Origin of the sequence: Clostridium sp. D5 (assembly GCF_000190355.1) — a bacterium.
Classification (GTDB): domain Bacteria; phylum Bacillota; class Clostridia; order Lachnospirales; family Lachnospiraceae; genus Faecalicatena; species Faecalicatena fissicatena_A.
Window position 1 is genome coordinate 230,289 of record NZ_GL870814.1, and the last position, 48,672, is coordinate 278,960.

Consider the following 48,672-nt stretch of genomic DNA (forward strand, 5'->3'; position numbering starts at 1 on the left):
TTAATCTGATGATTAAACGCCTCAGGCGTTTTAAAAAGCTGCTTCGGAAGCAGCTTTTTTCTGACTGATTTCGCGGATTTCCTCTAACTGCCGCTATGCTCGCTAAAAGCATTTCCAACAGGACAGGTGCTTTTCACAGTCCGTCCCGGCTCCCGGTAAGCTGGTTCATCCGGCCGGTAGGGAAGAACTCGTTATACTGATGGGATCCTGGACCGGGGGAGCGGATGGGATTGGATATGTGTATCTGGTGCCCCCCATCCGCTCCCGAGGCTAAAGCTCGTGAGCTTATTCACGTTTTAAGGGAAATGCCAGACTATGAATTGTAACAGGTGGAGGTATCTTTGTGAAAAAAGCAACTTTACAAGGGACTGAGATGAGGTGTATAATAGGCTGGAGTTTGTATGTAAAGAAATGGAAATATAGAATAAAACCGGTATAATGTAAGAAAAGGAGACGATCATGAGTTTATATATGGAAGAGGAAGGCGGGCCGAGTCTGCCTTTCGATACGGAAGAAACAGCAAATCTTGTGATTGAGGCCGCGCTGGAGTATGAAGGGTGTCCGTATGAGGCCGAGATCAATCTGCTGCTGACTTCGGATGAGGATATCAGGGATATGAACCAGATGTTCCGTCAGATTGACAAAGCAACGGACGTGCTGTCTTTTCCCATGCTTGAATATCAGGTTCCGGGGGATTTTTCTGCGATGGAAGAGCAATCCCAGGACTGTTTTAATCCGGAATCAGGGGAACTTATGCTGGGGGATATCGTCATATCAAAAAATAAGGTTCTTGCACAGGCTGAAGCTTATGGACATTCTCCGCGCAGAGAGTACGCTTTTCTGATTGCCCATAGTATGCTGCATTTATTTGGATATGACCATATGGAGGAAGAGGAACGCCTTCTCATGGAGCAGAAGCAGAATGATATTCTTGAAAATATTCAGATATTACGTTAGCAAAGTAAACGGAGGGAACTTATGGCTGAACCACATAAGCAAAGAAGAAAAAAAGATGATTTTCTAATGCAGGGTGCTATCCTCGCTATAGCCGGAGTTATTACGAAAATCATCGGTGTTGTATACAGAATTCCCCTGACGAATATTCTGGGAGACGAAGGAAATGGATTTTACAGTTATGCGTTTGAGGTCTATGCGCTGGCCCTGCTACTTTCTTCCTTAAGTCTTCCGACCGTAGTTTCAAAGCTTGTTTCCGCGAGGATGGCTATGAGGCAGAGGCGGAATGCGTTCCGCGTATTTATATGCTCCCTTGTATTTTCGGTTGCTATAGGGGCTATATTCGCCATCGTAATTTTCTTTGGCGCGGACCTGATCTCCACACATATCATGGAATCCCCGCTCAGCGCATATGCGCTGAAAGTTCTGGCACCCGGGATTTTTATTGTATCCATTCTGGGTGTACTTCGCGGATATTTTCAGGGACTTGGGACGATGGTGCCGACCGCCGTGTCGCAGGTCATTGAACAGATCGTCAATGCAGTAGTCAGTCTGGTAGGCGCAAGTATTCTGTTTGGAATCGGGATGAAAGCGGCAGTGAAGCAGAATAATGATCTGATGGGACCGGCTTACGGCGCTGCCGGAGGAACAATTGGTACGATTGCGGGAGCACTCTTTGCTCTATTTTTCCTGCTGTTTGCCCTTTTTGTTTATCGTGGAGTCATACGCCGGCAGGTGCGTACAGACAAGACACGTCGGCAGGAAAGTTACGGACGGATCCTTAAGATTCTGCTTATGACACTTGTTCCCGTTATCTTCAGTACCGCGATTTACAATATTAATCAGCTGCTGGATATGACTATATTCAATAAAATTATGGCTGCACAGGGATTTACCGAAGAAAAATATATGGCACTCCTGGGTATTTATTCGGGAAAATATAATACACTGATCAGCGTCCCGCTTGCCATGGCCAATGGACTGGCAGCCTCTGTTATACCGAGCATGACTGGAGCGGTAGCCAGAAATGACCGCCCGCAGATTCATCACAAGATCAACCAGTCTATCCGTTATACTATGCTCATAGCAATTCCATGCTTTGTAGGCTTTGTTGTACTGGCATCGCCGATCATGGTTCTTCTTTTTGGAGATTCCAGCCGGACACCTGCGCTGCTTCTTGCTGTCGGTGCCATTACACTCGTGTTTTACTGTCTGTCAACAGTAACCAACTCCATTCTGCAGGGTCTGGATAAGATATCCGTACCGGCGAAGAACGCTGGGATCTCACTGGTAATACATATAGTTTCCCTGCTGATTATGCTGATTGTATTCAAATGGAACATCTATGCACTTGTAGGCAGCAACATTGTATTCGCTTTGTGCATGTGCATCCTGAACCTCAGGGCAATCCACAAAGCGAACGGACACAGACAGGAAGTAGAAAAGACTTATGTGAAGCCGCTTCTTGCCGCGGTGATCATGGGAGTTGTAACCTATGCTGTGCATCTGGTTCTGGATCTGCTGATCGGCGGACGCATTCCGACGATACTTTCTATTTTAGTTGCAGTTGTTGTATATGCCGTCAGCATATTAAAGCTGGGTGCACTTTCGCCGGAAGATATCCGGGATCTGCCACAGGGACGAAAAATCCTTCGGGTATGCATGAGACTGCACCTGCTTCCAAACAGCGAGCGATAGATGAAAAAGCCAAAAGTCTGAAAAAATTTGAAAAGTGAAGGGAAAATTTTCGGAAAGCTGTATAGAACAATAAAAAAAGCCAATACTGTATGAAAAAAGGAGTCGGTCCTTATGAAAATGAAATACTGTATTGGCTTTTTTGCAGGAGTTTTTCTGCTTGTTTCCATGCTGGGGATTGGCTATCAGCTCAGCTACAAGTATATGCTGGACAAGCAGCAAGCCAAGGCTGAAATTCCGGAGCAGAAAACAGAAAGCATCACGACCAAGGGAAGTGCCACGAAAAACGAAGGGTATTATATATGCGAGCTTCACGGATATATTGTTGTATATCTCAATGATAAAACTACAATTTATGAAGTGACAAGCATCCCCCTTTCAAACTTGCCAGAAGATCTGCAGGATGAAGTTAAAGAAGGCAAATTAATTGAGACAGAGCAGGCGCTATACGGATTTTTAGAAAATTATTCAAGCTGACAAGTAGACGAAAGCTGTCAAATAGTGTAATATATACTTTGATCTGCGGCTAAGCCGCAGACCCGCCCGCAGGGCATGAATTACGGGGTGCCCTTTGGGTATAAACTGGTCTGCAAAAGGAGAAACAAATGGACGAACAAAAGATTAAGCGAATTAATGAATTATACAGAAAATCAAAGGCTGAGGGGCTCACGGAGTCTGAAAAAAAGGAGCAGAAAATACTGCGCCAGGAATATGTGGACTCTTTCAGACAGAATCTTCGAAGCCAGCTTGACAGAATTGATATTGAAGAAAAAGACGGAACTGTCGTGAATCTGGGTGAGAAATTTGGAAACAAAAAGGGAAATTAGGACAAGGATAAAAAAGGAACGGGCCGGGCTCCCTACTGAAGTGAGACAGGCCTGGAGTGATAAAATCTTTTCTGCCGTTGTTGAACACCCCTTATACATGCAGGCAGAGGAGATTTACTGTTATGTTTCTTTTGGGGAAGAAGTCGCCACAAACGCACTGGTGGAATACTCCCGGAAAATGGGGAAAAAGGTTGCGGTCCCGAAAATTCTTGTGGATAACTCACCAAAAAAACCGGAATCAGAGGGGCGGACGGGAACATTTCATGAAATGGAATTTTACTATATTGACAGCATGGATGAACTGGCAGAGGGATACTATGGCATTCTTGAGCCGCCTAAAGTGAGAAAAGCCTCCGGTAAGCATGTCCTGGTGATTATGCCGGGCGTGGCTTTTGACAGACATGGCGGCCGGATTGGTTACGGGAAAGGCTTTTATGACACCTATCTGAAAAAGCATCCCGGATACCGGCGTGTGGCACTTGCCTATGAAATGCAGTGCCTGGACATGGTTCCTTCCGAGGAGCATGACATCCGTCCGGAAATAATCATAACAGAAAAGGAGATCTATACATGCTGACAGGACTTCCGGGCGACCCGGTTATTTTGCTGAGCGTCATCAACACAAAACTCAGGGATTACTACAAATCACTGGATGAGCTATGTGATGATATGGCCATATCCGCAGAAGAGCTGGCCGGGAAGCTGAAAATAATAGATTATGAATATGATGCCGGGAGAAATCAGTTCGTCTGATTGACAATTATGCAGCACAAGTAAAGGAATTTTACATATGAAAACGATTGATTATTCAAAAATAGATTTATCGAAAGAACCGCCAGCCGGGGAGCCGGAAAGGCAGTATTACTATATAGCCAGGGCACGAGAATACGTCAGGGAGCAGGCCGAAAAAGCCGGACATCCGCTGACTTTTTGCGTTGTCACATTTGGGTGCCAGATGAATGCGAGGGACTCTGAGAAGCTCGTCGGTATCCTGGAGCAGATTGGTTACCAGGAGGAGACGGACGAAGAAAAAGCAGATTTTGTGATTTACAATACCTGTACTGTCCGCGAAAATGCAAACCAGAGAGTCTATGGACGACTCGGCCAGCTGAACCGCGTTAAGAAAAAGAACCCCCATATGCTGATCGGCCTCTGCGGCTGTATGATGCAGGAGCCGGAAGTAGTGGAAAAGCTGAAGAAGAGCTATCGGTTCGTGGATCTGATTTTTGGCACACACAATATTTACAAATTTGCGGAGCTGATAACAACACGTCTGGAATCCGGGCGTATGGTCATTGATATATGGAAAGATACAGATAAGATTGTAGAGGATCTGCCTGCGGAAAGAAAATATGCCTTCAAATCCGGAGTTAATATCATGTTTGGATGCAACAATTTCTGCAGCTACTGTATTGTCCCCTATGTGAGAGGACGGGAACGAAGCCGTAATCCCCTGGATATCATCCGGGAGATTGAGGAACTGGTGGCCGATGGCGTTATAGAGGTTATGCTTCTTGGACAGAATGTAAACTCTTACGGGAAGACTCTGGAGCAGCCCATGAGTTTTGCGCAGCTTCTCCAGGAGATTGAAAAAATAGAAGGCCTGAGACGGATCCGTTTTATGACCTCCCATCCGAAGGATCTTTCCGATGAGCTGATTGAAGTTATGGGGAGATCTGAAAAAATATGCAGGCATCTCCATCTGCCGATCCAGTCCGGAAGCAGCCGGATTCTGGAGAAGATGAACCGCCGCTATACAAAAGAACATTATCTGGAGCTTGTCGGGAAAATACGCGCATCGGTGCCTGATATTTCCCTGACTACGGATATTATCGTGGGCTTTCCGGGTGAAACAGAAGAGGATTTCCAGGAGACACTGGATATTGTCAGAAAAGTGCGCTATGACAGTGCCTTTACCTTTATCTATTCCAAACGGACTGGAACACCGGCTGCGGTTATGGAAGATCAGGTGCCGGAGGATGTTGTGAAGGACCGCTTCGACCGCCTTTTAAAAGAAGTACAGAGTATATCAGGAGAAGTTTGCAGTGTATACACGGATACGACTCAGGATGTACTGGTTGAAACGATCAACGATCATGATCCGGCACTGGTAACAGGAAGAATGAGTAATAATCTTCTCGTTCATTTTCCTGGGGATGAGAGTCTGGTCGGGAAGATTGTAAGTGTACACCTCAAGGAATGCCGTGGATTTTATTATATCGGTGAGATGCTTTAGGCAAAAATCAGTGCCTGCAGGATCTGTGCCTGAGGCGGCTTCACTATGTGTCCCGCTATTAATACAGCAGTGCGCATTTTGCCTGAAAGATAAGAAATATATACCAACTATAATTCAATAAAAAACGTCCAGACTATATATGAATGGATATATAGGAGGACGTTTTTTCTGTGAAAAAAGTGAGCGAATACCTGGTGCTCTGGACACTGGGCGGAACAATTTATTATACATTTGAAATGCTATTCAGAGGCTTCTCCCACTGGTCCATGTTCATGCTGGGCGGACTGTGCCTTGTCTTCTTCGGCCAGCAGGGGCTCTGGGTAAAATGGCAGGATCCGCTTTGGATACAGCTGGTCCGCTGTGTGCTGTTTGTGACGGCAGGAGAATTTATAACCGGAATTATTGTCAATAAATGGCTGCACTGGAATGTGTGGGATTATTCGGATCAGCCGTTTCAGCTGTTCGGACAGATCTGTGCGCCTTTTACAATCCTGTTTTCCGGTCTGAGTGTCTTTGGTATTTTCCTTGCGGCATATTTACTGTACTGGTTATACGGAGAGGTGAAGCCGCATTTCCACGTGCTGTAATAATTTCACAATTATTGTTCAGACCGTGCCGTGCACCCCCGCAGGGGTGTGTACAGTAACATTTCACAAACCTGTGCCGGTTCTTTGAGAAAAATTCTCTTTCACAACTTTTTAAAAAATGGTATACTATAATGGAAATTTTGTAAGCGAAAGGAAGTAGAAACGTGCCAGAATTAACACCAATGATGCAGCAGTATATGGAGACAAAGAAACAATATCCGGACTGTATATTATTTTATAGATTAGGCGATTTTTATGAAATGTTTTTTGAGGATGCGATTACGGTATCCAGAGAACTGGAAATCACGCTGACAGGCAAGAGCTGCGGGCTGGAGGAGCGGGCACCCATGTGCGGTGTCCCTTATCACGCCGTAGACAATTACCTGAACAAACTGGTGGAACGCGGCTACAAGGTTGCGATCTGTGAACAGATGGAGGATCCGAAGCAGGCAAAAGGGCTGGTAAAGCGGGATGTCGTGCGCATTGTAACCCCGGGAACCAATCTGGCTCCACAGGCTCTGGATGAGACGAAGAACAATTATCTGATGTGCATCGTATACATAGCGGACCGGTACGGTTTATCCATCGCAGATATAACGACCGGCGATTATTTTGTGACCGAAATCCCCGACAGTATGAAATTGATGGATGAGCTTTATAAGTTTATGCCTTCTGAGATCATATGCAATGAATCTTTTTATATGAGCGGAATGGATCTGGATGACCTTAGAAACCGTCTGGGGATTGCCATATATTCTCTGGATGCCTGGTATTTTGACGATGCAATCTGCCGCCAGAAGCTGCTGGAGCATTTTCATGTATCGTCCTTTGCGGGACTCGGCCTGGAAGACTATGACTGCGGCATTATCAGTGCCGGTGCTCTGCTTCAGTATCTGTTGGAAACCCAAAAAAACAACCTGTCCCACCTGACGCATATTACCCCGTATACAACCGGTAAGTATATGATGCTGGACAGTTCTACCAGAAGGAACCTGGAACTCTGTGAGACACTCCGTGAGAAGCAGAAGAGAGGGTCGCTGCTCTGGGTGCTGGACAAGACAAAGACGGCGATGGGAGCAAGAACGCTACGGAAGTATGTGGAGCAGCCTCTGATTGAAAAAGAGGAAATTCTGAGACGGCTGGATGCGGTGGAAGAACTGAAAGGCAACGCAATTTCACGTGAGGAGATCCGTGAATATCTGACTCCGGTCTATGATCTGGAACGCCTGATCACAAGGATCACTTACGGTTCTGCCAATCCAAGGGATTTAACGGCGCTGTGCAGCTCACTGGAGATGCTGCCGCATGTAAAATACATACTCGAAGAGATGCAGTCCCCGCTCCTTTGCGGAGTCCGGGACGATCTGGATACATTGGAAGATTTATGCACTTTAATCAAGGATGCGGTCATAGATGATCCGCCGCTTGCCATGAAAGAGGGAGGCATCATCCGGGACGGCTACAGTGAGGAAGTCGATACCCTGAGGCATGCCAAGTCAGACGGAAAACAGTGGCTTGCGAAGCTGGAAGAGGAGGAACGGGAAAAATCCGGTATTAAAAATCTCAAGATCAAATATAACAAAGTATTTGGCTACTATCTGGAAGTCACCAACTCCTACAAAGATCTTGTGCCGGATTATTATACAAGAAAACAGACGCTTGCCAATGCGGAGCGCTATATTACGCCGGAGCTCAAAGAGCTGGAAGATACCATTCTGGGCGCTGAGGACAAGCTCTATGCGCTGGAATATGAGCTGTACAGCACAGTTCGTGATACAATAGCAGGAGAAGTGGAGCGTATCCAGAAAACAGCCAAAGCCATTGCAGCGCTGGATGTATTTGCTTCCATAGCACTGGTAGCCGAGCGCAATAATTACGTGCGCCCTAAGATTAACGAAAAGGGAATCATCGATATTAAGGATGGCCGCCACCCGGTTGTTGAAAAGATGATCCCAAATGATATGTTTATTTCAAATGATACATATCTGGACGATAAAAAACAGAGGATTTCCATAATCACGGGACCGAATATGGCCGGAAAATCAACGTATATGCGGCAGGCCGCACTGATTGTCCTGATGGCGCAGCTGGGTTCTTATGTGCCTGCATCAAACGCCAATATCGGACTGGTGGACAGAATATTTACAAGGGTGGGTGCTTCCGACGACCTGGCTTCCGGGCAGAGTACCTTCATGGTAGAGATGACAGAGGTTGCCAATATTCTGCGCAATGCCACAAGCAAAAGTCTTCTCATCCTGGATGAGATCGGAAGAGGAACCAGCACATTTGATGGTCTTTCCATCGCCTGGGCGGTAGTAGAGTATATCTCCGACACACACCTGCTGGGAGCAAAAACACTGTTCGCAACCCATTACCATGAGCTGACTGAACTGGAAGGCAAGATTGAAAACGTAAACAATTATTGTATAGCAGTAAAAGAAAAGGGGGACGACATCGTCTTCCTGCGCAAGATCGTCAAGGGCGGAGCAGATAAGAGCTATGGAATCCAGGTGGCCAAACTCGCCGGAGTGCCGGATATCGTCATCGACAGGGCAAAAGAAATTGTTGAAGAACTCAGTGACGAGGACATCACTACGAGAGTCAGCGAAATTGCCGTCAAAGAACACGAGACAAAAAAGAAACCCAAAGTCAAAAAGTATGATGAGGTTGACATCGCACAGATGTCTCTGTTTGACACGGTGAAAGACGGGGACGTACTGGAGGAATTAAAAAACATCGATGTCGGGAATCTGACACCGATTGATGCACTGAATGCAATATACAGACTGCAGAACAAACTGAAAAACCGCTGGTAAAGGCAAAGGGGTCTGACCCTCTTGCAAAGGGGTCAGACCCCTTTGCAGAAGGGTCAGACCCCTATGGCGGAGAAGGAGAGAAACTATGCCACATATTCAGGTATTGGATCAGATTACAATTGATAAGATCGCTGCCGGGGAAGTGATTGAACGCCCGGCCTCTATTGTAAAGGAACTGGTGGAGAATGCCATTGATGCCCGGGCCACTGCTGTTGTGGTGGAGATTCAGGAGGGCGGCATTTCTTTTATCCGTATTACGGACAACGGCAGCGGGATAGTTCGGGAGGATGTTCCGAATGCTTTTCTCAGGCATTCTACGAGTAAGATCCGGGCTGTCGAAGACCTGTCACATATCGAATCACTGGGATTCCGCGGTGAGGCACTGTCAAGTATTGCTGCGGTTACGCAGGTGGAACTAATCACTAAGACAAGAGAGGATACTTTTGGAACCCGCTATTTGATTGAAGGGGGAAAGGAACAGTCTCTGGAAGATACAGGGGCTCCGGACGGAACGACCTTCCTGATCCGTCAGCTGTTCTATAATGTTCCGGCCAGAAGAAAATTCCTGAAAACACCGATGACCGAGGCAGGGCATATCCAGGACCTGCTGATGCGCCTGGCGCTTTCCCATCCGGAAGTGTCTTTCCAGTTCATCAACAACGGGCAGGAAAAACTGAGAACATCCGGAAACGGGCGCCTGAAGGATGTCATCTACAGCATCTATGGACGTGAAGTGGCCGCCAATCTGATTGATATGGATTACGAGAAGGGCGGGATCCGCATTACCGGTTATCTTGGAAAACCGACCATCAGCCGCGGCAACCGTAACTTTGAAAACTTTTTCATAAATGGGCGGTATGTGAAGAGTTCTATGATTTCAAAAGCCATCGAGGATGCATACCGTGACTTTGTCATGCAGCATAAATTTCCCTTTGTTGTATTACATTTCCATATTAATGGAGAAGATATAGATGTAAATGTCCATCCTACCAAGATGGAATTGCGTTTCCAGAAACAGCAGGAGGTCTATAACACGGTATATGAAGGTGTTCACAGAACACTTCTGGAACCGGAGCTGATCCCGGTTGTGGATGTTCCCGAACCTCCCGGTGAAAAGGTAGCCCCCCCGGCAGGAAGCCCTTTTCTGCTAAAACCCAGGGCCAAAGCCGGTGCAGAACCGATGAAAGAAGCCTCCGTACCCGCTATAAAGAATGAGACAGCAGAGGAAGAACCCCAGGAGAAAAACGAGGACTATTTCCTTAAAAAGATGCGCGAAAGGGTTCTTTCTTACCACAACCGCGCTTCTTCGGCGGAGGTCGCGGATGCCGGGCAGATCTACCGGCCGGATGAACAGACCGTACGGATCCGGGAAGCGGCAGAAAGCCGCAGAGCAGACGAACAGCCCAAGACCGGTTTGGAGGAGCGCCCTGCAGAAATGATCCGGGAATCCAAAACGGTTTTCGATCCTGCAAAAACTGAAGAAGCAAGTGAAAATCTCCGGAACATGTCAGTACCAGGTTTGCAGAATTATAATTCTATAGAAAAAGAAAACGCTGCCCCCTCAGCGGGAGAAGAAAATATATCCCCAGGCCTCTCCATCCCTTCCCGGCTTTCAGAAGACAAGGAAATATACGGGGATTCAAAAAATCCGGAAAATGACGCATCACTTTCAGAACTGGCAGGAAAGACTGAACAGCTGAATCTCTTTGATGAGAAGCTGCTGAAGCGTGAGGTAAAGGCGGAATACAAGCTCATCGGCCAGGTATTCGATACTTACTGGCTTGTCCAGTTTCAGGACAGCCTCTATATCATTGACCAGCATGCCGCCCATGAGAGGGTTCTGTATGAACGCACGCTCAAAGGCATGAAAAACAGGGAATTCACCTCCCAGTATCTGAGCCCGCCCATCATCCTGAGCCTGTCCATGCAGGAGACAGAGCTTCTGAATGAGCACATGGACCGTTTCCAGAGAATCGGATTTGAAATCGAGCCATTTGGCGGGGATGAATATGCTGTCCGCGCGATACCGGATAATCTGTTCGGCATTGCAAAGAAAGAATTGCTCCTGGAGATGCTGGACGGACTGACAGATGGAATCACTACTTCCATGACGCCGGAGCTGATCGATGAAAAGGTGGCATCCATGTCCTGCAAGGCCGCAGTAAAAGGCAACAACCGCCTGTCCGCCATGGAGGTCGACACGCTGATCGGGGAGCTTCTGGAGCTGGATAACCCCTATCACTGCCCGCATGGCCGGCCCACCATCATAGCCATGACAAAACGGGAACTGGAAAAGAAATTCAAGAGGATCATATAAATGAAACAGCCATTAATTATTCTGACCGGCCCCACTGCCGCAGGAAAAACAAAAGCGTCCATCGGACTTGCAAAAGCAGTGGGCGGGGAAATTATATCCGCCGACTCCATGCAGGTATACCGGCATATGGACATCGGATCCGCAAAAATCAAGCCTGATGAGATGGACGGTGTCCCGCATCATCTTGTGGATGTACTGGATCCGGAAGATGATTTTCATGTGGTGTGCTTCCAGCAGATGGCAAAAGAAGCCATGAAGGGAATCTATGAAAGAGGACATATCCCCATCATTGTAGGCGGCACTGGATTCTATATCCAGTCCGTGTTGTACGATATTGACTTCACAGAAAACGAACGGGATACCCGGTACAGAGAATATCTGGAACAGCTGGCCGATGAACAGGGCGCCGCCTGTCTGCACAAAATGCTCAGAGAGGCGGATCCCAAATCAGCAGATGAGATCCATGAAAACAACGTAAAACGTGTAATACGTGCCCTGGAATTCTATCAGCAGACCGGAAAACGGATTTCCGATCACAATGCAGAAGAGCGGAAAAAAGAATCCCCGTACAATTGTGTCTATTTTGTCCTATGCGATGACCGGGCGAAGCTGTATGAGCGGATTGACCGCCGGGTAGACCTGATGATGGAAGAAGGGCTTGTAGAAGAGGTAAAGGCGTTAAAATCCCATGGCCTCGGCCGGAACCAAGTCTCCATGCAGGGGCTTGGTTATAAAGAAATCATGGCATATCTGGATCACGAAATAACACTGGAAGAGGCGGTTTATAGGATCAAAAGAGATACCCGTCATTTTGCCAAGAGACAGATTACCTGGTTCAAAAGAGAACGGGATGTGATCTGGCTGAATAAACAGGACTTTGATTATGATGAAGAACGCCTTCTCGCGCAGATGCTGGAGGAGCTGGGTAAGCGGAATATATATAACAAAGAAGATAAATGAGGATAGCAGTATGAGTTTAGAAATGAATCAGATCTATAAAGAATTAGGAATCAAAAAAGAAGTTTATGAATTCGGACAGCGGGCAGAAGAGGAGCTTGCTTCCCGTTTCCGTGAATTTGAGAAAACCGCGGAATACAATCAGCTGAAGGTTCTCCATGCGATGCAGGAAAACCGTGTCAATGAGGGCTGCTTCCAGTATGCCAGCGGATACGGATATAACGACCAGGGCAGGGATACCCTGGAAGCAGTATATGCCAGTGCTTTCCACACAGAAGCAGCGTTGGTGCGACCCCAGATCACCTGTGGGACCCATGCCCTGGCCCTGGCCCTGGCAGCCAACCTGCGTCCCGGTGATGAACTGCTTTCTCCCGTTGGAAAACCATATGATACGCTGGAAGAAGTGATTGGAATCCGTGAGTCCAAAGGATCTCTGGCAGAATATGGAATCACTTACCGTCAGGTCGAGCTTCTGGAAGATGGATACTTTGACTATCCTGCAATCAAAGAAGCGCTGAACGAAAAAACAAAGCTGGTTACCATACAGCGCTCCAAAGGCTATCAGACACGTCCCAGCTATTCCGTCGGCAAGATCGGAGAGCTGATCGCCTTCATAAAAAGTATCAGACCGGATGTGATCTGCATGGTGGACAACTGCTACGGAGAATTTGTAGAGACAGTGGAGCCCAGCGATGTGGGAGCAGACATGATTGTCGGTTCCCTGATCAAAAATCCTGGCGGCGGACTGGCCCCCATTGGCGGATACATCGCCGGAAAAGAGGAACTGATCGAAAACTGTGCCTATCGCCTGACATCTCCGGGGCTGGGCAAGGAAGTCGGCGCTTCCCTGGGCGTGATGCAGAGCTTTTACCAGGGCTTTTTCCTGGCGCCTACCGTAGTCTGCAGCGCCGTCAAAGGAGCCGTATTTGCGGCCAGCCTCTATGAAAAACTGGGCTTTGGCGTCGTACCGGACAGCCGGGAAAGCAGGCATGATATCATTCAGGCGGTAGAACTGGGCACTCCGGAGGGCGTAGTTGCGTTCTGCAAAGGCATCCAGGCTGCTGCGCCAGTTGACAGCTATGTTACCCCGGAGCCGTGGGCTATGCCCGGATATGACAGTGATGTCATCATGGCGGCAGGCGCTTTCGTTCAGGGTTCGTCCATCGAACTGAGCGCGGACGGCCCCATTAAGCCCCCCTATGCAGTCTATTTTCAGGGAGGGCTTACCTGGCCCCATGCCAAGCTAGGCATTCTGAAATCACTTCAGAGCATGGTCGACGCGGGTGTCATATCAATCGAATCATTGCTGTAACAGATGGCAGTAAAAATAAATACGTATAAAAAGAAGTTCGAAAAGGAGGAACATCCATGAATAAAGTTGCAGTAATCGGCGGGGGAGCATCCGGCCTGATGGCAGCCATAACTGCCGCGCGAAATGGCGCGCGGGTCTGCATTCTGGAACATAAGGACCGGATCGGTAAGAAAATCCTGTCCACGGGAAATGGCCGGTGCAATTTTACGAATCTGCATCAGGAGCCAATCTGTTACCACTCGGAAAATGTTCTCTTCCCCTGGAAGACAATCGAAAAATTCAGTGCACAGCAGACGATTGCCTTTTTTCTTGAACTGGGCATTTATTCTAAAAACAGGAACGGATATCTCTATCCCCAGTCTGATCAGGCCTCTGCGGTACTGGATGTTCTGCGCATGGAGGCCCGCCGCCTGGGTGTGGAGGTTCACACGGAGACAGAGTGCAGGGAAATTGTTCCGAATAAAAATGGATTCCTTTTGCGCACAAATACCAAAGATTACCGCGCTCAGAAGGTCATTCTGGCTGCCGGTTCCAAAGCGGCTCCATCCAGCGGTTCTGACGGTTCTGGCTATACGCTGGCAAAGCAGCTGGGCCACCGTCTGGTTCCGGTTCTGCCGTCCCTTGTACAGCTGAAATGCAGGGAGAACTTCTATAAAAGTGTCTCAGGGGTCCGTGTCGGAGGAAGTGTTTCTATTTATGTGGATGGTGAATGCCAGGCAAAGGATACAGGAGAGATTCAGCTTACCGGTTACGGTATATCAGGAATTCCGGTATTTCAGGTCAGTCGCTGCGCCGCCATCGGTCTCTATGAAAAAAAGACGGTGACTGCGGAACTGAATTTCATGCCGGATTTTACTGAAGAACAATTTCTCGCATTCCTTCAAAACAGGATTGCTGCCCGTCCCATGAAGACGGCAGAGGAATTCTTTGTAGGACTGTTCCATAAAAAGCTCTCCGAGCTGTGGCTGAAACTTGCACATCTCGACCGCACCCGGCCGGTAGGGGAATGGACCAAAGAAGAAATCCAAAATCTCACCAATCTGATACAGCATTTTTTCACAGAAGTGACGGAAACCAACTCCTTTGATCAGGCCCAGGTCTGTCGGGGGGGCGTCAATACGGAGGAGGTCACGGACACTTTGGAATCCCGTTTTGTGCCGGGGCTGTATTTTGCAGGGGAAATCCTGGATGTGGACGGACTGTGCGGAGGATACAATCTGCAGTGGGCCTGGTCAAGCGGCTATGTTGCCGGAAAGGAGGCTGCCAATGCTTAGAGTCAGCCAGATAAAACTACACCCGGGACACACTTCGGAGGAACTGGAAAAGAAACTGCTGAGGGCATTGTCTGTCAAAAAGGCCGATCTGCTCGGCTGGCAGATTGCAAAGCAGTCCATTGATGCGCGGAAAAAGCCGGATGTGTTCTTTTCCTACACCGTGGATGCCGAGGTGAAGCACGAAAATCAGGTATTAAAGAGAGCCGGAAAACAGGTGCAGCAGATTCGCAGCACAAATTATCAGCAGCCTGCACCGGGCAGTATTTCACTGACCCGCAGACCGGTCATCGCCGGAAGCGGACCCGCCGGGATGTTCTGCGCCTATCTTCTTGCCCGAAACGGGTACCGCCCGCTGCTTCTGGAGCGTGGAGGCTGCGTGGAGGAACGGATCCAGGACGTAGAGGATTTCTGGAAAAACGGCCGTCTGAATCTGTCCTCCAATGTACAGTTCGGAGAAGGCGGGGCGGGAACTTTTTCCGATGGCAAACTGAATACACTGGTGAAAGATTCTGAGGGAAGGAATCATTTTGTGCTGGAAACATTCGCCGCACACGGTGCTCCAAAGAGTATTCTTTATGAACAAAAGCCGCATATCGGCACCGATATCCTGATTGATGTTGTAAGAAACATGCGCAAGAGTATTCTGGATATGGGCGGAGAAGTAAGATTCCACAGTCAGGTTACCGATATCCTGCTGGACAGAGATCCCTCCGGCGAAAGACAGAAAATAAAGCAGATTATTGTCAATGGCCAGGACGTGCTGGATACAGACCTCCTGATCCTGGCCGTAGGACACAGTGCCCGGGATACGTTTGAGATGCTGTATGACAGAAAGATTCCCATACAGGCCAAAGCCTTTGCAGTCGGGGTCAGAATCGAGCACCCCCAGTCCATGATCAGCCAGTGTCAGTATGGTAGAACCGACTGTCCGGATCTCCCGGCAGCTTCGTATAAGCTGACGGCACAGCTTTCCAATGGAAGAGGAGCGTACACCTTCTGTATGTGCCCCGGGGGCTATGTAGTCAATGCTTCTTCAGAGGAGGGGCGGCTGGCGGTCAATGGGATGAGCTATCATGAAAGAGATGGTGTCAACGCCAACAGCGCAGTGATCGTCACCGTGACACCACAGGATTACGGAACAAACCATCCGCTTGCCGGTGTGGAATTCCAGCGGATGCTGGAGCAGCGTGCCTGGAAGGAAGGCGGGGGGAAAGTTCCGGTCCAGTGTCTCAAAGATTTCCGTGAGAACCGTCCAACAACCACACCTGGTGAAATCCTGCCGCAGATCAAAGGGGCCTGGACTTTTGCCAATGTCAGAAATATTTTTCCGGATGTTCTGGCAGATTCTCTGGAAGAAGGAATCTGCGCCATGGATCATAAAATCCACGGCTTTGCAAGAGAAGATTCAGTGCTTTCAGGCGTGGAAAGCCGCACCTCTTCTCCCGTCAGAATTGAAAGGGATGAGGAACTCGAAAGCCCTGCAGCTGTGGGCCTTTACCCCTGCGGGGAAGGTGCCGGATATGCGGGTGGAATCACCTCTGCAGCGATGGACGGAATCAAGACAGCGGAAGCGGTCATACGAAAATATACACCGGCATTTGAATTTGAATTCACAAAAAATTAAGAATAGCAGACCTATACATGAATTTTAATTTATGCTAAAATAAATAATTGTATTGTGCCATCCGCAGCAGGAAACTGTTTTATGAACGAGAACAATACAATGAAAGAGATGTTGGAAGAAGCGCGCCCTTATGAGAAATGCGCCAAATATGGAGCGAGTAATTTGACGAACATTGAATTACTGGCTGTTTTGCTGCGTACAGGGACAAGGGGCGAGAATTCGCTGCAGCTTGCGGAGAAGCTTCTGCATCCCGATTTTGCCCAGGAGGGGATTCTGAGCCTTCATCAATGGACACGGGAACAGCTGCTTTTGATCCGGGGAATCGGCAAGGTAAAGGCGGTTCAGATCTTATGTCTGTCCGAGCTTTCCAAAAGGCTTTCCAAGGCAACTGCAGAGTCCGGGCTGAATTTTTCAAGCCCTGCTTCTGTGGCACGTTATTATATGGAAGACATGCGTCACAACAGGCAGGAAACAATGAAGCTCCTGCTTCTGAACACAAAGACCCGCTTAATCGGGGAGACTGATATATCAAAAGGGACGGTCAACTCGGCAGTCATATCGCCCCGCGAGCTGTTTGTTGAAGCATTGCAGAAAAATGCAGTATCCATCGTTCTGCTTCACAATCACCCGAGCGGAGATCCTGCGCCAAGCAAAGATGATATCCTGGTAACCAGAAGGATAAAAGATGCCGGGGCGCTGATTGGAATTGAACTGCTGGACCACATAGTAATCGGGAACAACTGCTATATCAGTATGCGGGAAAAGGGACTTATATAAGGATAGGGGAAGGTTATAGAATGGCCAAAAATGTATATGGACTCGATTTGGGAACATATGAGATAAAAGTTTATGATAAGAAAAAAGACGAGATATGGAAAGCAAAGAATGTCATCGCCATGCAGGATAAAAAGTATATTTTCTCTGTAGGCGACGAAGCATATGAGATGTATGAGAAGGCACCGGACAATATCAAGGTGGTATTTCCCATGCACAATGGCGTAATCGCACACTTTGACGACATGCAGTATCTTTTGCAGAATCTGTTGAAAATGGATCGGCAGTTCTCGCGCGGCGCCGAATATGTGATTGCCGTCCCCACAGATGTAACCGAGGTGGAGAAACGGGCTTTTTATGATCTGGTTTTCCATTCCACGGCAAAAGCTAAATCCGTTCGGATTGTTGAACGCGGAATCGCAGATGCTCTGGGCATGGATATTGATATCTGGAATGAAAAGGGCATTTTCATAGCCAATATCGGGGGAGAGACAACAGAATTGTCGGTCATTGCCTCCGGGGGTATGGTCTTAAACCGTCTGATCAAGATCGGCGGTATTCATTTTGACAATGCTATTACAAATCTCGTCCGGCATAACCGTGATTTTCTGATCGGCCGCCTGACGGCAGAGACACTCAGACGGGAATTCGGGGTGTTCGAACAGGCCGCCGATGCTTCTCTGACCGTTGCCGGAAGGAATCTCATCACGGGTGTCCCTCAGCAGAAGAGCATTCCCATCGGACTTGTCAGGGCAGCCATGAAGGAGCCGCTGGCAGAATGCGTCCGCGCCATTAAATCCATGATAGACAGGACCCCTCCCGATGTACGCAGGGGGATTGATCAGAACGGGATCTGCCTGACCGGCGGCCTGGCGAATCTGAAAGGCCTGTCTACATATCTGGAGGAAAGCACCGGCTTAAGGGTGAGAACCGTACAGGAACCTGAGCTCTGCGCGGTAAACGGGCTAAAAAAGGTTATATTGAATAAAGATTATAGTAAGTTAACATATTCCATGTTAGATGAAGATTATAGGTGGCTGAGATAATATGAAAAAGAAAAATCAATCCTCTTCAACAAATAAATACTGGCTGGCCGGACTTTCACTGTTCTGCATCCTTTTGATGGTGCTGTCCATGTTTTCCGATAAAGCGGAAGGGCCTTTTAAAGGGATTGCAAGCGTTACTGTTATTCCTATGCAGAAGGGCATCAATCAGATCGGCACCTGGCTCGGCGACATTTGTGATAACTTTGATACGCTGCAGCAGGTCAGAAAGGAAAATGAAAAGCTTCAGGCAAAGGTAGACGATCTGATCACAGAGAACAACAACCTGCAGGAGGAAAAGTATGAGCTGGAACGGCTGCAGGCACTCTATAAACTGGATCAGAACTATGCGGAATATGAAAAAACGGGTGCCCATGTCATCGGAAATGATTCCGGCAACTGGTTCAGCACATTTACCATAGACAAGGGCAGCAATGACGGAATCAAGGAAGATATGAATGTCATAGCCGGTAGCGGCCTAGTCGGTATTGTCATCAAAGTCGGCCCCACATGGTCTACCGTGCGTTCCATCATCGATGACTCCAGCAACGTCAGCGCCATGTCGCTTTCCACACGGGATAAGTGTATGGTAAGAGGAGACCTTTCCCTGATTAACGACGGGAAGATCCGTTTCGAGCAGATGGAAAACAATGATAATAAAGTACAGGTGGGAGACCAGATCGTCACCTCCCACATCAGCCCCAAGTATCTTCAGGGAATCCTGATCGGTTATATCAGTGAGATCACCGTAGACTCCAATAACCTGACCCGTTCCGGATATATCACGCCTGTCGTGGATTTTAAAAATCTTCAGGAAGTGCTCGTCATCACCACAACAAAAGCGGATCTAACGGGCAAGAACGCCGAAGAATAAATAAAAGGCAATATATCCAAAGGGCACCCCGTAATCCATGACCTGCGGGCGGGTCCGCAGTAAACTGCAGAATAAAGTATTAAAAAAACAAAATCAGACAGGAAAGGAGTGCTGACAGATGAAAATGATGAAAGCAAAAAGGGCAGGCGTAACAGCGGTCATTCTGGTCGTATGTTATCTGCTGCAGTGTACGGTGTTCCCACACCTGGCCCTCGCCTCAATCAAACCGAACCTGTTGATCGTTATTACGGCCTCTTTCGGTTTTATGAGGGGATCAAAGGACGGGATGCTGGTGGGCTTCTTTTCCGGTCTGCTTATGGATATCCAGTTCGGCAATATCCTCGGTTTGTACGCTCTGATCTACCTGCTGCTGGGGTTTGCCAACGGCCTATTCCGGCAGGCGTACTACGATGAAGATATCAAGCTGCCACTGGTATTGATCGCGGCAAGCGAGTTTTTATACGGACTGATCGTATATCTTTTGATGTTTATGCTGCGGAGTGAATTTCATTTTATCTACTATCTCAGTCATAATATCATTCCGGAGCTCATATATACTATTGTAGTTGCTCTTGGATTATACCCGTTGATTTTATATTTTAACCACAAACTGGAAGCAGAAGAAAAAAGGAGTGCAAGTAAATTTGTTTGAACGTATAAAAGATACAATTTATCGGATCGTAAAATCACGGCTGTTTGTTTTAATCCTTGCATTCTGTATATTATTTGCAGTATTGATCAACCGTGTATTTTATCTTCAGATTGTTAAAGGACAGTATTATCTGGACAACTATAAGCTGCAAATCCGAAAAACCCGGGAGATTGCGGGCACAAGAGGCAATATCTATGACAGGAACGGAACCCCCCTTGCTTACAATGAGCTTGCGTATTCCGTTACAATAGAAGATAACATCACAGCCGATACAAGGAAAGAAAAGAACCGGATACTGAATGAGATACTGGATAATATCATTCATATCGTTGAGTCCAACGGAGATTCCGTGATCAGCGATTTCGGTGTAGTTCTGGATTCAGCCGGAAACTATGAGTTTTCACAGACAAACGAGACACTCAAACTGCGTTTCATCGCAGATGTCTATGGACTCAAAACAATCGATGAGCTCAAGGACAAGCAGCGTAATTCTTCTGCAGAAGATATCATCAATTACCTGTGTACGGACGAAACATACGGCTATGGTCTGGACGTCAAAACTCTGGACAAGGCCTATATACTGAAAATGGTAAATCTCCGTTATGCAATCAGCCTGAACAGTTTCCAGAAGTATATTCCCACGACGCTGGCCACCGATGTCAGCGATGAGACGGTGGCTGCCATCATGGAAAACCTGGATCATCTGGAGGGTGTAGATATCGCAGAAGATTCCATGCGCCGCTATACTGACAGCAAGTATTTTGCTTCTATTATCGGTTATACCGGCAAGATATCCCAGGAAGAATATAATTCCCTGGACGCCGACCAGAAAAAGAAGTATTCCCAGACAGACGTCATAGGAAAGTCAGGGCTTGAGCAGACTGTGGACGAAGTGCTTCAGGGGACAAAGGGCGAGACACAGTACTATGTGGACAGCGTGGGAAAGGTAACCGATACTGTCAGCAGCAAAGATCCGGAAGCAGGAAATGATGTTTATCTGACAATTGACAAAGACCTGCAGGAGCAGACTTATCAGCTGATCGAAGAAAAACTTGCGGGAATCGTACTGCTGAAGCTCAGAAATCAACTCACCTTCGATGCAAGCCTGACAACGGATGCATCTCAGATCATCATTCCAGTGGGGGATGCCTATAATGCATTTATAGGGAATGAGATTCTTGACGAGACACATTTTGGGGCGGAAGATGCCAAACAGGTAGAAAAACAGGTGTACGCCATCTTTTCAGACAGAAAAGCCTCGGCAACCCAGGAAATTATCGGAGAACTGAATAACAGCGGAGCTGCTGCCTATAAGGATCTCTCCGATGAGATGAAGGCTTATATGGACTATGTTTCCATAGATGTCCTGCAGGAAGCCACCGGGGTACTGATGCAGGATTCTATTGATACCAGCGATGAAGTATACAAGCAGTGGACAACAGATGAGACAATCAACCTGAACCAGTATCTGAATTATGCAATTTCCAAGAACTGGATTGACACTTCAAAGCTGTCAGATTACGTCTCCGCAGAGAAATATTCCGATTCTGCAGAAATTTATCAGGGAATTTTAGCTTTTTTACAAGATTATTTGGATTCAGATGTTAATTTCGACAAACTTCTCTACAAATATCTTATAAAATCAGGTAGTATCACTGGCGGCCAGATCTGCGCCATGGTATATGAGCAGGGTGTCCTGCCCATGGATGAGGGAACATATAACGGTCTGATCAGCGGCAGCGTAGATTCTTACGGATGGCTGTACCAGAAGATCCAGAGTCTGGAGATAACTCCCGGACAGCTTGCACTGGAACCCTGTACAGGATCTGCCGTAGTCAGTGACCCGAATACTGGAGAAGTGCTGGCATGCGTATCCTACCCGGGATATGATAATAACCGGCTGGCCAACACCATGGACTCCAAGTATTATAATCAGCTTGTAACCGGGCTTTCCCGTCCGTTTTACAATAATGCAACACAGGAACGTACTGCGCCGGGTTCCACCTACAAGATGCTTTCTGCTGTAGCAGGGCTTACAGAAGGTGTTATTGACGGCGGTACGTATATCAACTGCAGCGGTGAATTCGATAAGGTTACGCCAAGTCCACGGTGCTGGGTTTATCCCGGTGCCCATGGATCTCTTAGTGTTGTCGGAGCTCTTGAAGTCTCATGTAATGATTTCTTCTATGAAGTCGGTTACGATCTGGGACTGGATAAGGACGGCAATTACGACAGTGATAAAGGCGTGAAGGCTCTCGCAAAATATGCCGAGGAATTCGGACTGGGAGAGAAGTCTGGTATTGAAATACCAGAATCCGAGCCGCAGATTTCCGATGAATATTCCGTTCAGTCCGCAATCGGACAGGGCAACAACAACTATACGGTCAGCCAGCTGAACAGATATGTTTCAGCCGTTGCAAACAAAGGGACCGTATACAAACTGACGTTGCTGAACAAGACGACGGATGTCAACGGAAAGATCATCAAGCAGTATGAACCTGCTGTTACAAACAAGATTGAAAATGTAAGCAGTACAACATGGGATCTGGTTCATCAGGGAATGATAGCCATGATCGGCTATACATCCAGTTTTTCAGGGCTGGAGATCTCCATGGCGGGCAAGACAGGTACTGCACAGCAGAGCGATGTACATGCAGACCACGGTCTGTTCGTCGGATTTGCACCTGCGGAGTCTCCGGAGATTGCAATTTCGGTGCGTATCGCTAACGGTTACAGCTCATCCTACGCTGCCGAGATCGGCAGGGATATTGTCAGGGCAAACTTCGATCTTGCCGACAAGGAAGAATTGATCACTGGTTCTGCCGCACAGCTTGGCTCAACCATTGCAGGCGACTAGAAAAGGATGTGAAGAAATACATGGACAAGCTGGTAACAATTAAGAGCAACAGATATGGAATTGAGGTTCATCTGAACCCGGAAGTGCCATTTGAGGTTTTACTGGAAAGTGTGGCCTCCAAATTCAAAGACTCGGCGAAGTTTTTTGAGGGGGCCAAAATGGCAGTTACATTTCTGGACAGAAAACTCTCAGACCAGGAAGAACAGGCAATCCTTAATTTGATTGCCGAGATAACTGGGATTGATATTGTCTGCATTATAGACAAGGACGAGACCAATGAAATGACATACAAAAGCATTGTAGAAAACACCCTCACCAATATGCAGAAAAGGGAAGGGCAGTTCTACAGAGGTACTTTAAGCAAAAGACAGGTGCTGGAATCCGATTCGAGCATCATCATTCTTGGTGATGTTGAGCTGGGTGCTAAAGTAATTGCCAAAGGAAACGTTGTCATTGTTGGATCTCTGTCTGGTTCAGTCCATGCAGGAGCTGCCGGCAGCAGAGATGCGTTCGTCGTAGCTCTGACCATGCAGCCGAAACAACTTCGAATTGGCGATATCGAAGCAAAACGTCAGGTCATCTATCAGGAAAGCCTCAGTTTCCGGGGACCCAAAATAGCGGTGGTTGACGGACGCAGGATTTATGTAGATCCACTTGTGGAAGAATAGAAGTTGTAGGAGGAAGAAAACATGGGAGAAGTTATTGTCATCACATCAGGAAAAGGCGGAGTCGGTAAGACGACTACGACAGCAAATATCGGAATAGGTTTATCGCAGCTGGACAAGAAGGTTATCGTTATTGACACAGATCTCGGTCTGAGAAATCTGGATGTCGTTATGGGTCTGGAAAACCGGATCGTATATAATCTGGTGGATGTCATCGAAGGCAGCTGCAGGCTCAAACAGGCTTTGATTAAGGACAAGCGTTTTCCGGAGCTTTACCTTCTGCCGTCTGCACAGACCAAGGATAAGACTGCCGTTTCACCAGAACAGATGCGCAAACTGATAGCAGACATAAAAGATGAATTTGATTACATACTTCTGGACTGCCCGGCCGGTATTGAGCAGGGTTTTGAAAATGCCGTGGCAGGGGCCGACAGGGCCATTGTCGTAACAACGCCGGAAGTATCCGCCATACGGGATGCCGACCGGATTATCGGCCTTCTGGAAGCGCATGGTATTAAGAAAAATGACCTGATTATCAACCGGCTCCGGGTGGATATGGTAAAACGGGGGGATATGATGTCTGTTGAGGATGTAACAGAGATACTGGCTATCAATCTGCTGGGCGTGATTCCGGACGACGAACATGTTGTGATTGCGACCAATCAGGGAGAGCCGATCGTAGGCGCAGACTGTCTGTCAGGACATGCCTATACTAATGTATGCAGACGCATCCTGGGAGAAGAACTTCCAATTGAAGATTTCAACAAACCGGAAGGCATTTTTGCAAGATTTTCCAGCCTATTTAAGAAGAATTAGGAGGGAATATTATGAGTGTACCATCTGTTCACGTTGCAAAAGAAAGATTGAAAACCCTGCTTATGGCAGACAGGATGCAGTGTACACCCGAAACAGCGGAAAAATTTTCTTCAGATATATATCATACCGTTTCCAAATATCTGGAAGTAAAACCCGAAAATTTTCACATAAAGATAACACAATCAGATATACATATTAAGATTACAGGAGAAAACTATTGAAATTTAATTTTCTGAATATTAAGCAAAGGTATAACTTAAAAGACTATAAATTCAGCCTTGTTGCACTTGTAACCGCGATTTCCATTATCGGAATCTTTGTGGTGGGAAGTGCACAGGCATCCGTACAGGGAAAACAGATTGCCGGTGTCGTGCTGGGAACCGTTGCCATGATCGTCATTTCGCTGATCGATTATGAATGGGTTCTGAATATGTACTGGCTCTTATATGGCGTCAATATTGTCCTGCTTCTGGCGGTGCTGTTTTTCGGTGAAAATATCAATGGAGCAACCAGATGGCTGAATCTTGGATTCGTTCAGTTTCAGCCGTCTGACCTGACTAAGATTATAACGATTCTGTTCTTTTCAAAGTTTATAATGGAGCGGGAACAGGCGATTAATAATAAAAAAACGATTATCCAGGCGGCTGCGCTCATACTGCCTTCTCTTATTCTCATATACAAGCAGCCAAACCTTTCAAACACGATCTGTCTGGCAACAGTGTTCTGTGTCATGTTATACATGGGTGGTCTGAGCTATAAGTTTATCGGAACGGTTCTTGCAATTACCATACCGACCGCGGCGCTCTTTCTGACCATTGTTGTACAGCCTAACCAGCCGTTTCTAAAAGATTACCAGCAGGCTAGAATCCTGGCCTGGCTGGAACCGGAAAAATATGCCACTGATGAGGCCTATCAGCAAATCAATTCTGTTATGGCCATTGGCTCCGGACAACTGACCGGAAAGGGGTATAACAGTAATACGACGACCTCCGTGAAGAACGGAAATTTTATTTCCGAGCCTCAGACCGACTTTATTTTTGCAATTATTGGAGAAGAATTAGGATTTGTGGGTTGTTGTGTGGTCATAATTTTGTTATTATTAATAGTAATAGTGTGTATTTTGATAGGAGTAAAAGCAAAAGACACAGGAGGGCGGCTAATCTGCGGAGGGGTCGCCACACTGATAGGCGTACAGAGCTTTATCAATATCAGTGTGGCGACGCAGATATTCCCGAATACAGGAATTTCCCTGCCCTTTGTGAGTTACGGGATGACTTCTGTCGTATGTTTTTATATGGGGATCGGATTTGTACTGAATGTCGGTCTGCAGCCTAATAAATATCAGTAGAGGAGATAAAAGAACATGAACATAGGATTAGTAGCACACGATGCAAAAAAGAAATTAATGCAGAACTTCTGCATAGCTTACAGGGGGATTTTGAGCAAGCATCATCTGTTTGCTACGGAGACAACAGGGGTTCTGGTGGAGAGCGTCACGAACCTGAGTATCCACAAGTATCTCGCAGGACATTTGGGCGGAAAGCAGCAGATCGGTTCTCAGATTGAGCACAACGAGATGGATCTTCTCATCTTTTTCCGCGATCCGCTGACACCGCGCTCACATGAGCCAGATGTCAACGATATTGTAAAACTCTGCGATATGTACAATATTCCGATTGCAACCAATATAGCAACAGCAGAGGCTTTAATTTTAGCATTAGACAGAGGAGATCTTGACTGGCGTGAGATGTATAAGTAAAAAAGTAATGATTGCTCTCTTTCTGTTCCTGACTGTATTCACCACCGGATGCAGCCAGAAGGATCCAAAAACAGATGTGTATGAGCAGGAACATTTTAACAGTTCTTTATATAGAGGAGCCCCTTTTGCAGCGGATCTCTGTGTAACAGATACCAATGTTGCACTTGACGGCTACAGCGCCGATCCGGGCCTGCACGCCGCGGGGCTCTTTGATTTGAAAAATGAAAAGGTACTGTACGCCGACAAGATCCACGACAGGCTCTATCCGGCCAGTACCACGAAGGTAATGACGGCATATGTAACGCTGAAATACGGCAATCTGGATGATATCGTAACCGTTGGTCCCAATGCAACTCAGTTTGCGGCAGATGAGCAGATATGCGGCCTTCAGACGGGCGATACAGCAACACTGTACGATCTTCTCAACGGTCTTGTGCTATATTCCGGCAATGACTGTGCCGTAGCCATAGCAGAACATCTGGCGGGCAGCGTGGAGGCCTTTGCGGACATGATGAACACAGAAGCCGCTGCCCTGGGGGCAACCAACACCCACTTTGTCAATCCACATGGGCTGCAGGATGATAATCACTATACCACGGCCTACGATTTGTATCTTATGTTTAACGCCTGCGTAAAGGATCAGCGTTTCCTGGACATCATTTCACAGGATTCTTATACTGGAACACTAACCGGGGCTGACGGAACCGTACGCAGTGAAGTCTGGCATCCTACTAATTTTTATTCTCAGAATCTGGTTCCGGCACCCGAAGGAATCAATGTCTTTGGAGGCAAAACGGGAACTACCGACGAAGCAGGTTCCTGCGTAATCCTCTATAGTCAGGATCCTCAGGCCAACCCGTATATATCTATTGTGATGGGGGCAGAGACAAAGGATCTTCTGTACAGCCAGATGAGCGCTTTAATGTCTGCAGGTGAGACTCCGGCTGCCGAAGCAGAGGCAGATTAAGAATAGTAGTATCTACATATACCTGTGAATTTCATTAGATTCATACAAATAACAGAGAACCCGATGGAAGGACACGCCGCAAACCGGCATGCCCTTCCATCGGGTTCCTTGTTGTTCTCGCTTCCTGGAAGCGACCTTTATCCATCTACTCTGACATATTTTTGATTCTGCCGAACAAGCTGATAAGGTAAAGACCACACAGGCCGACAATCGTATAAATTATTCTGGAAAGCCAGCTTAAATTTCCAAAGAGAAAGGCTACTAAATCGAATCGAAAAATGCCAACCAGAAGCCAGTTGACCGCTCCAATAATCACAAGAGTCAGAGCAGTGTTATCAAACCACTTCATATTATTTCCTCCTTTTCAATATCAATGCTTTTATTATTACCACAAAAACTGGAAATATACATTTAAAAATGTTATACTGGTAAAGTTATCAGAAGAACAGAACTATTCTGAGGATTGATTTACGACACAGGAGGAAGATCAGTTTGGCATCACGGAAGAACAATTCCATCAGCATCAACAAGTATAAAAGAAAACGCGAGATGAATATCGGCATCTTCATTTTTGCGATTGTATTTATCTATCTTATTGTTACTATTATCATGTATGCTACTACAAAAAAAATTTCTGTATACGAAGTGAGAGAGGGCAGTATTCTGACGGACAACTCCTATACAGGGCTTATTCTCAGGGAAGAGATTGTGGTTAATGCAGAGAACTCAGGATATATTAATTATTATCAGAATGAAAACAGTAAGATAAAATCCGGCGCAAATGTCTATGCAATAACATCGCAGAAGTTATCCTATCCGGAAGAGACCGCAACAGACGCGTCTCTAAGTACAGAAGAGCAGAACGCTCTGGCAGTAAAAACACAGAGCTTTAATGAGAATTTTAACCCGCAGAAATTCTCCTCTGTATACTCTCTAAAGAATGAAATCGCCAACACATTGCAGAACGCTTCGAATCAGACTAAAACAGCACAGATGGATGCTGTGCTCTCACAGAATGGCAGCAGCGCAGATATTTACCAGACTCCCCAGGACGGGATTATGGTTCTGGATTTTGACGGCTGTGAATCTTTAACTGCGGATTCCTTTAAAAAAGAGGATTTTGACAGGAGCAGCTACAAAAAAGAAAGCCTGGAAGACAATATGCAGGTCAAGAAAGGCGCACCCGCCTATAAGCTCGTCACAAACGAAAACTGGTCTGTCATAATTGAACTGGACAAGGACATGGCAGGAAAGCTGGCTGATACCACCTACGTAAAGACCCGAATTGATAAGGACAGTGAATCAATCTGGGCTGATTTCTCTATTATAAAGAAAGACGGCGAATTCTATGGCCGGCTGGATTATGACAATTCCATGATCCGTTACTCGGGAGACAGATTTTTAAATGTAGAACTTATCCTGGAGGATGAGAGCGGACTGAAGATTCCAAAGAGCAGTATTGTAGAAAAGGATTTTTATGCAGTGCCCAAAGAATATATAACCACAGGCGGCAACAGCTCTTCTTCCGGGGTTATGGTCCAGAAGCGCGGCGGCAATGCAGCTTTCCAGCCCGTTGATATTTACAAATCAACGGAGGAAGGCAATGTATATCTCAGCACTTCCTCATTGAAAAGGGGAACCGTACTGGTGAAGCCTGAGTCTTCCGAGACAATGGCATTGTCAGAGACACAGCCTCTGAAGGGAGTATTCAATATCAATAAAGGCTATGCCGTATTCCGCCAGGTTACGATTCTTGCAGAAAGTGACGAATATTATATTGTCCAGGAGGGGGACTCTTACGGTTTGTATAATTACGACCACATTGTCCAGGAAGGCGATTCAGTTGATGAAGATGAGGTCGTCTACTAAACAGCAGAAAGCCGTAAAAGGCCTGCCATTGTATTTAAATATCTAATTGAATATACAATTGGTTATATTTATGAAACACAGTTGATTTTATCAGGAACAGCATCAGAACCATATTTTAAGTAAGGAGTGTCATTTATGTTGAAAGAGCAGTTGGAAGAAGTGGAACAGAAGATTCAGGCCGCCTGTGACCGGGCAGGAAGAAAACGTGAGGAAGTCACCCTGATAGCGGTCAGCAAAACCAAGCCCATTGCAGTACTTCAGGAGGCTTATGATGCGGGAGTCAGAATATTTGGAGAAAATAAGGTCCAGGAGCTTACGGATAAGTACGATGCCCTTCCGGATGATATTCACTGGCATATGATAGGACATCTGCAGACCAATAAGGTAAAATACATTGTAGACAAGGCTGAGCTGATCCATTCCGTGGACTCACTCAAGCTTGCGCAGGTCATAGAGAAAGAAGCTGAGAAGAAAAACTGTACCGCAAGAATCCTGATCGAAGTCAACGTAGCAGGGGAAGAAAGCAAGTTTGGCCTTAATGTTGATGAAGTAATTCCATTTATAGAAAAAATTGCATCATTTAAACATATTCGTGTATGCGGTCTGATGACAATTGCTCCATTTGTTGAAAATCCCGAGGAAAATCGCCCGATTTTCGAGAATTTACATAAATTATCTGTTGACATTAAGAACAAAAACATTGATAATGTTAATGTGAGCATACTTTCAATGGGGATGACCAATGATTACGAAGTCGCGATAGAAGAGGGTGCGACTATGGTTCGTGTAGGAACCGGTATCTTTGGTGCCAGAGATTATACCAGCAGGGCATAGGAATCTGGAACAGAAAGTATCTTTCAAAATAAATTTATGCATTTAAGAGGGCATAAGATAGGAGTGTAAACATGGGTGTGTTTGACAAATTTTTGGACATCATGAAATTGAATGATGATGAATATGATGATGATGATTTCTATGATGACGAATTTGAAGATGATGATTTTGACGAAAAACCACGCCGTTCTCTTTTTAATAAGAAAAGCAAAGAGGAATACGACGATTTTGATATCCAGGAGGATAAGAAATATGCTCCTGCAAACAGCAGCAGTAACAAAGTAACACCAATGCGCCAGCCGGCTTCCAGACGAGGTGCCAACATGGAGGTCTGTGTTGTAAAACCTACATCAGTAGACGATTCCCGGGAGATTACCGAGACACTGCTGGCAGGACGTACGGTTATCCTGAACCTGGAGGGCATGGATCTGGAGATTGCGCAGCGCATCATCGATTTCATTTCCGGAGCAACATTCGCAATCAGCGGAAACCTGCAGAAGATTTCCAACTATATATTCCTTGTAACACCGACGAATGTAGATATATCAGGTGATCTTCAGGATCTGCTGGGCGGTTCTATGGAGACGGCGAACGTAAGAGGAAGATATTAATTCTGATATGGAAAAAGAAGAACAGTTATTGGAAAAGCGGCTGATTGAGCTGTCGATGACAGCGTATCACCGTGATATCATTACATATTCGGATTTTCTGAATCTGAATGAATTGAATATTTTGCATTCTTTGCCGAAAGACAGGCTGTATACACGCTATGTGACTTTCGGCGGATACGGCACAGCAGAGCGTCAGATGGCAGCATTCCTACCTGATGCTCTTTATTTGCGTGGCATCACGGATATGGAAGCCCTAGGCTTTCCATTCTCCGTGCTCAGTATCGAACCTCTTAATGAAAAGTATGCCGAAGAGCTGACACACAGAGATTATCTCGGAGCTGCCCTGAATCTTGGTATAGAGCGTTCCAGACTGGGCGATATTCTGATTGACGGGAAAAAGGCTATACTGTTCGTAGAGAAAGGCTTAAGTGCCTGGCTGCAGGAGGAACTGGCCCGCGTACGGCACACAAGCGTGATGCTTCGCGAAGAAAGTCTGCAGGATTTTCATTACACGCCCCGCTTTGAGGAAATCAAAGGCACCGTGGCTTCCGTCAGGCTGGACAGTCTTTTGTCCCTCGCCTTTTCTTCATCCAGGACACGTTTAAGCGGACTTATTGAGGGCGGCAAAGTATTTGTCAATGGTAAGCTTATGACAACCAACAGCTGTCAGGTGAAGGAAGAAGACATCATTTCCGTCAGGGGGATGGGCAAATTCCAGTATAAAGGCGTCCTGTCCCGTACAAAGAAGAATAGAATTTTCGTAATTATCCATAAATATATATAGCCTCTGCATTTTCGCATGCCATATATCACCTTCAATCGAGAAAAGGAATCACTATGAAAGATAAGAGTACAAAATCCATACAAAGCTATCTGCTGGCCGCCGCCGGCTGTATTATCCTGACAATCCTGGACCAGCTTACCAAATGGCTGGCCGTCGTACATTTAAAAGATCAGGAGCCTTTCGTTATATGGAAGGGAGTATTTAAGCTCGAATATCTGGAGAACCGGGGGGCAGCCTTCGGCATTATGCAGGACAGGCAGATCCTGTTCGCCGTCGGAGCCGTCATTATTGTATGCCTGATCGGATTCATTTACGGCAGAATGCCCCATACATCCCGCTTTTACCTCCTCCGCATCTGTGCAGTCATGATCTGCGCCGGAGCTTGTGGCAATCTGATTGACAGGCTGCGGCTGAATTATGTGGTAGATTTTTTCTATTTTGAGCTGATTGATTTTCCTATTTTTAACGTGGCGGACTGCTATGTAGTCATCGCCTGCATCTTATTTGCCTTTGCCATCCTCTTTTACTATAAAGAGGACGAGCTGAGCTGCTTTTCATTGAAGAAAGGATAGGTGCAGATGGAGGAATTATATTTCACTGCCGGAACTGCCGGCATACGAATTGATAAATTTCTTGCAGAAGCCATTCCTGATGTTACCAGATCCCATATACAAAAGCTCATTTCCACGGGTCTGGTAACAGTCGGACAAAAGGCCGTCAAAGCCAATTATAAAACAGCCTTGAACGATGAGATAGCAGTACGCATCCCGGAACCGGAAATACCGGATATACAGCCGGAGGATATTCCCCTGGACATTCTGTATGAGGATAACGATATTCTCATTGTGAATAAGCCTAAGGGAATGGTCGTGCACCCTGCCCCGGGGCATTACAGCAATACACTTGTCAATGCAGTCATGTATCACTGCCGGGATAATCTTTCGGGTATTAATGGAGTGGCAAGACCGGGCATTGTCCATCGGATTGACATGGACACGACCGGTTCCCTGATTATCTGTAAAAATGATACCGCCCATCAGGCCCTGGCAGAACAGCTGAAGGAGCATCACATTACCAGAAAATATCATGCTGTCGTGCACGGCAATTTAAAAGAGGACAGCCAAACTGTAGATGCGCCCATCGGCAGACATCCCGTTGACAGAAAGAAGATGAGTACCCGTGCTCCACACGGCCGCCAGGCTGTGACACATTATAAAGTGCTGGAACGCTTCGGAGAATACACCTATATTGAGTGCGAGCTGGAAACCGGCCGTACACATCAGATCCGGGTGCACATGGCAAGCATCGGGCATCCAATTGTGGGGGATACCGTCTATGGACCAGCAAAATGTCCGTTTAAACTGCAGGGACAGACCCTCCATGCAAAGATTCTTGGCATAACACACCCTTCAACAGGAGAGTACATGGAGTTTGATGCACCGCTTCCGGAATATTTTCTGGAACTCCTGAATAAGTTAAGAGACAGGTAATTATGGGTTACTGTTTACCGGCTTGCCTGTGATCAGAAAAAAAATTATGGAAAATGCACAATAAACCCGATTTATATTGTAAAAATGTGCGTCATATTGTATAATGCTTTTATGTAAAAGTTATTCCAAAAAAGAACAACATATGCCTGGTTTGACGTAAAGGAGAGTGACTGATATGAAAACAAACACAATAATTACAATCGGCAGACAGTTCGGCAGTGCAGGGCGCGAGATCGGCTACAAGGTGGCAGAACATCTCGGAATCAAGCTTTATGACAAAGAGATGCTGGCAAGAGCAGCCAAAGAAAGCGGAATCTGCGAAGAAATCTTTGAGTCCCACGATGAGAAGCCAACAAACAGCTTCCTGTATTCACTGGTGATGGATACGTATTCCATGGGGTATTCCGGGAGCACATATTCTGATATGCCTATCAACCACAAGGTGTTCCTGGCTCAGTTTGATGCAATCAAAAAGATTGCAGATGAAGGCCCATGTATCCTCGTGGGACGGTGTGCGGATTATGCACTGGAGTCTTATGAGAATGTAGTCAGCATATTTATCCATGCAGATCTGGATGCACGAATCCGCCGAATTGCACGGGTTTATGATATTACGGATGCCAAGGCTAAGGAGATGATCATTAAGACAGACAAAAAGAGGGCCAGCTACTATAACTATTATACGAATAAAAAGTGGTCCGATTCTGAAAGCTATGAATTATGCCTGAGCAGCTCGAACCTCGGAGTGGAAGGAACCGCGCAGGCAATCGAACAGTACGTAGCTCTTAAAGAGGGCATTCCCTCAGCAAAGAGAAAGCTTTAGTGATATTCCTGCAGATACTGCAAGTTAACAAATGCCCGATAACGAACCTTGTATCGTTATCGGGCATTTGTCTGGACTTTTATCTGTCATATTCTTTATCTGATATGAGGAACTCTGTCCGGCCATCCCTGGATATTCCCGTTTAGGATGGCACGGAACATCCTTTCCCTTGCACCGGGATGTTCTGTATTGAGCTGCCTCACCAGTTCCTTGGCATACTGCCTTTTTGTATATCCGTCCACAGGGCATTTACTGCCCACAACAGGCAGATTATACTTGTTCTTAAACCCGATTACATCCGCCTCATCAATAAACATAATCGGGCGGATCACTGTCAGATCCATACGGTCCAGATATGTCTTTGGCGAGAAAGAGTGAAATCTGCCTTCAAAAATCAGTGAGAGCAGCATTGTTTCAATGATATCATCTTTGTGATGGGCATAGGCAACCTTATTGCATCCCATCTCCTTTATCGCATCATTGAGCGCTCCTTTGCGCATCTTGGCACAGAGGGAACATGGATTCGTTTCTTTTCGCACGTCGAACAGGATATGATAGATCTCAGAATCTACGATACGGTACGGAACCTCCAGTTCTTTACACAGCGCCTGTATCGGGGACAGATCGAAGTTTTCAAACCCCAGGTTCACTGTTATGGCACTCAGTTCAAAATGTTTAGGATAAAACCGTTTCAGGCCGTGCAGTGCATAGAGGAGTGTAAGGCTGTCCTTACCACCGGATATTCCCACTGCAATGTGATCGCCCTCCTGGATCATATCATATTCATCAACCGCTTTTCTTGTAAAACTCAATAATCTCTGTAATTGCATCTATTCTCAAAATCCTTTCATTCTTCTTTTGGTAAAAACTCAGACTATCTTATTATAGAATGCCTTTTGATGAAATACAAGGAAAATAAGAAATCGTTACATTCACAGGAAAACCAGTAAACAGCAGCGCCAGCTGCCAATTCTTAATTCTTAATGCCGGGGGCAAAAAAAATCACTATATTTTAAAATTTGTGTTATAATATGGACGGGCATAGAAATGGTAAAATTTAACTGCCAGTTCTATGTACTAAAATACATATAAAAGAAAAGAGATGAACAAAAGTAAAGGAGCAGGAAATGAAGGTAAACTTTAAATTGATCGGAGATGAAGTCTGGTCTGGACATATGCATTGGAAACTGGATTCCTTTGAAAGTGAATCGTTAATTTACGATTTAATGACAGGAATGATTGTAGATGAATATAAGAGGCTGCTTAAGAATGGGGAAGACAGAATTTTTCAAAATGAGTGTGCTGATGGAACACGCTGTGAGTTTCTTATTGATGAGAACGAAAGAATCATCGAGAAACTTTGTAAAGACCTGCATGTTAAAAAAGATGTCGGTATAATGTCAGTGTTTATGGAGTCTTTCTATCGTCTGCTGCGTCTTGCCACTATAACAAGCTACCATACAGCTTTGAATAATATAAGCCAGAGCAAGACGGATAAGTACCTGGAAAAATGCAGGGTATACAGCTATGAAATGCTGACTGCCGGCAATAGAATCCGAAAAGAGCTTAAAAACAGCAATTCCAAGAATATTGATGTCATTTTGAAAAATATGCAGGAAATTTTATCTGTTTTTATGGAGAAAGCAGCAAAATACGGGCAACATTTTAAAGCTTATAAGAGATCGGCTGTATAAGCTTACAAAAGATAAATAAAAAAAAGGACATCCGCGTCAGTAAAAGCAATCTTTTTTGACGCGGATGTCCTTTTCATAATTTTCAGAGTCAAGGCGAGTGTTATATGCACGAAAAACCTGTCCGCCGGAAAGCATGTTATGATAAGATATACTCAAAGGAGGTACGAAAGATATGCGCGTTTTAATCATAGAAGATGAAGCCGGGCTGGCGGATGTAATTAAAGCTGAGTTTGAAGATGAGAATTATGAAGCAGATATATCGGGTGACGGAGAGGACGGATATTATCAGGGACTGACGGACATTTATGACGTAGTGGTTCTGGATGGCATGCTGCCGTCTATGGACGGATATGATGTCCTGAGAAAATGGCGTGCGGAAGGAATAGAAACCCCGGTTATTATGCTGACAGCGAGGTCTGAACTTTCTGATAAATTAAAAGGGCTGGATACCGGTGCAGATGATTATCTGACAAAACCCTTTGAGATGGAAGAGCTTCTGGCACGGGCAAGGGTAATCACAAGACGCCAGGGAAAAATGGAAACCGAACGGCCTGGGTTTGGGGATATTTCACTGGATCTTCGCACCTGTATTTTGTATAACCAGGACTCGGGCGCCGAAGTTCAGCTGGGGAAAAAAGAGTTTCAGATTCTGGAGTATCTGATAAAGAACAGCAGTCAGATTGTCACAAGAGAACAGATTGTACAGAAGCTTTGGGGATATGACTGTAATGCAGAGTACAATAACGTAGAAGTGTACATTTCATTTACCAGAAGAAAGATGAAATTTATTGAATGCCAGGCCCGTATCAAGGCGGTCAGAGGAATCGGGTACAGATTGGAGATGGCAGATGGTTAAAAAACTGAAGAAGCGAATTATGTTTACATTGACTGGAATCCTGACTTTGATTATGTTTGGCATACAGTTGTTCCAGTACCTGAGCAATTATTATTACTATGCTGAGTACCAGAAAGCCGTTATGGAAGATCTTGCTGACGGGATTACCTATGCCGGCACTGCTGAACCCGATCCCTCTTATATGACCGATGAGATCACTTACTGGTATCTTCCCGTCTGGGTATTTGAAATTGAAAATGGGGATGTGCTGAACCTGACACAGAAAAATGCGCACACTACATATACCGACGAAGAGGCAGAAGGAAAAGCGGAAGAAATCCTGGCGCTTGATAAAAGAGATGGGATCTACAGAAATATGTGGTATCTGCATAAGGATAATATCCTGGTCATGATTGACGATAAAGAAACCCTGAACTACTATAAAAATCAGGCCATGTTTTTCTTAATCAGCGGGATTGCAGGCTTTCTCATAATTCTGGGTTGTTCACTGCTGCTTACAAAATGGCTGGTGAAACCGGCAGAACAGGCATTTCTGCAGCAGAACCAGTTTATTTCTGATGCAAGCCATGAACTGAAAACCCCACTGGCAGTCGTAGGGGCTAATGCCCAGCGCCTGCGGGGAGAAATCGGGGCCAATAAGTGGCTTGATTATATTCTGGAAGAAAATAATCGGATGGGGAAACTTCTGAAGGAACTTCTGACGCTTGCCAAAATAGAAGGAAGTTCAGGAAAAGACACGATCCAGACCGTAAATATAAGCAGAGTTGTCACAGGAGCTCTTCTTCCTTATGAGAGCATTGCATTTGAAAAAGGCGTTAAATTGTGGATGGATATTCAGGATGGCCTGTCTGTTATGGGGGAAGAAGAACATTTAAAACAGGCTGTAATTATCCTGACTGACAATGCATTCAGTCATGTTTCGGAACACGGGGAGATAAAAGTAAAACTCCGCAGGAAAGGAAAGAAAACAGAGATATCCGTATCCAATACCGGGGATGCAATACCTGCGGAGGAACAAACGAAAATATTCCAGCGCTTTTACCGGGTTGATAAAGGCCGAAGCCGGGCAGAAAACCGATATGGACTTGGACTTGCCATTGCATCAGGCATCACCAAACGGCACAATGGAAAGATAGAAGTGGAGTGTGAAGGCGGATGGACCACATTTACAATTTCTCTGTCAGGGAAAAAAACATACGCCAGCAGCACCCTTTAATTCATATCCTGCCATATTTAAAATTTTAAAACAATTTCAATATTCTTTCAATAAAACTGTTTTATGATAGCTTCATGAAGAAGAATCAAAGTGAATGGAGGATATTGAATATATGAACATCAGGAAGATAACACTGAAAAATAAAAAGAAATGGATTGCAGGAGGATGTGCTGCAGGACTTCTTGTGCTTGCGGCTGTAGGCTGGAATGTCTTTGCAAAAGGAAAGGGAGATGGAGATGTCCCTTCTTTGATCTCCGCGCAGGTATCCAAATCAAATCTGAGTAAAAGCATCCAGGGCACGGGCGTTCTGACTCCGGAAAACAGTGTAAACATCAATGTTCCAACGGGTATCAGGATCACAGAGGTCAGAGCAAAGCTGGGGGATGTTGTAAAAGCCGGTGATGTACTGGCACTGACAGACGGCAATACTGTCGCCGCAGAACTGCTGGCAGCCAGAGAGAAACTGGCCGAGACCGACAAAAAATTCAAACAGGCTGACAGCAAAAAAGCCGCTTATTACACTCTTGCAAAAGAAAAGCAGAATCTGGAAGAGAAAATCAGTATTCTGGGAAAAATAGCTGAAACCAACAGTATCGTGGCATCTGCAGATGGTACCGTAACAGCGGTAAACGGTCAGGCCGGAGAAGTAAATAAAACAGAACCCAAGGAAAACGGAGGCAATAATAAGCCGAAAAACAACCCTCAAAATAATCCGTCAGACGGAAACAGCAACGCCAATCTGCAGAACATGAATCTAAACACTTCGGATTCTGCATTCATCCGGCTCAATGACGCAGAAAAAAACAACACGCAGCCTAACGAGCCTGTCCCGATTGAATTTCCGGATCTAAAGCTGAATATCCCCGTAACAGGGCAGCCGCAGATTAGAGAAATTCAAGAAACAGAAAGTTATACCGGGAAAATCGAATGGAACAAACCGGCAGATGTATTTGCAGGCGGGACGGTATACGCAGCAAGGATTACTTTAGCCGCAAAGCCCGGATATTGTTTCGCACCAGAAACGGCACCCAAGATCGAAGGTGCAGCGGTCTCCGATGTAAAATATCAAGGGGAAGAGTACATACAGGGGATTGAATTTACCGCAATTTATCCAGAAACCGAAGCAGAAGATCCGGAGGAAGAAGACAACTCAACGGGAGATAATATTCAGAAGCCTTCTGACCAGGATAAACCAGGGGATTCCGGAAATTCAGAGAACAATCCGCCAGGAGACGGTACGGAGAGCGGTGGGGGATCAGAGAGCGGCGCAGGTTCAGAAAGCGGGCAGACAGCAGGCGGCTGGGCAGGCAGTGCAGCTTCCGGCGGCACTGATTCCTCCTCCGGATCGGGGGACAATAAAGAGGTAAACACAGAGCTGGTATCTGTATTTTCCATATCCTCAGGAAATAAGATGAAAGTCAGCATTCAGGTGGATGAACTGGATATTCTGTCTGTATCAGTTGGACAAAAGGCTGATATCACGCTGAACGCCCTGCCTGGACAGGTGTTTGAAGGAAAGATCACACATATCAATAAAGTAGGGACAGCCAGCAATGGTGTAACGAAATACCCCGTAGAAATCACTGCCGATAAGAATGATAAAATGCTCTCCGGTATGAATGTTTCCGCCTCTGTAATTACAGAAGAGAAAAAGGACGTTTTAACAGTTCCCGGGGCGGCTATAACAGAAGAGGGCGGAAAATCCTATGTCTATACATCTGCTGATGAAAAGACCGGCAGTCTTGGCGGAAAAAAAGAAGTAACGACAGGACTGACAGACGGCACAGACATCGAAATTGTAAAAGGTGTGAAAGAGGGAGAGACCATCTTCTATCAGGCACCTTTGTCATCACCGTCCGAAGGAAACATGGATGAAACTGCCGTCACAGGCGAACAGGCCATAATGTAGGAGGCAGGACTATGATATCTCTAAAAAATGTATCTAAAATATATCATATGGGCGGCGAAGATGTTTATGCTTTAAGAGATGCGTCACTTAGCGTAAGAGACGGTGAGTTTGTCAGTATCATTGGTCCGTCAGGAAGCGGTAAATCTACGATGATGAATATCATCGGATGTCTGGATACCGCTGACGAGGGTGATTATCTGCTGGATGGGGAACATATCCATAACTATTCCCAGAAGGAACTGGCAAAAGTAAGAAACCGCAAAATCGGATTTGTTTTTCAGAATTTTAATCTCCTGTCAAAAATGACAGCATATGAGAATGTGGAACTTCCTTTAATCTATCAGAAGCTTCCCTCATCAGAGCGAAGTGAAAGAGTAAAGTGGGCACTTGATCAGGTAAAACTGTACGATCGGAAAGGACACCGCCCCACGGAACTTTCAGGAGGACAGCAGCAGAGGGTCGCAATCGCAAGAGCACTGGCATCCAGGCCATCTTTATTTCTTGCAGATGAGCCAACCGGAGCCCTGGATTCGAGGACCAGCACGGAGATTATGGGAATATTTCAGAACCTTTATGAACAGGGGAACACGATTATCATTATTACCCATGATGAAGCCGTTGCAGATCAGGCAGAACGTAAAGTAAGAATCCGCGATGGATATGTAAGTGAGGTGGCAGTATGATGATACAATCCTTTAAAATGGCATGCAGTGCTATTTTATCTAATAAAATGCGGTCTTTTCTGACCATGCTCGGAATCATTATCGGAGTGACATCGCTTGTAGTACTTGTATCTCTTGTAAACGGAGCAGTGGCATCTGTGAATGAGGACATCTCTTCTGCCGGAAACAGTAAAATGACGGTTACCATCAATAATAACAAGGGTAAACCTCTGACTCTGGATGAAGTTCTGGCGATGGGACAGGAAAGTGAGATCAAAGAAATTGCTCCAGTGGGGGAGGAAAGCGGCACGGCAAAGAGCGATAAAACCAGTGGCGATGTAAGCATAACCGGTACTACTCCCGGGTATTTTAAAATCCAGAAGCTCAATCTTGCAAGTGGAAGGATACTGAAAAAAGCAGATGTGGACAGCAGCAGCTATACCGCCGTTATTAATCACTATATGGCACAGCAGCTCTTCGGAACAGAGAACGTAACAGGCAGGACAGTAATAATAGCCGGAAGGCAGTACAAAATTGCAGGTGTTCTGCAGAAAAACAAAGATAACGGGTGGAATATGGACAGAATGGAGGCCTATGTTCCTTATTCAACCTTAATGCGGAGCTCAGAAACTGTAAAATATGTAAATAGCTTTGTAGTTCTGGCAGACAATGAGAAGGCCATGAAGGCCGTGGAAAGCAAAATTACAGATAAACTTCTGGAAAGATTTCAGAATGATACTAAGGCATTCCGTGTTGACAATGAAATGGAATTTCTAAAAATGATGGAATCCACTAACAGAACCATGGTAATGATGTTGGGAGGAATTGCTGGTATATCCCTGATAGTCGGAGGCATCGGGATTATGAATATCATGTTGGTTTCCGTGACGGAAAGAACGCGTGAAATTGGAATCCGCAAGGCAATTGGGGCGGATTACGCAAATATCATGGTACAGTTTCTCGTAGAGGCAGTTGTTATCAGCCTGATGGGATGCCTAATCGGTATTTTACTTTCCTGGGGGATTGTATCTGCAGTGGATCAGGTGATGAGCCGGTATCATTTTAAACTCTCCCCCAATGTGATCTGGCTGTCCGTTGCATTTTCTGCAACGATCGGAGTTGCCTTTGGCAGCTATCCGGCCAATAAAGCTGCAAAGAAAAAACCGATAGAGGCTTTACGCTTTTCTTAAATTATTTTCGGCAGTGCCCACTAAAAAGAAATCTCTATAAAGCAAGTTTCCGGTTTTATTGACAATAAGCAACTATCTGCTTACAATATATGCAGATAGCTGCTTATTTTACAGAGAGGAATGGAGTAATGGGAAAAGAAAATATAATAGACAGAGAAGATATGCTGGCATTAACCAGACGCATGACGCTGGCAAGAACATCCATGACAAGGATTGCCGGAAGTTATATGGATGCAGAAGGATACATAGACGGGACTTTTAATACTAATTTTTTAAAATTATCGTCTGTAGAAAAGGGGAAAAAACTTACCATTGCAAAAGAAATCCCTTTTTCCAGTACAAATGAAAAATTAAAAAGATACAAATTCCCTGAGGCTTCTACGAAACAGGGAAGCATGCGGCAGCTTCTGCTGGGGATCAAATCCTGCGGGCTTAAGAATGATGCATTGCTGGAAACATTCTATGAATTGATCGGTGAGTCCTATCACTCGGATCATGATTATGCAGTTTTTATATTTCATGACCGATATGATATTCCTGCAAAAGCGGCAGACCACGAAAGATTAGGGGAGTCCGAAGATATATTTGAATATATCATCTGTGCCATTTGTCCTTTGATAGAAGATTACGAGCCAGGAAAGCCGGAGTGCGGGTTTCTGTTTCCGGCCTATTCTGACAGATGCGCAGTATTGAACCACATTGATGTATTTCAGTCAGACCCCGGGCATCCCCACTCGGAAATTCTGGAAATATTGGGTTTATAACCCGTATAAGACGAAGCAGATGTGAATTTAAGTCTTGTAAATAATTTATTAATTTGATATACTCCATATTAATATCGGGTGAGCACCTACCGTATGTGAGGCTATTTTCTTACATGCGGTATTTTTTATCTTGAAGGACAGTCCGTTTATAAGATAAAAAGCCCTTCAGGCGTGAGTTTCACAAGCGAAACTCTATTTTTACTTTAGGAGTAATTACAAATGTACAATGAAAAAAATAAAACAGACAACATAGCACTTACACTAATAAAATTCTGCACACCACTTATTTTAAGCGGTATCTTACAACAGCTATATAATTGGGCAGATGCATTTATAGTTGGAAATATAGCAGGGGAAAATGCGCTGGCGGCAATTGGTTCGACCAGTACGGTCATTAATCTGTTTCTCACAGCAATTACAGGCTTTACACTTGGGCTTTCTATTTTATTTGCACAAAAATACGGTGCCGGAAAAACATCGCATATCGCAAAAATATTATCAGTATTCTCAGTTGTGGCCGGCAGCGCTTTTCTGATTGCCGCAGTAATAGGTATTATAGGTGCGTATCCATTACTTCATATGTTGAACACTACATCGGATACGATTCAAATGGCAAAGGAATATCTGCAGATCATCCTGATTGGAATACCGATTCTTGCTGTATATAACGTTTATGCTTCTGCGCTTCGAGGAATTGGAAACAGCCGTGCTCCTTTTGTGTCTGTATTGTGCTCGTCGGTTATTAATGTGATATTGGATATCATTTTTGTTGGTGCCCTGCATTGGGGCGTTGCAGGTGCGGCAATCGCAACTGTAATTTCCCAGGCCGTTATGACTATATTTATCATCTTATACAGCGTGAAGAAATACTCCTGCCTGTGTTTCTCTATGAAAAGATGGGCTCTGGATCTTTCTGTTCTGAAAGAGGGGCTTCATCTTGGAATACCGCCTATGATTCAGGCCTGTATTGGTTCATTAGGAGGCCTTATACTGCAAAATTTCATGAATGGATTCGGAACACAGACAGTTGCAGCAATTACCACGGCGTATCGTGTGGATACAATGATACTTCTGCCAATTATCAATCTTGGATCCGGAATATCTACAATCGTTGCACAGAATTATGGGGCAGGAAATAGAAAACAGCTTACAAAGATCGTATATGTTGGAACAGCTATGATGCTTTCTATATCTTTATTGCTGACGTGGCTGGTAGTGGAAACCGGCGGACATCTCATTGCCATGTTTGGAGTAAGCCCGGAGGCGACTGAGATTGGAAGAAATTTTTTCCGGAGAATTGCAGCTTTTTATGCTGTTTATGGTATTGCAATGTCTATCCGGGGGTACATAGAAGGGATCGGAGACGTACTGTTTTCAAGCATTGCCGGGATTATTTCTTTGATTTCGCGTATCCTCTTCTCATATGCTTTTGTCAGTCTGTGTGGAAATATGATTATTGCATATGCAGAAGCCGGATCCTGGGGAGTTCTGTTGACACTGTATCTGCTTCGGATCCTGTGGAAGAAACATAAAGTGAGAAAAAAGATGGATGAATTTGCCATCCGTTTCCCAAAGTGACGGATCTCTCACCGAAAAGTCACAGAGATGTAAGCAGATGGTTCTATTATATGGGTAGACTATGAAAAAGGAGGCTCACATAATGGAGTTTTTAAAAATTGAAGATTTATGCAAGGTCTACGGCAAAGGCGAAAATCAGGTGGCTGCACTTGACCATGTTTCACTTACATTCGAAAAGGGGGAGTTTACCGCAATCATTGGTTCTTCCGGCTCGGGTAAATCTACCTTGCTTCATATTATCGCGGGCGTTGATGTGCCCACAGGCGGCAATGTATATTTGGACGGACAGGATGTATATGCCCAGAACAATGAGAAACTGGCCATATTCCGCAGGCGGCAGGTGGGCTTGATTTATCAGTTCCATAACCTGATCCCCACGCTGAATGTGGTCGAAAATATTACGCTTCCGATTTTAATGGATAAAAGACGAGTCAATAAAAAACGGCTGAATGACCTGCTGGATCTACTTGGGCTTCAGGAGCGTAAAACCCATCTGCCAAACCAGCTTTCGGGAGGCCAGCAGCAGCGCGTTGCCATCGGACGCGCTCTGATGAACGCGCCGGCAGTCATGCTGGCCGATGAACCAACGGGCAGTCTGGACAGCCGTAATGGGCATGAGATCATCAAACTACTGAAAGAAAGTAATAAAAAATATGGACAGACTCTGCTTCTTGTCACTCATGACGAAAACATTGCCCTGCTGGCCGACCGTATTATTACGATCGCAGATGGGAAAGTGGTACGGGATGAGAGGCAGGTGGAGCGGTTATGAACATTTTCAATAAAGTTGCTTTCCAGAGCCTGAAAAAGAGCCGGACCCGAACGCTTGTAACAATCATAGGAGTTATTCTGTCAGCCGCAATGATTACGGCAGTCGCCACCTTTGGCATCTCTCTGCTGAACTACATGACAGAGGGGGCGGCCAGTAAATACGGCGGCTGGCAGGCGGCATTTCTGGATGTTGATTCTTCTTTTGCACAGGAACGAATGTCCGACAAGGAAGTGGCAGATTCTGCGGTCTTTGAAAATATCGGATATGCAGAACTTAGCGGCGTAAAAGATTCGAACAAGCCGTATCTTTTTATCGCCGGCTTTTATGAGGAGACATTCGACGCCCTGCCTGTAAACCTGCTTTCAGGAAGACTTCCTGAAAACAGTGGAGAAATTCTTGTTTCAGGAAAAATCCCGGCAAATGGCAACGCGTCCTATGCAGTGGGAGATACGCTTTCCCTTGCTGTGGGAACCCGCACGAATGGAACGGAAAAACTTGGTCAGACTGATCCGTACACAGACAATGAAGCTCTCTTACCGAAAGGGCAGAGAACCTACACAATCGTAGGTGTCTGCCAGACACCCTCCTTTGAGGAAGATAATGCTCCGGGTTACACCCTGATTACAAGAACCGATGCGTCAGACACGGCGGATGATCTTAGTATATTTATCACGCTGAAAAATCCACGCAGGGTCCATGCATACGTGAAGACTGCAGCAGATGGCCATGCCTATATCTTAAATCATAATGTGCTTCGATTCATGGGGCTATCGGATTCCCCATCCGATAAAATATTCAATGCACTGCTGTACTCAGTCGGCATCATTGTAATCGTCATCATCATGATAGGCTCAATTTTTCTGATATATAACTCCTTTAGCATTTCGCTGAACGAACGCATCCAGCAGATAGGGATCCTGGCCTCCGTGGGAGCTACGGCCAAGCAGCTGCGCAATTCCGTGCTCTTTGAGGGGCTTTGTATCGGTGCAGCCGGCATCCCCATAGGGATTCTGGTGGGTACTGGAAGTATTGGACTTGTGATTTCCGTCGTCTCTAAGAATTTCGGAAACATTCTCTATGCAGATGTGCCATTGACCATGCATGTATCTGCCCTGGCAATTGCCGGTGCAGCCGCTGTCAGTCTGCTTACGATTATAATCTCGGCCTACATTCCGGCCAGAAAGGCCGCCGCCATGCCGGTAATGGAATGTATCCGTCAGTCGAATGAAGTAAAAGTAGAATCTAAAGCCATGAAAACTTCAAAACTTGCACAACGCATATACGGCCTGGAGGGAGTACTTGCACTGAAGAATTTCAAAAGAAACAAGAAACGTTATCGCAGCATCGTACTGTCACTTGTTTTAAGTATTGTACTGTTCGTATCAACCAGTGCCTTTGTCGCGAGTTTGAAAAAAGCAGCGGAACAGGCAAAAATGGTTACCAGTTATGACATCGGCTTTGGCACGCAGGATATGGATGACAGTGAAATGCTTGAGCTTTACGACAGACTGAAGAATGTTGGGGGTGTTTATGAGAGCTCCTATCAGGTATTTATGGATTATTCATGTGCCGTCCCGGCAGACACACTTTCAGATGATTACTGGAAATCCGCGGAAGGACGTACCACAGAGCAAACGTTGAATCTGCCAATAGAAATCCAGTTTCTTGACGACAGCACCTATATGAACATCGTCCAGGAACTGGGATTGCCGGCTGAGGAATATGCCGTGCAGAGCGGGAAAATAATCGCCGTTGCAAAAATGCAGAGTGGCCAGGTGGATGAGGTCAGTCAGCTTCCTGATCTGTTCACCAAATCCTCACTGAATGTTTCCGTCACTCCCAAAACAGAGGGCGGAGAAAACATGGAGCAGGGACAAACCATAAATCTTACGTTTGTCTCAACCGTGCCGCCGGATACGCCTCCGATTAATGATACCTACGAATCGCAGCCTTATTTTTTCCAGATAATGGCTCCATGGTCAATGAAGGAGAGGCTTGTACCCCAAGACGGCTCTGCAGAGATCAGGGTCAAAGGCCTCACATTTCAGTCGGAGAATCCTTCGCAGTCGACAGCCGAGATGCAGGCCGTGATTCAGGGTAAAGGAATTACATCCTCGTATATCCTGCTGAATACATCCAAGTCATTTGAGGAAAGCCGTAATTATATCTTTATAGCCAACGTTTTCTCCTATACGTTTATCATTATGATCTCGCTGATTGCGGTTGCCAATGTGTTCAACACTATTTCCACGAATATCAAGCTGCGGCGGCAGGAACTTGCCATGCTTCGTTCCGTGGGGATGTCTGACCGGGATTTCAACAGAATGATGCGGTTCGAGTGTGCGTTCTATGGCTTGAGGGCATTGCTCATCGGTCTTCCCTTAGCGGTGGTTGCCTCCTGGCTGATTCATGAAGGAATCTTTATGGGGGATGTCGATTTTATTCTTCCATGGAGCAGCATTGGGATCAGTGTGTTCAGTGTGCTTCTTGTTATATTTGTTACGATGATGTATGCCGTAAGCAAACTCAAAAGAGAGAATATCATAGATGCTCTCCGGGATGACATGACTTAAAATACCATAGGCTCCGGTAATTAGAGTGAGAAATATGGGATAAAGTGAAAAATGAAATCATTCGTATTCTTTCGATTGACAATAATGAGGTACCTTATTATAATTAATAGGTACCTCATTATTTTATCTGTCTCAATATAATATTTTTAGAACAGCAGGAGCAGTAATATGAGTATAAAAGACGAAGAAATTGTTGAACTTTTTTTTGATGTAACCAAATTGAACCGCAGCGTTTCAGAAACCCGTTTTGGGAATATGAATCCATTTAAAGGGCAGTGCCGCTGCCTGTTTGTCCTGGAGGCGGTTGAGACAAGCAGCCAGAGGGAGCTGGCAGATATTCTCCACATACGTCCGGCCTCGGTGAGCGAGATTCTGCTGAAGCTGGAGCAAAAGGGGTTTGTCCGGCGTACTGCATCCGGGAAGGATAAACGGATCATCCTGGTTTCACTTACGGAAGCCGGAAAAGAGCAGGCAGTTAAAATACGGAAAGACAGGGCAAAAGCACATCGTGAGATGGTATCCGTTCTGTCACCGGAAGAAAAAGAAGCTTTTTACAGAGCACTTGAAAAAATAAAAGATTATTATATAACAGAAGAGGAACGAAATGATACAGAGCATGAATCTCACCGATAAAAAACGAACGTTGATATTTACAAGTATTGTAATCAGCTGTATTGCATCGTCCATGCTGGCAACCGCTTTGACGACTGCTTTGCCGGCAATCATCAGCGATCTGGATATCACCATCACTACAGGGCAGTGGCTTACAAGCGGCTATTCCCTGGCTATGGGAATTATGATGCCTTTAACAGCCTTTTTGATTACAAGATTCCCGACCAGGAACTTATATTTAACGGGCCTGCTCCTGTCTATTTTAGGAATGGCGCTCAACGTGTTTGCACCAACCTTTTCAATCATGATGATTGCAAGAGTTCTGCAGGCCTGCGGAAACGGTATTCTTACGGCTATGGCACAGGTTATCATTCTGACAATTTACCCGCTGGAGAAACGCGGGACAGCGATGGGGTGGTATGGTTTGTCGGTAAGTGCGGCCCCTGTCATAGCCCCTACTTTAGCAGGAATCGTTGTCGATAGCATCGGCTGGAAAGCGATATTTTATATTGCAATCGCCATAATGATGTTTTCTTTCATCTGGGCGCTCTGCGTATTTGACAACGTACTGGAGACGGCTAAGATGAAGTTTGATATTGCCTCATTTGTACTCAGCGTCCTTGCTTTTGGGGGAATTACATTAGGTGTGGGCAATATCGGCAGTTATCGTTTCGTGAGTCCGCAGATTCTGCCGGCCCTGACCGTTGGCTGTATCGGAGTTGGTTTATTTATATACAGACAGCTGCATCTTGAACAGCCGTTTCTGGAACTGCGTGTGCTGAAAAATAAAGATTACACAATGAGTGTACTGGGCAGCATGCTGCTTTACTTCGTTATGATGGGATCCACGGTAATTATGCCTTTATATATACAATCAGTTCTTGGAAAATCTGCTACAATTTCGGGTCTGGTTGTACTGCCCGGCTCGGTGGTCATGTCGATTATCAGCCCACTTGCGGGCAGAATCCTGGATAAGACAGGAATGAAGCAGCTTTTTATTGCGGGAGCTGTCTGTATGCTTGTCAGTAATTTAGGAATGTTCTTTATAAATATGAATACGCCGGTATGGACTGCGGCAGTATTAAATTCTCTGCGCAATCTGTCCATCGGATGTCTTATGATGCCTCTCGTAACCTGGGGCACAAGTAATAGAGTAGGGAAATAATGGCTAGCATTATTTCCCTCTCATTGAACCGTACGTACGGGTCTCGTATACGGCTCTACAACTTATATTCCAACTTATCTTAGATAATAATTTAAAGGATTGAGCAAACCAGCTCCGTCCTTTATTTTTGTTTCAAGCACCATTGGGCTAATGATAAAATTAACTACGTTCATTCCACTCTGTCTGTACCATCCAAGTCTTGAGTTTGCAACTTTATAGATTGATTCATGGTCGAATCCACATTCATATTTTCTATTCATATAG

General features: G+C 45.7%; 46 protein-coding genes and 1 pseudogene. 44 read left to right on the plus strand and 3 right to left on the minus strand.

Annotated elements, in window-relative coordinates:
• Positions 1–471 precede the first annotated feature (471 nt).
• The 25 genes from ybeY to HMPREF0240_RS14720 all read left to right on the plus strand — a co-directional run bounded on the left by ybeY (position 472) and on the right by HMPREF0240_RS14720 (position 27,006).
• On the plus strand, positions 472–957 hold the full coding sequence (gene ybeY / locus HMPREF0240_RS14600; RefSeq protein ID WP_347462626.1) for an rRNA maturation RNase YbeY: 486 nt from the start codon (positions 472–474) through the stop codon (positions 955–957).
• A gap of 21 nt (positions 958–978) precedes the next feature.
• A complete protein-coding gene (locus tag HMPREF0240_RS14605) occupies positions 979–2,652 on the plus strand; it encodes a polysaccharide biosynthesis protein (protein WP_009004193.1) in 1,674 nt (557 codons plus the stop codon).
• Positions 2,653–2,763: 111 nt separating this feature from the next.
• On the plus strand, positions 2,764–3,126 hold the full coding sequence (locus tag HMPREF0240_RS14610; protein WP_009004194.1) for a hypothetical protein: 363 nt from the start codon (positions 2,764–2,766) through the stop codon (positions 3,124–3,126).
• A 128-nt stretch (positions 3,127–3,254) separates the two neighbouring features.
• The gene (locus tag HMPREF0240_RS14615) at positions 3,255–3,476 is read left to right on the plus strand and encodes a DUF896 domain-containing protein (protein ID WP_009004195.1); all 222 of its coding nucleotides are present in this window, start codon (positions 3,255–3,257) and stop codon (positions 3,474–3,476) included.
• Positions 3,454–4,053: a 5-formyltetrahydrofolate cyclo-ligase gene (locus HMPREF0240_RS14620; RefSeq protein WP_035313577.1), complete on the plus strand. Its 600-nt coding sequence runs from the start codon at positions 3,454–3,456 to the stop codon at positions 4,051–4,053. The genes HMPREF0240_RS14615 and HMPREF0240_RS14620 overlap by 23 nt, the downstream gene beginning before the upstream one ends.
• Positions 4,047–4,229 carry a DUF4250 domain-containing protein gene (locus HMPREF0240_RS14625; RefSeq protein WP_009004197.1) on the plus strand — a complete coding sequence of 61 codons (183 nt, stop codon included), beginning with the start codon at positions 4,047–4,049 and terminating at the stop codon, positions 4,227–4,229. Before HMPREF0240_RS14620 ends, HMPREF0240_RS14625 begins: the two co-directional genes overlap by 7 nt.
• A gap of 37 nt (positions 4,230–4,266) precedes the next feature.
• A complete protein-coding gene (miaB, locus tag HMPREF0240_RS14630) occupies positions 4,267–5,712 on the plus strand; it encodes a tRNA (N6-isopentenyl adenosine(37)-C2)-methylthiotransferase MiaB (RefSeq protein ID WP_009004198.1) in 1,446 nt (481 codons plus the stop codon).
• Positions 5,713–5,882: 170 nt separating this feature from the next.
• Complete coding sequence (locus HMPREF0240_RS14635) at positions 5,883–6,299, plus strand: hypothetical protein (protein ID WP_009004199.1); 417 nt, start codon at positions 5,883–5,885, stop codon at positions 6,297–6,299.
• Positions 6,300–6,481: 182 nt separating this feature from the next.
• Entirely contained in the window at positions 6,482–9,115 is a 2,634-nt protein-coding gene (mutS, locus tag HMPREF0240_RS14640) for a DNA mismatch repair protein MutS (protein WP_035313578.1), read from the plus strand.
• A gap of 85 nt (positions 9,116–9,200) precedes the next feature.
• Positions 9,201–11,432, plus strand: coding sequence for a DNA mismatch repair endonuclease MutL (mutL, locus tag HMPREF0240_RS14645; RefSeq protein ID WP_009004201.1), 2,232 nt, complete (start codon positions 9,201–9,203; stop codon positions 11,430–11,432).
• A complete protein-coding gene (gene miaA, locus HMPREF0240_RS14650; RefSeq protein WP_009004202.1) occupies positions 11,433–12,392 on the plus strand; it encodes a tRNA (adenosine(37)-N6)-dimethylallyltransferase MiaA in 960 nt (319 codons plus the stop codon).
• 10 nt (positions 12,393–12,402) lie between these two features.
• A complete protein-coding gene (locus HMPREF0240_RS14655) occupies positions 12,403–13,701 on the plus strand; it encodes a methionine gamma-lyase family protein (protein ID WP_009004203.1) in 1,299 nt (432 codons plus the stop codon).
• A 56-nt stretch (positions 13,702–13,757) separates the two neighbouring features.
• Positions 13,758–14,975, plus strand: coding sequence for an NAD(P)/FAD-dependent oxidoreductase (locus tag HMPREF0240_RS14660; RefSeq protein ID WP_009004204.1), 1,218 nt, complete (start codon positions 13,758–13,760; stop codon positions 14,973–14,975).
• Positions 14,968–16,599, plus strand: a complete 1,632-nt coding sequence (locus HMPREF0240_RS14665; RefSeq protein ID WP_009004205.1) for an FAD-dependent protein — start codon at positions 14,968–14,970, stop codon at positions 16,597–16,599. The genes HMPREF0240_RS14660 and HMPREF0240_RS14665 overlap by 8 nt, the downstream gene beginning before the upstream one ends.
• An 81-nt stretch (positions 16,600–16,680) precedes the next feature.
• Entirely contained in the window at positions 16,681–17,376 is a 696-nt protein-coding gene (gene radC / locus HMPREF0240_RS14670) for a DNA repair protein RadC (protein WP_009004206.1), read from the plus strand.
• A gap of 20 nt (positions 17,377–17,396) precedes the next feature.
• Positions 17,397–18,419, plus strand: a complete 1,023-nt coding sequence (locus tag HMPREF0240_RS14675; RefSeq protein ID WP_009004207.1) for a rod shape-determining protein — start codon at positions 17,397–17,399, stop codon at positions 18,417–18,419.
• A 1-nt stretch (position 18,420) separates the two neighbouring features.
• Positions 18,421–19,290, plus strand: a complete 870-nt coding sequence (gene mreC / locus HMPREF0240_RS14680) for a rod shape-determining protein MreC (RefSeq protein WP_009004208.1) — start codon at positions 18,421–18,423, stop codon at positions 19,288–19,290.
• Between the two features lie 118 nt (positions 19,291–19,408).
• Positions 19,409–19,942: a rod shape-determining protein MreD gene (gene mreD / locus HMPREF0240_RS14685; protein WP_009004209.1), complete on the plus strand. Its 534-nt coding sequence runs from the start codon at positions 19,409–19,411 to the stop codon at positions 19,940–19,942.
• On the plus strand, positions 19,935–22,799 hold the full coding sequence (locus HMPREF0240_RS14690; RefSeq protein ID WP_009004210.1) for a penicillin-binding transpeptidase domain-containing protein: 2,865 nt from the start codon (positions 19,935–19,937) through the stop codon (positions 22,797–22,799). Before mreD ends, HMPREF0240_RS14690 begins: the two co-directional genes overlap by 8 nt.
• 20 nt (positions 22,800–22,819) lie before the next feature.
• Entirely contained in the window at positions 22,820–23,467 is a 648-nt protein-coding gene (locus tag HMPREF0240_RS14695) for a septum site-determining protein MinC (protein ID WP_009004211.1), read from the plus strand.
• A 21-nt stretch (positions 23,468–23,488) separates the two neighbouring features.
• Positions 23,489–24,280 (plus strand): septum site-determining protein MinD, encoded by a 792-nt coding sequence (gene minD / locus HMPREF0240_RS14700; protein WP_009004212.1) that lies wholly within the window; start codon positions 23,489–23,491, stop codon positions 24,278–24,280.
• Between the two features lie 11 nt (positions 24,281–24,291).
• A complete protein-coding gene (locus HMPREF0240_RS14705; RefSeq protein WP_009004213.1) occupies positions 24,292–24,501 on the plus strand; it encodes a cell division topological specificity factor MinE in 210 nt (69 codons plus the stop codon).
• Positions 24,498–25,628 (plus strand): FtsW/RodA/SpoVE family cell cycle protein, encoded by a 1,131-nt coding sequence (locus HMPREF0240_RS14710; RefSeq protein ID WP_035313579.1) that lies wholly within the window; start codon positions 24,498–24,500, stop codon positions 25,626–25,628. Before HMPREF0240_RS14705 ends, HMPREF0240_RS14710 begins: the two co-directional genes overlap by 4 nt.
• A gap of 15 nt (positions 25,629–25,643) precedes the next feature.
• Complete coding sequence (locus HMPREF0240_RS14715) at positions 25,644–26,039, plus strand: methylglyoxal synthase (protein ID WP_009004215.1); 396 nt, start codon at positions 25,644–25,646, stop codon at positions 26,037–26,039.
• Positions 26,023–27,006, plus strand: coding sequence for a D-alanyl-D-alanine carboxypeptidase family protein (locus HMPREF0240_RS14720; RefSeq protein ID WP_347462613.1), 984 nt, complete (start codon positions 26,023–26,025; stop codon positions 27,004–27,006). The genes HMPREF0240_RS14715 and HMPREF0240_RS14720 overlap by 17 nt, the downstream gene beginning before the upstream one ends.
• Positions 27,007–27,151: 145 nt before the next feature.
• Here the strand turns inward: HMPREF0240_RS14720 and HMPREF0240_RS14725 are convergent, their stop codons facing one another.
• Positions 27,152–27,355: a DUF378 domain-containing protein gene (locus HMPREF0240_RS14725; RefSeq protein WP_009004217.1), complete on the minus strand. Its 204-nt coding sequence runs from the start codon at positions 27,353–27,355 to the stop codon at positions 27,152–27,154.
• Between the two features lie 143 nt (positions 27,356–27,498).
• Between HMPREF0240_RS14725 and HMPREF0240_RS14730 the strand changes: the two genes are divergently transcribed.
• The 7 genes from HMPREF0240_RS14730 to HMPREF0240_RS14760 all read left to right on the plus strand — a co-directional run bounded on the left by HMPREF0240_RS14730 (position 27,499) and on the right by HMPREF0240_RS14760 (position 33,417).
• Complete coding sequence (locus HMPREF0240_RS14730) at positions 27,499–28,875, plus strand: HlyD family efflux transporter periplasmic adaptor subunit (protein ID WP_009004218.1); 1,377 nt, start codon at positions 27,499–27,501, stop codon at positions 28,873–28,875.
• Between the two features lie 135 nt (positions 28,876–29,010).
• A complete protein-coding gene (locus tag HMPREF0240_RS14735) occupies positions 29,011–29,709 on the plus strand; it encodes a YggS family pyridoxal phosphate-dependent enzyme (protein WP_009004219.1) in 699 nt (232 codons plus the stop codon).
• A 71-nt stretch (positions 29,710–29,780) separates the two neighbouring features.
• Positions 29,781–30,320 (plus strand): cell division protein SepF, encoded by a 540-nt coding sequence (locus HMPREF0240_RS14740; RefSeq protein WP_009004220.1) that lies wholly within the window; start codon positions 29,781–29,783, stop codon positions 30,318–30,320.
• Between the two features lie 7 nt (positions 30,321–30,327).
• A complete protein-coding gene (locus HMPREF0240_RS14745) occupies positions 30,328–31,104 on the plus strand; it encodes a YlmH/Sll1252 family protein (protein WP_009004221.1) in 777 nt (258 codons plus the stop codon).
• Between the two features lie 53 nt (positions 31,105–31,157).
• Positions 31,158–31,676 (plus strand): signal peptidase II, encoded by a 519-nt coding sequence (gene lspA, locus HMPREF0240_RS14750; protein WP_009004222.1) that lies wholly within the window; start codon positions 31,158–31,160, stop codon positions 31,674–31,676.
• A 6-nt stretch (positions 31,677–31,682) separates the two neighbouring features.
• Positions 31,683–32,594, plus strand: a complete 912-nt coding sequence (locus HMPREF0240_RS14755; RefSeq protein ID WP_035313583.1) for an RluA family pseudouridine synthase — start codon at positions 31,683–31,685, stop codon at positions 32,592–32,594.
• Positions 32,595–32,769: 175 nt separating this feature from the next.
• Positions 32,770–33,417 carry a cytidylate kinase-like family protein gene (locus tag HMPREF0240_RS14760; protein ID WP_009004224.1) on the plus strand — a complete coding sequence of 216 codons (648 nt, stop codon included), beginning with the start codon at positions 32,770–32,772 and terminating at the stop codon, positions 33,415–33,417.
• Positions 33,418–33,512: 95 nt separating this feature from the next.
• On the opposite strand, the gene HMPREF0240_RS14765 is transcribed toward HMPREF0240_RS14760, so the two are convergent.
• The gene (locus HMPREF0240_RS14765; RefSeq protein ID WP_009004225.1) at positions 33,513–34,247 is read right to left on the minus strand and encodes a tRNA 2-thiocytidine(32) synthetase TtcA; all 735 of its coding nucleotides are present in this window, start codon (positions 34,245–34,247) and stop codon (positions 33,513–33,515) included.
• 297 nt (positions 34,248–34,544) lie between these two features.
• Between HMPREF0240_RS14765 and HMPREF0240_RS14770 the strand changes: the two genes are divergently transcribed.
• The 12 genes from HMPREF0240_RS14770 to HMPREF0240_RS14825 all read left to right on the plus strand — a co-directional run bounded on the left by HMPREF0240_RS14770 (position 34,545) and on the right by HMPREF0240_RS14825 (position 48,408).
• Positions 34,545–35,111 (plus strand): hypothetical protein, encoded by a 567-nt coding sequence (locus HMPREF0240_RS14770; RefSeq protein ID WP_009004226.1) that lies wholly within the window; start codon positions 34,545–34,547, stop codon positions 35,109–35,111.
• Positions 35,112–35,283: 172 nt separating this feature from the next.
• Positions 35,284–35,967: a response regulator transcription factor gene (locus HMPREF0240_RS14775; protein ID WP_009004227.1), complete on the plus strand. Its 684-nt coding sequence runs from the start codon at positions 35,284–35,286 to the stop codon at positions 35,965–35,967.
• Positions 35,960–37,183 carry a HAMP domain-containing sensor histidine kinase gene (locus tag HMPREF0240_RS23520; RefSeq protein ID WP_009004228.1) on the plus strand — a complete coding sequence of 408 codons (1,224 nt, stop codon included), beginning with the start codon at positions 35,960–35,962 and terminating at the stop codon, positions 37,181–37,183. The genes HMPREF0240_RS14775 and HMPREF0240_RS23520 overlap by 8 nt, the downstream gene beginning before the upstream one ends.
• A gap of 94 nt (positions 37,184–37,277) precedes the next feature.
• Entirely contained in the window at positions 37,278–39,092 is a 1,815-nt protein-coding gene (locus HMPREF0240_RS14785) for an HlyD family efflux transporter periplasmic adaptor subunit (protein ID WP_009004229.1), read from the plus strand.
• A gap of 11 nt (positions 39,093–39,103) precedes the next feature.
• A complete protein-coding gene (locus HMPREF0240_RS14790) occupies positions 39,104–39,775 on the plus strand; it encodes an ABC transporter ATP-binding protein (protein ID WP_009004230.1) in 672 nt (223 codons plus the stop codon).
• Positions 39,772–40,944 (plus strand): ABC transporter permease, encoded by a 1,173-nt coding sequence (locus HMPREF0240_RS14795; protein ID WP_009004231.1) that lies wholly within the window; start codon positions 39,772–39,774, stop codon positions 40,942–40,944. The genes HMPREF0240_RS14790 and HMPREF0240_RS14795 overlap by 4 nt, the downstream gene beginning before the upstream one ends.
• Positions 40,945–41,072: 128 nt before the next feature.
• Positions 41,073–41,708 carry a DUF4317 family protein gene (locus HMPREF0240_RS14800; protein ID WP_347462614.1) on the plus strand — a complete coding sequence of 212 codons (636 nt, stop codon included), beginning with the start codon at positions 41,073–41,075 and terminating at the stop codon, positions 41,706–41,708.
• Positions 41,709–41,927: 219 nt separating this feature from the next.
• Positions 41,928–43,286 (plus strand): MATE family efflux transporter, encoded by a 1,359-nt coding sequence (locus HMPREF0240_RS14805; RefSeq protein ID WP_009004233.1) that lies wholly within the window; start codon positions 41,928–41,930, stop codon positions 43,284–43,286.
• Between the two features lie 82 nt (positions 43,287–43,368).
• On the plus strand, positions 43,369–44,058 hold the full coding sequence (locus tag HMPREF0240_RS14810; RefSeq protein WP_035313585.1) for an ABC transporter ATP-binding protein: 690 nt from the start codon (positions 43,369–43,371) through the stop codon (positions 44,056–44,058).
• A complete protein-coding gene (locus HMPREF0240_RS14815) occupies positions 44,055–46,631 on the plus strand; it encodes an ABC transporter permease (protein WP_009004235.1) in 2,577 nt (858 codons plus the stop codon). The genes HMPREF0240_RS14810 and HMPREF0240_RS14815 overlap by 4 nt, the downstream gene beginning before the upstream one ends.
• Before the next feature lie 168 nt (positions 46,632–46,799).
• Positions 46,800–47,264, plus strand: a complete 465-nt coding sequence (locus HMPREF0240_RS14820; RefSeq protein ID WP_009004236.1) for a MarR family transcriptional regulator — start codon at positions 46,800–46,802, stop codon at positions 47,262–47,264.
• Complete coding sequence (locus HMPREF0240_RS14825; protein WP_009004237.1) at positions 47,236–48,408, plus strand: DHA2 family efflux MFS transporter permease subunit; 1,173 nt, start codon at positions 47,236–47,238, stop codon at positions 48,406–48,408. The genes HMPREF0240_RS14820 and HMPREF0240_RS14825 overlap by 29 nt, the downstream gene beginning before the upstream one ends.
• Positions 48,409–48,482: 74 nt before the next feature.
• On the opposite strand, the pseudogene HMPREF0240_RS24845 reads toward HMPREF0240_RS14825, so the two are convergent.
• Positions 48,483–48,672 (minus strand): annotated as a pseudogene (locus HMPREF0240_RS24845) (group II intron reverse transcriptase/maturase); the annotation flags it as partial.

Coding starts and splice junctions, on each gene's coding strand:
- ybeY (WP_347462626.1), top strand. CDS start 472: ATGGAAGAGGAAGGCGGGCCGAGTCTGCCTTTCGATACGGAAGAAACA.
- HMPREF0240_RS14605 (WP_009004193.1), top strand. CDS start 979: ATGGCTGAACCACATAAGCAAAGAAGAAAAAAAGATGATTTTCTAATG.
- HMPREF0240_RS14610 (WP_009004194.1), top strand. CDS start 2,764: ATGAAAATGAAATACTGTATTGGCTTTTTTGCAGGAGTTTTTCTGCTT.
- HMPREF0240_RS14615 (WP_009004195.1), top strand. CDS start 3,255: ATGGACGAACAAAAGATTAAGCGAATTAATGAATTATACAGAAAATCA.
- HMPREF0240_RS14625 (WP_009004197.1), top strand. CDS start 4,047: ATGCTGACAGGACTTCCGGGCGACCCGGTTATTTTGCTGAGCGTCATC.
- miaB (WP_009004198.1), top strand. CDS start 4,267: ATGAAAACGATTGATTATTCAAAAATAGATTTATCGAAAGAACCGCCA.
- mutS (WP_035313578.1), top strand. CDS start 6,482: ATGATGCAGCAGTATATGGAGACAAAGAAACAATATCCGGACTGTATA.
- mutL (WP_009004201.1), top strand. CDS start 9,201: ATGCCACATATTCAGGTATTGGATCAGATTACAATTGATAAGATCGCT.
- miaA (WP_009004202.1), top strand. CDS start 11,433: ATGAAACAGCCATTAATTATTCTGACCGGCCCCACTGCCGCAGGAAAA.
- HMPREF0240_RS14655 (WP_009004203.1), top strand. CDS start 12,403: ATGAGTTTAGAAATGAATCAGATCTATAAAGAATTAGGAATCAAAAAA.
- HMPREF0240_RS14660 (WP_009004204.1), top strand. CDS start 13,758: ATGAATAAAGTTGCAGTAATCGGCGGGGGAGCATCCGGCCTGATGGCA.
- HMPREF0240_RS14665 (WP_009004205.1), top strand. CDS start 14,968: ATGCTTAGAGTCAGCCAGATAAAACTACACCCGGGACACACTTCGGAG.
- radC (WP_009004206.1), top strand. CDS start 16,681: ATGAACGAGAACAATACAATGAAAGAGATGTTGGAAGAAGCGCGCCCT.
- HMPREF0240_RS14675 (WP_009004207.1), top strand. CDS start 17,397: ATGGCCAAAAATGTATATGGACTCGATTTGGGAACATATGAGATAAAA.
- mreC (WP_009004208.1), top strand. CDS start 18,421: ATGAAAAAGAAAAATCAATCCTCTTCAACAAATAAATACTGGCTGGCC.
- mreD (WP_009004209.1), top strand. CDS start 19,409: ATGAAAATGATGAAAGCAAAAAGGGCAGGCGTAACAGCGGTCATTCTG.
- HMPREF0240_RS14695 (WP_009004211.1), top strand. CDS start 22,820: ATGGACAAGCTGGTAACAATTAAGAGCAACAGATATGGAATTGAGGTT.
- minD (WP_009004212.1), top strand. CDS start 23,489: ATGGGAGAAGTTATTGTCATCACATCAGGAAAAGGCGGAGTCGGTAAG.
- HMPREF0240_RS14705 (WP_009004213.1), top strand. CDS start 24,292: ATGAGTGTACCATCTGTTCACGTTGCAAAAGAAAGATTGAAAACCCTG.
- HMPREF0240_RS14715 (WP_009004215.1), top strand. CDS start 25,644: ATGAACATAGGATTAGTAGCACACGATGCAAAAAAGAAATTAATGCAG.
- HMPREF0240_RS14725 (WP_009004217.1), bottom strand. CDS start 27,355: ATGAAGTGGTTTGATAACACTGCTCTGACTCTTGTGATTATTGGAGCG.
- HMPREF0240_RS14735 (WP_009004219.1), top strand. CDS start 29,011: ATGTTGAAAGAGCAGTTGGAAGAAGTGGAACAGAAGATTCAGGCCGCC.
- HMPREF0240_RS14740 (WP_009004220.1), top strand. CDS start 29,781: ATGGGTGTGTTTGACAAATTTTTGGACATCATGAAATTGAATGATGAT.
- HMPREF0240_RS14745 (WP_009004221.1), top strand. CDS start 30,328: ATGGAAAAAGAAGAACAGTTATTGGAAAAGCGGCTGATTGAGCTGTCG.
- lspA (WP_009004222.1), top strand. CDS start 31,158: ATGAAAGATAAGAGTACAAAATCCATACAAAGCTATCTGCTGGCCGCC.
- HMPREF0240_RS14755 (WP_035313583.1), top strand. CDS start 31,683: ATGGAGGAATTATATTTCACTGCCGGAACTGCCGGCATACGAATTGAT.
- HMPREF0240_RS14760 (WP_009004224.1), top strand. CDS start 32,770: ATGAAAACAAACACAATAATTACAATCGGCAGACAGTTCGGCAGTGCA.
- HMPREF0240_RS14765 (WP_009004225.1), bottom strand. CDS start 34,247: ATGCAATTACAGAGATTATTGAGTTTTACAAGAAAAGCGGTTGATGAA.
- HMPREF0240_RS14770 (WP_009004226.1), top strand. CDS start 34,545: ATGAAGGTAAACTTTAAATTGATCGGAGATGAAGTCTGGTCTGGACAT.
- HMPREF0240_RS14775 (WP_009004227.1), top strand. CDS start 35,284: ATGCGCGTTTTAATCATAGAAGATGAAGCCGGGCTGGCGGATGTAATT.
- HMPREF0240_RS23520 (WP_009004228.1), top strand. CDS start 35,960: ATGGTTAAAAAACTGAAGAAGCGAATTATGTTTACATTGACTGGAATC.
- HMPREF0240_RS14785 (WP_009004229.1), top strand. CDS start 37,278: ATGGAGGATATTGAATATATGAACATCAGGAAGATAACACTGAAAAAT.
- HMPREF0240_RS14790 (WP_009004230.1), top strand. CDS start 39,104: ATGATATCTCTAAAAAATGTATCTAAAATATATCATATGGGCGGCGAA.
- HMPREF0240_RS14795 (WP_009004231.1), top strand. CDS start 39,772: ATGATGATACAATCCTTTAAAATGGCATGCAGTGCTATTTTATCTAAT.
- HMPREF0240_RS14800 (WP_347462614.1), top strand. CDS start 41,073: ATGGGAAAAGAAAATATAATAGACAGAGAAGATATGCTGGCATTAACC.
- HMPREF0240_RS14805 (WP_009004233.1), top strand. CDS start 41,928: ATGTACAATGAAAAAAATAAAACAGACAACATAGCACTTACACTAATA.
- HMPREF0240_RS14810 (WP_035313585.1), top strand. CDS start 43,369: ATGGAGTTTTTAAAAATTGAAGATTTATGCAAGGTCTACGGCAAAGGC.
- HMPREF0240_RS14815 (WP_009004235.1), top strand. CDS start 44,055: ATGAACATTTTCAATAAAGTTGCTTTCCAGAGCCTGAAAAAGAGCCGG.
- HMPREF0240_RS14820 (WP_009004236.1), top strand. CDS start 46,800: ATGAGTATAAAAGACGAAGAAATTGTTGAACTTTTTTTTGATGTAACC.
- HMPREF0240_RS14825 (WP_009004237.1), top strand. CDS start 47,236: ATGATACAGAGCATGAATCTCACCGATAAAAAACGAACGTTGATATTT.